Annotated in this window: 53 protein-coding genes (1 of these 53 cut by a window edge); 18 read left to right on the plus strand and 35 right to left on the minus strand. The window is 72.5% G+C overall.

The annotated features are described in order from the left end of the window. Positions 1 to 168 precede the first annotated feature (168 nt). Positions 169 to 1137, minus strand: coding sequence for a LysR family transcriptional regulator (locus GIS00_RS08900; RefSeq protein WP_322097742.1), 969 nt, complete (start codon positions 1135 to 1137; stop codon positions 169 to 171). Between the two features lie 72 nt (positions 1138 to 1209). Between GIS00_RS08900 and GIS00_RS08905 the strand changes: the two genes are divergently transcribed. Continuing rightward, on the plus strand, positions 1210 to 2394 hold the full coding sequence (locus GIS00_RS08905) for a DMT family transporter (protein WP_154768106.1): 1185 nt from the start codon (positions 1210 to 1212) through the stop codon (positions 2392 to 2394). On the opposite strand, the gene GIS00_RS08910 is transcribed toward GIS00_RS08905, so the two are convergent. Beyond that, on the minus strand, positions 2304 to 2777 hold the full coding sequence (locus GIS00_RS08910; RefSeq protein ID WP_230313375.1) for an SRPBCC family protein: 474 nt from the start codon (positions 2775 to 2777) through the stop codon (positions 2304 to 2306). The genes GIS00_RS08905 and GIS00_RS08910 overlap by 91 nt on opposite strands. A 5-nt stretch (positions 2778 to 2782) precedes the next feature. Continuing rightward, the gene (locus GIS00_RS26855; protein ID WP_196073195.1) at positions 2783 to 3202 is read right to left on the minus strand and encodes a nuclear transport factor 2 family protein; all 420 of its coding nucleotides are present in this window, start codon (positions 3200 to 3202) and stop codon (positions 2783 to 2785) included. 58 nt (positions 3203 to 3260) lie between these two features. Between GIS00_RS26855 and GIS00_RS08920 the strand changes: the two genes are divergently transcribed. Next, on the plus strand, positions 3261 to 3845 hold the full coding sequence (locus GIS00_RS08920; protein ID WP_322097743.1) for a MarR family winged helix-turn-helix transcriptional regulator: 585 nt from the start codon (positions 3261 to 3263) through the stop codon (positions 3843 to 3845). A 112-nt stretch (positions 3846 to 3957) separates the two neighbouring features. On the opposite strand, the gene GIS00_RS08925 is transcribed toward GIS00_RS08920, so the two are convergent. Next, on the minus strand, positions 3958 to 4731 hold the full coding sequence (locus GIS00_RS08925; RefSeq protein WP_154768109.1) for a hypothetical protein: 774 nt from the start codon (positions 4729 to 4731) through the stop codon (positions 3958 to 3960). Positions 4732 to 4889: 158 nt separating this feature from the next. On the opposite strand from GIS00_RS08925, the gene GIS00_RS08930 reads away from it, so the two are divergent. Beyond that, entirely contained in the window at positions 4890 to 6968 is a 2079-nt protein-coding gene (locus tag GIS00_RS08930) for a DUF262 domain-containing protein (RefSeq protein WP_154768110.1), read from the plus strand. 455 nt (positions 6969 to 7423) lie between these two features. On the opposite strand, the gene GIS00_RS08935 is transcribed toward GIS00_RS08930, so the two are convergent. The 4 genes from GIS00_RS08935 to infC all read right to left on the minus strand — a co-directional run bounded on the left by GIS00_RS08935 (position 7424) and on the right by infC (position 9787). Beyond that, positions 7424 to 8308, minus strand: a complete 885-nt coding sequence (locus GIS00_RS08935) for a TrmH family RNA methyltransferase (RefSeq protein ID WP_322097744.1) — start codon at positions 8306 to 8308, stop codon at positions 7424 to 7426. A 131-nt stretch (positions 8309 to 8439) separates the two neighbouring features. After that, on the minus strand, positions 8440 to 8814 hold the full coding sequence (rplT, locus tag GIS00_RS08940) for a 50S ribosomal protein L20 (protein WP_154768111.1): 375 nt from the start codon (positions 8812 to 8814) through the stop codon (positions 8440 to 8442). A gap of 79 nt (positions 8815 to 8893) precedes the next feature. Then, positions 8894 to 9088 carry a 50S ribosomal protein L35 gene (gene rpmI, locus GIS00_RS08945; RefSeq protein ID WP_154768112.1) on the minus strand — a complete coding sequence of 65 codons (195 nt, stop codon included), beginning with the start codon at positions 9086 to 9088 and terminating at the stop codon, positions 8894 to 8896. 150 nt (positions 9089 to 9238) lie between these two features. Then, positions 9239 to 9787 carry a translation initiation factor IF-3 gene (gene infC / locus GIS00_RS08950; RefSeq protein WP_407666825.1) on the minus strand — a complete coding sequence of 183 codons (549 nt, stop codon included), beginning with the start codon at positions 9785 to 9787 and terminating at the stop codon, positions 9239 to 9241. 595 nt (positions 9788 to 10382) lie between these two features. Here infC and GIS00_RS08955 point away from each other — a divergent pair. Continuing rightward, a complete protein-coding gene (locus GIS00_RS08955) occupies positions 10383 to 11255 on the plus strand; it encodes a hypothetical protein (protein WP_154768113.1) in 873 nt (290 codons plus the stop codon). A 13-nt stretch (positions 11256 to 11268) separates the two neighbouring features. Continuing rightward, on the plus strand, positions 11269 to 11628 hold the full coding sequence (locus GIS00_RS08960) for a DUF1844 domain-containing protein (protein ID WP_322097745.1): 360 nt from the start codon (positions 11269 to 11271) through the stop codon (positions 11626 to 11628). 42 nt (positions 11629 to 11670) lie between these two features. Here GIS00_RS08960 and GIS00_RS08965 read toward each other — a convergent pair whose 3' ends face one another. The 10 genes from GIS00_RS08965 to fmt all read right to left on the minus strand — a co-directional run bounded on the left by GIS00_RS08965 (position 11671) and on the right by fmt (position 22332). Beyond that, entirely contained in the window at positions 11671 to 14871 is a 3201-nt protein-coding gene (locus GIS00_RS08965) for a DEAD/DEAH box helicase (protein WP_154768115.1), read from the minus strand. Then, on the minus strand, positions 14868 to 15596 hold the full coding sequence (locus GIS00_RS08970) for an LrgB family protein (RefSeq protein ID WP_322097746.1): 729 nt from the start codon (positions 15594 to 15596) through the stop codon (positions 14868 to 14870). Before GIS00_RS08970 ends, GIS00_RS08965 begins: the two co-directional genes overlap by 4 nt. After that, positions 15593 to 15973, minus strand: a complete 381-nt coding sequence (locus tag GIS00_RS08975) for a CidA/LrgA family protein (protein ID WP_322097747.1) — start codon at positions 15971 to 15973, stop codon at positions 15593 to 15595. The genes GIS00_RS08970 and GIS00_RS08975 overlap by 4 nt, the downstream gene beginning before the upstream one ends. After that, the gene (locus tag GIS00_RS08980) at positions 15970 to 16551 is read right to left on the minus strand and encodes a PH domain-containing protein (RefSeq protein ID WP_154768116.1); all 582 of its coding nucleotides are present in this window, start codon (positions 16549 to 16551) and stop codon (positions 15970 to 15972) included. The genes GIS00_RS08975 and GIS00_RS08980 overlap by 4 nt, the downstream gene beginning before the upstream one ends. Continuing rightward, positions 16548 to 17048, minus strand: a complete 501-nt coding sequence (gene ribH, locus GIS00_RS08985; protein ID WP_154768117.1) for a 6,7-dimethyl-8-ribityllumazine synthase — start codon at positions 17046 to 17048, stop codon at positions 16548 to 16550. The genes GIS00_RS08980 and ribH overlap by 4 nt, the downstream gene beginning before the upstream one ends. A 33-nt stretch (positions 17049 to 17081) precedes the next feature. Beyond that, entirely contained in the window at positions 17082 to 18371 is a 1290-nt protein-coding gene (locus tag GIS00_RS08990; RefSeq protein WP_154768118.1) for a bifunctional 3,4-dihydroxy-2-butanone-4-phosphate synthase/GTP cyclohydrolase II, read from the minus strand. Then, on the minus strand, positions 18371 to 18991 hold the full coding sequence (locus tag GIS00_RS08995; RefSeq protein ID WP_154768119.1) for a riboflavin synthase: 621 nt from the start codon (positions 18989 to 18991) through the stop codon (positions 18371 to 18373). The genes GIS00_RS08990 and GIS00_RS08995 overlap by 1 nt, the downstream gene beginning before the upstream one ends. 198 nt (positions 18992 to 19189) lie before the next feature. Beyond that, positions 19190 to 19864 carry a ribulose-phosphate 3-epimerase gene (gene rpe / locus GIS00_RS09000; protein ID WP_322097748.1) on the minus strand — a complete coding sequence of 225 codons (675 nt, stop codon included), beginning with the start codon at positions 19862 to 19864 and terminating at the stop codon, positions 19190 to 19192. 78 nt (positions 19865 to 19942) lie between these two features. Beyond that, positions 19943 to 21370, minus strand: coding sequence for an RsmB/NOP family class I SAM-dependent RNA methyltransferase (locus GIS00_RS09005; RefSeq protein WP_154768120.1), 1428 nt, complete (start codon positions 21368 to 21370; stop codon positions 19943 to 19945). Next, positions 21367 to 22332, minus strand: a complete 966-nt coding sequence (fmt, locus tag GIS00_RS09010; protein ID WP_154768121.1) for a methionyl-tRNA formyltransferase — start codon at positions 22330 to 22332, stop codon at positions 21367 to 21369. The genes GIS00_RS09005 and fmt overlap by 4 nt, the downstream gene beginning before the upstream one ends. Before the next feature lie 151 nt (positions 22333 to 22483). Here fmt and GIS00_RS09015 point away from each other — a divergent pair, with 151 nt between their 5' ends. Further along, positions 22484 to 23098 carry a GNAT family N-acetyltransferase gene (locus tag GIS00_RS09015; protein ID WP_154768122.1) on the plus strand — a complete coding sequence of 205 codons (615 nt, stop codon included), beginning with the start codon at positions 22484 to 22486 and terminating at the stop codon, positions 23096 to 23098. 646 nt (positions 23099 to 23744) lie between these two features. Here the strand turns inward: GIS00_RS09015 and GIS00_RS09020 are convergent. The 13 genes from GIS00_RS09020 to GIS00_RS28890 all read right to left on the minus strand — a co-directional run bounded on the left by GIS00_RS09020 (position 23745) and on the right by GIS00_RS28890 (position 39220). Beyond that, a complete protein-coding gene (locus tag GIS00_RS09020) occupies positions 23745 to 26225 on the minus strand; it encodes a primosomal protein N' (RefSeq protein ID WP_196073196.1) in 2481 nt (826 codons plus the stop codon). A 274-nt stretch (positions 26226 to 26499) separates the two neighbouring features. Continuing rightward, positions 26500 to 27708: a methionine adenosyltransferase gene (metK, locus tag GIS00_RS09025; RefSeq protein ID WP_322097749.1), complete on the minus strand. Its 1209-nt coding sequence runs from the start codon at positions 27706 to 27708 to the stop codon at positions 26500 to 26502. Between the two features lie 205 nt (positions 27709 to 27913). Beyond that, positions 27914 to 29170 carry a bifunctional phosphopantothenoylcysteine decarboxylase/phosphopantothenate--cysteine ligase CoaBC gene (gene coaBC / locus GIS00_RS09030; RefSeq protein ID WP_322097750.1) on the minus strand — a complete coding sequence of 419 codons (1257 nt, stop codon included), beginning with the start codon at positions 29168 to 29170 and terminating at the stop codon, positions 27914 to 27916. 15 nt (positions 29171 to 29185) lie between these two features. Beyond that, positions 29186 to 29431 carry a DNA-directed RNA polymerase subunit omega gene (rpoZ, locus tag GIS00_RS09035; RefSeq protein ID WP_154768327.1) on the minus strand — a complete coding sequence of 82 codons (246 nt, stop codon included), beginning with the start codon at positions 29429 to 29431 and terminating at the stop codon, positions 29186 to 29188. 153 nt (positions 29432 to 29584) lie between these two features. Continuing rightward, positions 29585 to 30217 carry a guanylate kinase gene (gene gmk / locus GIS00_RS09040; protein WP_154768123.1) on the minus strand — a complete coding sequence of 211 codons (633 nt, stop codon included), beginning with the start codon at positions 30215 to 30217 and terminating at the stop codon, positions 29585 to 29587. Between the two features lie 39 nt (positions 30218 to 30256). Continuing rightward, positions 30257 to 30571 carry an integration host factor, actinobacterial type gene (gene mihF, locus GIS00_RS09045; protein ID WP_322097751.1) on the minus strand — a complete coding sequence of 105 codons (315 nt, stop codon included), beginning with the start codon at positions 30569 to 30571 and terminating at the stop codon, positions 30257 to 30259. Between the two features lie 331 nt (positions 30572 to 30902). Continuing rightward, the gene (locus GIS00_RS09050; protein WP_322097752.1) at positions 30903 to 32255 is read right to left on the minus strand and encodes an acetyl-CoA carboxylase biotin carboxylase subunit; all 1353 of its coding nucleotides are present in this window, start codon (positions 32253 to 32255) and stop codon (positions 30903 to 30905) included. A 72-nt stretch (positions 32256 to 32327) separates the two neighbouring features. Continuing rightward, positions 32328 to 33902, minus strand: coding sequence for an amino acid permease (locus tag GIS00_RS09055; RefSeq protein ID WP_322097753.1), 1575 nt, complete (start codon positions 33900 to 33902; stop codon positions 32328 to 32330). Between the two features lie 241 nt (positions 33903 to 34143). Then, on the minus strand, positions 34144 to 35331 hold the full coding sequence (manA, locus tag GIS00_RS09060; RefSeq protein ID WP_456094172.1) for a mannose-6-phosphate isomerase, class I: 1188 nt from the start codon (positions 35329 to 35331) through the stop codon (positions 34144 to 34146). Beyond that, entirely contained in the window at positions 35322 to 36554 is a 1233-nt protein-coding gene (locus GIS00_RS09065; protein ID WP_154768125.1) for a hypothetical protein, read from the minus strand. The genes manA and GIS00_RS09065 overlap by 10 nt, the downstream gene beginning before the upstream one ends. Further along, entirely contained in the window at positions 36551 to 36754 is a 204-nt protein-coding gene (locus GIS00_RS09070) for a Trm112 family protein (RefSeq protein ID WP_154768126.1), read from the minus strand. Before GIS00_RS09070 ends, GIS00_RS09065 begins: the two co-directional genes overlap by 4 nt. A gap of 200 nt (positions 36755 to 36954) precedes the next feature. Beyond that, the gene (locus GIS00_RS09075; RefSeq protein WP_322097754.1) at positions 36955 to 38337 is read right to left on the minus strand and encodes a phosphomannomutase/phosphoglucomutase; all 1383 of its coding nucleotides are present in this window, start codon (positions 38335 to 38337) and stop codon (positions 36955 to 36957) included. A gap of 544 nt (positions 38338 to 38881) precedes the next feature. Continuing rightward, positions 38882 to 39220 carry a DUF3499 domain-containing protein gene (locus GIS00_RS28890; RefSeq protein ID WP_407666811.1) on the minus strand — a complete coding sequence of 113 codons (339 nt, stop codon included), beginning with the start codon at positions 39218 to 39220 and terminating at the stop codon, positions 38882 to 38884. Positions 39221 to 39661: 441 nt separating this feature from the next. Here GIS00_RS28890 and GIS00_RS28895 point away from each other — a divergent pair, with 441 nt between their 5' ends. Beyond that, on the plus strand, positions 39662 to 40036 hold the full coding sequence (locus tag GIS00_RS28895) for a metallopeptidase family protein (protein WP_154768331.1): 375 nt from the start codon (positions 39662 to 39664) through the stop codon (positions 40034 to 40036). Between the two features lie 479 nt (positions 40037 to 40515). Here the strand turns inward: GIS00_RS28895 and GIS00_RS09090 are convergent, their stop codons facing one another. Further along, positions 40516 to 40758 (minus strand): WhiB family transcriptional regulator, encoded by a 243-nt coding sequence (locus GIS00_RS09090; RefSeq protein ID WP_196073221.1) that lies wholly within the window; start codon positions 40756 to 40758, stop codon positions 40516 to 40518. Positions 40759 to 41417: 659 nt separating this feature from the next. On the opposite strand from GIS00_RS09090, the gene GIS00_RS09095 reads away from it, so the two are divergent. From GIS00_RS09095 to GIS00_RS09110, 4 genes are all read left to right on the plus strand, one after another. Continuing rightward, positions 41418 to 42185: a site-2 protease family protein gene (locus GIS00_RS09095; RefSeq protein WP_154768128.1), complete on the plus strand. Its 768-nt coding sequence runs from the start codon at positions 41418 to 41420 to the stop codon at positions 42183 to 42185. Positions 42186 to 42270: 85 nt separating this feature from the next. Further along, positions 42271 to 43269, plus strand: coding sequence for a 2-phospho-L-lactate transferase (cofD, locus tag GIS00_RS09100; RefSeq protein ID WP_322097757.1), 999 nt, complete (start codon positions 42271 to 42273; stop codon positions 43267 to 43269). After that, on the plus strand, positions 43266 to 44609 hold the full coding sequence (locus GIS00_RS09105) for a coenzyme F420-0:L-glutamate ligase (RefSeq protein WP_154768129.1): 1344 nt from the start codon (positions 43266 to 43268) through the stop codon (positions 44607 to 44609). Before cofD ends, GIS00_RS09105 begins: the two co-directional genes overlap by 4 nt. Then, positions 44606 to 45154, plus strand: coding sequence for an NUDIX hydrolase (locus GIS00_RS09110; protein ID WP_154768130.1), 549 nt, complete (start codon positions 44606 to 44608; stop codon positions 45152 to 45154). The genes GIS00_RS09105 and GIS00_RS09110 overlap by 4 nt, the downstream gene beginning before the upstream one ends. 118 nt (positions 45155 to 45272) lie before the next feature. Here GIS00_RS09110 and GIS00_RS09115 read toward each other — a convergent pair whose 3' ends face one another. Both GIS00_RS09115 and GIS00_RS09120 read right to left on the minus strand, forming a co-directional pair. After that, a complete protein-coding gene (locus GIS00_RS09115; protein ID WP_154768131.1) occupies positions 45273 to 46658 on the minus strand; it encodes a 4-hydroxyphenylacetate 3-hydroxylase N-terminal domain-containing protein in 1386 nt (461 codons plus the stop codon). A gap of 495 nt (positions 46659 to 47153) precedes the next feature. After that, the gene (locus GIS00_RS09120) at positions 47154 to 47771 is read right to left on the minus strand and encodes a class I SAM-dependent methyltransferase (protein ID WP_154768132.1); all 618 of its coding nucleotides are present in this window, start codon (positions 47769 to 47771) and stop codon (positions 47154 to 47156) included. Positions 47772 to 47852: 81 nt separating this feature from the next. On the opposite strand from GIS00_RS09120, the gene GIS00_RS09125 reads away from it, so the two are divergent. From GIS00_RS09125 to GIS00_RS09155, 7 genes are all read left to right on the plus strand, one after another. After that, positions 47853 to 48941, plus strand: coding sequence for a glycosyltransferase (locus GIS00_RS09125; RefSeq protein ID WP_154768133.1), 1089 nt, complete (start codon positions 47853 to 47855; stop codon positions 48939 to 48941). Then, positions 48938 to 49915 (plus strand): NAD-dependent epimerase/dehydratase family protein, encoded by a 978-nt coding sequence (locus GIS00_RS09130; RefSeq protein WP_322097758.1) that lies wholly within the window; start codon positions 48938 to 48940, stop codon positions 49913 to 49915. Before GIS00_RS09125 ends, GIS00_RS09130 begins: the two co-directional genes overlap by 4 nt. Continuing rightward, positions 49909 to 51846: a hypothetical protein gene (locus GIS00_RS09135; RefSeq protein WP_154768134.1), complete on the plus strand. Its 1938-nt coding sequence runs from the start codon at positions 49909 to 49911 to the stop codon at positions 51844 to 51846. Before GIS00_RS09130 ends, GIS00_RS09135 begins: the two co-directional genes overlap by 7 nt. Beyond that, a complete protein-coding gene (locus GIS00_RS09140) occupies positions 51843 to 53801 on the plus strand; it encodes a hypothetical protein (RefSeq protein ID WP_154768135.1) in 1959 nt (652 codons plus the stop codon). Before GIS00_RS09135 ends, GIS00_RS09140 begins: the two co-directional genes overlap by 4 nt. 67 nt (positions 53802 to 53868) lie before the next feature. Next, a complete protein-coding gene (locus tag GIS00_RS09145) occupies positions 53869 to 54447 on the plus strand; it encodes a GtrA family protein (RefSeq protein ID WP_154768136.1) in 579 nt (192 codons plus the stop codon). Further along, positions 54444 to 55445 carry a glycosyltransferase family 2 protein gene (locus tag GIS00_RS09150; protein ID WP_154768137.1) on the plus strand — a complete coding sequence of 334 codons (1002 nt, stop codon included), beginning with the start codon at positions 54444 to 54446 and terminating at the stop codon, positions 55443 to 55445. Before GIS00_RS09145 ends, GIS00_RS09150 begins: the two co-directional genes overlap by 4 nt. 170 nt (positions 55446 to 55615) lie before the next feature. Next, positions 55616 to 55822, plus strand: coding sequence for a hypothetical protein (locus GIS00_RS09155; RefSeq protein ID WP_154768138.1), 207 nt, complete (start codon positions 55616 to 55618; stop codon positions 55820 to 55822). A 37-nt stretch (positions 55823 to 55859) separates the two neighbouring features. Here GIS00_RS09155 and GIS00_RS09160 read toward each other — a convergent pair whose 3' ends face one another. Then, positions 55860 to 56382, minus strand: the 3' end of a protein-coding gene (locus GIS00_RS09160) for an ABC transporter permease (RefSeq protein ID WP_154768139.1). Its footprint extends 551 nt past the window's final position; 523 of the gene's 1074 nt are visible here — the last part of the coding sequence; its start codon lies beyond the right edge, outside the window — the gene reads right to left on this strand; it ends in the stop codon at positions 55860 to 55862.

Below are 56382 nucleotides of genomic sequence, written 5' to 3' on the forward strand. Positions count from 1 at the left end.
GGTCGACACTCTCGCGCAACCGGACACCACGGACGTTACTCCGCAGCCGCTGTCGTGTCGTGCCATTTATCCGGCCGCCGGTGGATCTCCGGGCCGCTGCGATCCGACGATCCTCTGTTCGCGGGGGTCAGAGCCGTGGGGTCAGCGCCGAAGGTTCATGGCCGTGCGTCAGGGCCGCGCGTCGTCCATCGTCGGTCCGGCTGCTGCTCCGCCGCGCTCCGGCGGCAGCAGCCCGCCGAGTGCCTGCCGCATCCGCTGCACCACCAGCTCGACGACCACGGCGGTGGGCCTGGACAACGGGACGTCCTTGCGGTGGACGATCGCGAACTCGTCGAAGAGCCTGGGGCGCAGGGAGTTCCAGTGGAGTCCGGGGATCCTGTCGCCGAGCCGGCGCAGCACACCTCTCGCCGCGATGGTGTCCACCACCCCGGTGGCGGCGATCTCCAGCGAGGTCTCGACGTCCTCCACCAGCACCTGCACGTCCAGGTTCTCCCCGATCGCCTGCACCCGACTGGCCAGCCCGAGCCAGGCCGGGTCCTGATCGCGCCAGCTCGACTCCGACAGTGCCAACCGGGCCCTGGCCAGCGCGTCCGCGGTCACCGGCCGGCGCACCCGGTCCGGATCGGTGCTGACGTAGACCTCCTCGTCCCGGCCGACCGGCCGCACCGCCAGCGAGGCGTCGGGGACCGGCAGCGCGATGAGCGCCGCCTCCAGCCGGCCGCGGCGCATCTCCGCCAGCACGTGCTGGCTGTGCTGGCCGATCAGTTCCACCCGCAGATCCGGGTACCGCTGCAGCAGGTCCGCGGCGAGCTCGGCCCCGACGTAGAGCCGGGCGGTGCCGAACAGCCCGAACCGCACGGTCCCGCTGAGCATCTCCCTGGTCGCCGCCACGGCGTCCGCCGCCTCCTGTGCCGCGGCCAAGGTGCGCCGGGCGTGCGGCAGCAGCAGGTCGGCCGCCTCGGTCGGCACCACCCCGCGCCCGACCCGGCGGAAGAGCGACACCCCGAGACTGCGCTCGAGGGTGCGGATCTGCTCCGCGACCGAGGGCTGGGCCAGTCCGAGGTCGCTCGCCGCAGCGGTCAGTGAGCCGCCCTGGACGGTGGCCTCGAAACAGCGCAGCTGGTGCAAGGTGAGCACAAGGATTTCCCTTCGGCAGCCCCAGGACAGCGAGGCTACCCCGTCGGCCCGCTGTCTTCTAGCGTCGTCGACGTGACACCCGCACCGACCAGCGCTCCCGGTTCGCCTCTCCCGACCGGCCCCGCCCTGCCCATGACCCTGCCCACCGCCCCGTCGACCTCCCCCGCCGCCGTTGGCACCCAGAAGGGCATCCCCGCCGCGGGCGTCCTGCTGTGCCTGCTCTCCGCGGTCTGCTTCGGCCTGTCGGCGGTGATCGCGAAGGCCGGCTACGCCGCGGGGTGGGACGTCCCGTCCCTGCTCACCGTTCGGTTCGCGATCGCCTCGCTGCTGCTCTGGGCGATCGTCGCGATCCGCCGCCCGGCCCGGCCGGAGCGGCGCACCATCTGGATCTGTATCGCGCTGGGTGCCGTCGGCTACGCCTTGCAGGCCGCCCTGTACTTCCAGGCGATCACCCTGCTGGACGCCGGCCTGGTGGCACAGCTCGTCTACGTGTACCCCGCGCTGGTCTTCCTGATGGCGATCGCGTTGCGCCGCGAGCGGGTCCGTGCCCGCAGCGTGCTGGCGCTCGCCTGCACGACGATCGGGCTCGTCCTGCTGCTGGGGGGCGGTGGCGGGACCGGCTTCTCGATGACCGGCGTGGTGCTCGCCCTCGCCTGTGCCGTGGTTTACGCCCTGTACATCATCGTGTCCGACGTCGTCCCGGCGGCGACCGATCCGTACCTGGTCACCGCGATCGTCAGCTCCTCCGCCACGGTGACCCTGGGCGGGTGGATGCTGGCCAGCGGCCGCACCGCAATGGCCACCGAGCCGTCGGGCTGGCTGTGGCCGATGCTGTTCGCGATCGTGTCGACCCTGCTCGCCATCAGCCTGTTCCTCCGCGGGCTGCGGATCGTCGGGCCGTCGGTGGCCGCGGTGCTGTCCTGCATCGAACCGGTGGTGACGGCCGCCTCGGCCGCCCTGTTGTTCGGCGAGATCCCGGCGCCGGTGCAGTACCTCGGTGCGGCGACCGTGCTCGGTGCGATGGTGCTGCTGTTGACCGGGAAGCGCCGGGAGCCCGCTCCGCCGGTCGCTGCCGCCCCCATTGCCTCCCAAGGCGTTGCTCCCCAGCCCATTCCCTCCCAGCCCGATGCCGCCCAGGCCGTTGGGTCGCAGGCTCCCGACCTGGGTCAGGCCCGACCCCAGGAGCCGGTCGGAGTGGCGGCGCGCTCGAGCAGCATTGCTGCCCGGCGGAGATCGGCGTCGCTGCGTCGTCGGTAGGACGGCGCCAGCATCCTGGTGAACTGCCGGAGCAGCCCGCGAAGCGCGAGCTCCAGCCGGGTGTCGATCCGACATCGACCGCCGCCCAGGTCGTGCACCGCGCGGCTGCCGGACACCGTGACCGAGGAACTGCCACCCGCATAGGTGATGCGAACGGCTCCTGACAGCCGGGCGACATCCTTGATCACCGTGGGGGTCTCGAACACCAGGCCGGCGAACCGCAGCCGTTCTACGATCTGCTGCCCAAGGACCGCAGGACCGGGCGGGGTGGTCCGGACGTCCAGGACGGTGCGCCATTCCGCATCCCGGCCCCAGTCCAGCACCAGCGCCGCCACCGTCCGGAAGTCCGCGGCGACCTCGACCGACGAGGTGATGACGACCATCCCGCTCACCGGGCCCAGAAGGCGTCGACGGCGTACTGGTCCCTGGCCTGCAGCCAGCCCTCGGCGATCAGCCCGCCGCGCAGCCGCATGACGTGCGCCAGATGGTTCTCCAGCACCACCTCCCGGCCCGGCCGGGTGGCGGTGTAGGTCGCGAGGCCGACCGCCCATTCGTCGTCGGCGAACGCGCGGTGCAGGGTGAGGCGGAGCGTACCGGCGGTGGTCTCCGCCGCCTTCTGCACGAAGTCGAGCACCCCGGCGCGGCCGGTCCAGGTGCCAACATTGATCCCGGTCCCGGGCACGTGCAGCACCGTGTCGTCAGTGAGAGTCGCTGCTGCTGCATCGATGTCGCCGACCGCCAGCGCCCGGTAGAGCCGGTGCACCACGCCGGCGGGATCGGTGCCCGATGTCGTCCGAAGTTGTTCCATGTCGAAAGAGTGTGCCACAGTTCTTTCGACGTGGAAGGAAATTTGCAAGAATGGTCGGGTGGTGGACGACCGACGGGCGCGCAGCGCCGTGACCGAGACCCCGGCGAGTGCCCCGACCGATGCCGACGCCCCGGTCCGCACGATGCTCGACCAGTGGCGGGCGGAGCGGCCGGAGATCGATCCGACCCCGATGGCACTGTTCGGTCGGCTCACCCGCGCCGACACCCTGGCCCGGGCGGCCATCGAGGAGAACCTGGCGCGCTTCGGGCTGCAGCGCGGCGAGTACGACGTGCTGGCCACGTTGCGGCGCTCCGGCGCGCCGCACCTGCTGTCCGCCGGCCGGCTGGCCGCCGCGATGCTGCTCTCCCCCGCCGCGACCACGCACCGGCTGGACAAGCTGGAACGGGCCGGCCTGGTCGAGCGGCGGCCGGATCCCGACGACGGGCGCGGCACGCTGGCCGGGCTCACCCCGGCCGGGCTCGCCCTGGTCGACCGGGCCACCGACGGCCACCTCGCCGGGTTGGTGGACCTCCAGGGTGGTCTGACCCCGGCCCAGCGCCGGGAGCTCGACCGACTGCTCGCCCTGTTCCTGCGCACCGCCCCGGGCACGGGCGACGGAAGGACCGCCACCCGGATCGGGTGACGGTCCTTCCGTGCTGTGCTCCGCGGTCCTACCGTCAGGTGCTCCGCGGTCCTCCTGTCAGATGCTCCGCGGTCCTCCGTCAGGTGCTTCGCTCGCGGCGGAGCGGGGCCGATCAGGCCTCGCTCATCGCGGTGACCTCTTCACGGCCGCGGGCCGCCAGGGCGGCGGCGCGGGCGGCGATCCGGCGGGACTGCTCGGCCTGGCCGGCATCCAGCAGCTCCTGCGGCACGGCGACGTTGTCGGCGTGCGCCCGGCCGTTGTACTTCGCGATGTACTCGTCGAGCTGCGGGCCGGACTCCCACGAGGTGATCAGGCAGTAGCGCGGATCGGTGCCGACGTGGGTGGCCGCGTGCCACAGCCGCTGGGTGTCGATGATCAGCTGGGCGCCGGCCGGCAGCGCGATCCGGGTCTCCTCCGACGGGTCGGTGCGGTTCTCCCGGAGGACGAAGTAGCTGTCCTTGTCGTCGGTGAGGTTGAAGAAGCCGCGCACCACCCAGCCGGTGCCGTCCGGGTTGAGCCGGTTGTTGTCATCCTGGTGCAGGTTGTAGAGGCAGTCCGCATAGGTGTTGGGCTGCAGCTCGATGATCCGGCAGCGGCCGACGTTCGCGCCGGGCTCCTGCGCCCGGCGGGTCAGGTTCGGCGCCTTCTCGGTCTGCGCCGGGATCCACACGCCGTCCTTGTCGGTGCGCGGCGGGGTGTGGTTCCAGAAGCCGTTGCACTCGATCTCGCCGAAGGCGCTGGCCAGCGGCGCGAACCGGGTGTCGCCCGAGGACTTCCAGTCGACGAACTCGATGTCCAGCCACTCCTTGGGGTCGAGTTCCTGCTGGTAGCTGTCGAGGACGACGTAGCCGGTTTCTTCCAGAGCGGCCGACTTGATGTAACCCATGGTGTGACTCTCAATCCCTTCGTGTGGGTCACGGATGACCCGTTCGTCCGGGCCCGGTGTTCGGGCCGCATGAGGCGCCTGACCGTGCCGAGTTAGGTAAGCCTACGCCCGGGTGTCATGGCCCGGGCACCACCGACATCCGCCTAGGGTAGTTGCCGATGAGCGCCCAGATCAGCACCGGAACCGATGCCGCCGCCAACGTGGACGCACGAGCGGTCAACACCGTTGCGTGGCTCTCCGCGGCGGACACGTCGATCGTGGTCCCGGTCTACCAGCGCCAGTACCGGTGGGACATCGGCCGCTGCGAGCAATTGCTCACCGACGTCCGGGCCGTCGCGGACTTCGAGGACCGGCACACCCACTTCATCGGTTCGATCCTGTCGGCGGGGGCGGGTGCAGGTGAGGAGACGGGTGCGGGCGGGGAAACGGGGGCCGACCCGGCGGAACTGGTGCTGATCGACGGTCAGCAGCGGATCACCACGTTGATGCTGCTGGCCGCCGCCGTGCAGCACACCCTGCGGGCCGCCCACCCGGAGGTCGCCGCGGAGATCGACGGCCTCCTGGTCCGGCCCGGCACGGGTCGCACCAAGTTGCGGCCGCACCATGCCTGGGCCGAGGTGTTCGAGGACGTCGTGCTGGACAGGCGTGCGGCCGGTGACGGGACGGCGGACTCCCGGTTCGCGGACAACTACGCCTTCTTCCGGAGCCAGGTGTCCGCGGACGAGGCGCCGCGGATCTGGCGCGGGCTGTGCAAGCTCGAGCACGTCGCGATCAGTCTCGGCGCTGACGCCAATGCCCAGCAGATCTTCGAGAGCCTGAACTCGACCGGTGAGCCGCTGCGCGACGACGAGCTGATCCACAACTACGTGCTGATGGGGCTGTCGCACGCCGAGCAGAACCGGATCGAGGACACCTTCTGGGCGCCGATCGAGCGGGCGACCGGAGAGGCGATCGGCCGCTTCTGGCGGCACTACCTGGTGATGACCACCGGGCGAGAGGTGGTGGCGGCCGGCGAGCGCGGGGTCTACGACGCCTTCCACCAGCGCTTCCCGCGGCTGGACCGCGGCACCCTGCCGGACCTCGCCGCCGAGTGGGTCGGCTACGCCGAGGTCTACCAGGTGCTGCTCGGTCCGGAACTCGAACCGGACCCGCGGATCGCCCGACACCTGGCCCACCTCAACGTGTTCGGCCACGGCACGTACCCGCTGGTGATGCGCGCCTATCACGGCTACCGGACCGGGCTGGTGGACGCCGACACCCTGGTGACCGTGCTCACCGACATCCAGTCGCTGCTGCTGCGGCGGACGATCGTCGAGATCGGCACGGACCGACTGGTGGCCCGGCTGTGCCGCGCGGCCCTGGACGGCCCGGCGGCCCTGGTGGTGGCGATGGCCCGGATCACGCCATCCGACGAGCGGGTGCGGATCGCGCTGAAGTACCGGCCGCTGCCGCACCCGCGGTACGTGCTGAGCCGACTGGCCGGCGGCGAGGTGATCGGTGCGGCCGGCCCGCTCGACCTCGAGCACGTGTTCCCGCTCGCCCCGGCGGACACCTGGACCGGCGACGGGCGGCGGATCTGGGCCGACTACTCCGAGGACGAGCAGAACAGCCACCGGGCGCTCGCCGACACCCTCGGCAACCTCACCCTGCTGGAGCGCCCGCTCGCCGACCGGGCGCTGGAGCTGTCCTTCCCGGACAAGCGCGACTCCGTCTACCCGGGCAGCACCGTCCCGCTGACCTCCGCACTGGCCGGCGTGCCCGCCTGGGGCACCGCGGCGATCGCGGCCCGGACGGCGTCGTTGACCACGGAGCTGCTACGGATCTGGGCGCGGCCGGGCTCCGGCCCCATCGACGACGACGGGCTCACCCCGATCCTCGACGCGAAGCGTCGGCGGGGTTGGCCCCGGGGGTGGGAGCGTGAGTTCGACTACGTCGAGTACCGCGGGGAGCACTGGGAGGTGCACGACATCCGGTACCTGTTCAACCGGATCTTCAAGCGCCTGTGGGCCGACTCCCGCGGTGCCGTCGAGGATTTCGTCGCGCTGCGCGGCGGCCCGATCTTCGCCGAGCCGGCCTGGAACGGGCACTGGGACGAGATCGCCGACGGCCGCCACCTGTACATGGGGTGGGACTCCAAGTACATGCTCACCGCCGTGCAGGGTGTCCTCGAGCAGGCCGGTCACGCGCCCGACGTCTACGTGAAGTACTCCTACATCGGCGACGCGATGCAGCAGTGAGGACCCTGCGGCGTCCACGTGACTTTCGTGGCCCGGCTGCCGGGCAGGTCGACGTCCGTGACGCGGCCGGGGCTACGATCGGGGACCGAATCCCTTGCACAGCAGGGGAAGTGGTCCCGGATTCAGAGCGATCCGGCGACCCGCACCGTTCGGCCGCGACTGACACGCAGGAGTGGGTCCTCGATGCCGACAGGCGTTCCCGCTGGATCGTTCGACCGGACCACCCGCTCGGCCCGACCACGAATCGGGGACCGAAACCCTTGCACAGCAACGGAAAAGGTCCCGGATCCGGGGAGACGAGTGCCCGGGGACCGGCAGGCTGATCGGCGAACCTGGCACCCGCCCCGGCGAGAACCCTTGCGCGCGTAGGAAGTTGCCACCGTCGGGACGGGTGGGACAGGAGTCGCCGACTTCCTACGCGTTGACGATGATGATCCTCGCGCCGGGTGGGGGCGTCAGGGGGTGGGGCGGCGGCGGGCGGCGCGGGCGGCGGCGTAGAGGCAGACGGCGGCGGCGGTGGCGAGGTTGAGGGACTCGGCGCGGCCGTAGATCGGCACCGACACCACGGCATCGGCGGCGGTCATCACGGCCTCCGGCAGCCCGTGCGCCTCGGACCCGAACAGCCAGGCGGTCGGCAGTTCCAGCAGGCCCTGCTCCTCCACCTGGTCCAGGTCGAGATCGCCGGCACCGGAGGTCGCCATCACGGCCAGACCGGCGGACGACAGCTCGGCCATCAGCTGCGCGGTGTCCGGCACCCGGACGACGGGCAGGTGGAACAGGCTCCCGGTGGTGGCGCGGACGGCCTTAGGGTTGAACGGGTCCACCGCGTCCCCGGCGAAGACCACCGCGTCGCAGCCGGTGGCGTCGGCCAGCCGGACGATGGTGCCGGCGTTACCCGGATCTCCGGTCTCGACCAGCACCGCCAGCATCCGCGGCCCGGCGGCGAGGACGTCGGCCAGCGGGGTCTCGTGGATCCGGCACCGGGCGACCAGGCCCTGCGGGTGCACGGCGTCGGACAGCGCGGCCGCCGCCCGGTCGGTCACCTGGGTGACGGTCAGGCCGGCAGCGAACGCGGCACGCAGCAGGTCGCGGTTGCGGTTGCCGGCGGTCTCGGTGACGTAGACCTCGAGCACGGTCCCCGGCCGGTCGGCCTCGGCGGCGATCGCCTCACGGACGGCCTGCGCCCCGTCGGCGAGGAACTCACCGGTCTCGGTGCGCCGGCTGCGGCGGAGCAGCTTGTGCGCAGCGACGATCCGGCCGGCCTTCTCGGTGAGCACGGCGGCGGAGTCGGCGGAGCGGTCGCCGTCGCCCTCGACGGACGGGCTGGCGGGACGGTTCACGGGTACCTCCGGGCGTGCGCGGAACAGGAGGCGGCGGCGGTCGCCGGCTCCGGGAGACACCGACGCCCGGACCTGCCGAGGCGGGTCCGGGCGTCGGGTGGTGCTGGTCTCTGCGGGGCAGAGCCGATGGATCAGGCGGCGTCGGCCTCGGCGGGCAGCGCGGCCTTGGCGATCTCGACGAGCGCGGTGAACGCGGCGGCGTCACGCACGGCCAGGTCGGCGAGCACCTTGCGGTCCACCTCGACGCCGGCGACCTTGAGGCCCTGGACGAAGCGGTTGTAGGTCATGCCGTTCTGGCGGGCGGCGGCGTTGATACGCGCGATCCACAGCTTGCGGAAGTCGTTCTTGCGCTTGCGGCGGTCGTTGTAGGCGTAGTTGAGCGAGTGCAGCACCTGCTCCTTGGCCTTGCGGTACAGCCGGGAGCGCTGGCCGCGGTAGCCGGAGGCGTGCTCGAGGATCGTGCGGCGCTTCTTCTGGGCGTTCACTGCGCGCTTCACGCGGGCCATGACGACACCTGTCTTTCTGGTCTGGCACCGGTCCGGGCGTTCGTGCCCGGTCCGGCAGGGGGTGGAATGGGGGGTGTCGTCAGATGCCGAGCATGCGGCGGACGCGCGGGACGTCGACGGCGGCGATCTCCTTGGCGCCGTCCATCCGGCGGGTCTGCCGGCTGGACTTCTTCTCCAGGTTGTGCCGCTTGCCGGAGCCGGCGTGGGTGATCTTGCCGGAGCCGGTGACCTTGACCCGCTTGGAGATCCCGGAGTGGGTCTTGTTCTTGGGCATGTCGATGTCCTGTCGTGTTCGTCTGGAACTGGGTTCTTCGTGCCGGGTCGGCCACCGGCCGTTCACCTCGCGGGCCGGGTGGCCCACCGGTGACGGCACGGCGTTGCCGCCGCCCGTTCCCGGGCGGCGGCGGGAGCCGTACCCGGGTGCCTAGCTCGCGGCTGCTGCCGGAACCGGGCGGGTCTTGTTCGACTTGTGCGGGGCCAGGACCATGATCATGTTGCGGCCGTCCTGCTTGGGCGCGCTCTCGATGACGCCGAGCTCGGCGACATCCTGGGCGAGCCGCTGCAGCAGCCGGAACCCCAGCTCGGGGCGGGACTGCTCGCGTCCGCGGAACATGATGGTGACCTTGACCTTGTCCCCGGCCTGAAGGAAACGCACGACGTGACCCTTCTTGGTCTCGTAGTCGTGGTTGTCGATCTTCGGCCGGAGCTTCATCTCCTTGATGACCGTCAGGACCTGGTTGCGGCGTGCCTCACGGGCCTTCTGCGCGCTCTCGTACTTGAACTTGCCGTAGTCCATGAGCTTGCAGACCGGCGGCCGGGCGTCGGGCGCGACCTCGACGAGGTCGAGGTCGGCGTCCTGCGCCATGCGCAGCGCCTCGGTGACGGAGACGATGCCGATCTGCTCGCCCTCCGCTCCGACCAGGCGCACCTCGGGAACGCGGATCCTGTCGTTGATGCGTGGTTCGACGCTGATTGAGTCCTCCTGGGAACGATGACGTGGGATGCTGCCGACGATCGGTACCTCTCCGCGCCAACCGGACCCCGACGGTCCCCCGGAATGCGAAAGGTCCCGGATGCCTTTCAGGCACCACGGGACCCGACACGACCGGTCGCCACCACCCGGTGAAGGGCGGCGACGCACGCCGGGGATCTAGGAAGATCCCCGGACCGGAGACCCGTCCGCCGGTGGCGGTACGGGTGGGAGTCGGGCTCCACTTGGACGCCCCGGGGCCCGATCGTCTCGGTCCCGGAGCGAGGCCCGTGGCGAGTCCTGTCCGGGATTCGGTGGTCCGATCCGTCCGGGACGCAGCACACAGGCCGGTCGCAGGGAACAGTCTACACGGACATCGCCGCAGTTCCGACCGCTCCGGATCGGGCCGGGACCGGTGGGGCGCGCCGGCCGGCACCGGGCGAGCACCCGGTCGGCGGCCGGTCGGCGGCCGGTCGGCGGTCCGGCCCAGGGTCGCATCCGGGCGTCGACACCGACGCGGCGGAGATCACCGTGCTCCGCGTGCACCCGTCGGCGATCCGGGCTCCGCTCGCGGCGGGCTCGCGTAGAGAATGTACGCATGGTGACCGGTCTGCTGCTGGTGGTGCTGGCCTCGGTGCTCAGCGGCAGCGCATCGGTGATGGAGGCGCGGGGTGCGCACCGGGCCACCGCCGCCGGCCGACCGGGGGTGGCCGGCATGGCCCGGCAGCCGTTCTACGTGATCGGCCTGCTGATCGACCTGCTCGGGTTCCTGGCCGCGGCCGCGGCGATGCAGTACCTCCCGCTGTTCCTGGTGCAGGCCGGGGTGGCGACCAGTGTCGGCGTCAGCGCGGTGCTGGCCCGGATCCTCGGCACCCCCCTCGGCCGCCGGTCGGCCTGTGCGCTGGTGGCGATGCTGGTCGGGCTGGTGCTGATCTCGCTCGCCGCGCGGCCCGGCCAGGTGCCTCCGCTCTCGGTGTGGTGGAGCTGGGCGCCGCTGTTCTGGGCCGCGCCGACCGCCCTGCTGCTGGTGCTCGGGCTGCGGACGAAGGGCGCGCGGTCGGCCGTGCTGCTGGCCCTCGCCGCCGGTTCCGGATTCACCGCGGTGGCGGTCGCCGCCCGCACCCTGGCGATCCCGGCAGGCGGCTGGGCGGCACTGATCGACCCGGGTGTGCTGGCGGTCGCGATCAACGGGGTGCTGGCCACCGTCTCGTTCGCCGCCGCCCTGGAACGCGGGACGGTCACCATGGTGGCCTCCATCACCTACGCCACCGAAACGGTCCTGCCGTCCGCTGTCGGTCTGCTCTTCCTCGGCGACGCGGTCCGGTCCGGGCTGGCCGGCGTGGCCGCCGCCGGATTCGTGCTGGCCGTCGGCGGCGCGATGACGTTGGCCGGGTTCCGGCCCTCGGTGAAGCCGATCGTGCCTCCGGCCACTGCCGGGGCGCAGGCGGCGGGTTCGGCCGCTCCGGCATGACAAGCTGACCGGCGTGAGCCTTCCCCCGATCGATCCCGCCCGCGACACCCCGGCCCCGCGGAACGCGGCACCCGACCGGGATCTCGTGGACATCCCCGCGGTCGAGGTGATCAGCCGGGCCGCGGTGATGCTGATGTCGGCGGCCGCCGAGCAACTGGGGCTGGCCTCCGACGACCCGACCGACCCCGAGCATCGCGACCTGGACCAGGCCCGCCAACTGATCACCGCGCTGGCCGGGCTGCTCCGCGCGTCGCTGCCGGACCTCGGCCCGCACGCGGCGGCGTTCCGGGACGGGCTCGGCGCGCTGCAGAAGGCCTTCCGCGAGTACTCCCTGGTGCCCGACGAGCCGGGCCAGGGTCCGGGCGAGAGCTGAGGCCCGGCAGGTGCCGGGTCCGGGCGAGAACCCCGGCGCTGCTCAGTCCAGGAGGGCGCGGAGGTCCTCGGCGGTGAGGGCGGCGGACGCGGTGCCCTCACCGGACATCACGCTCTCCACCAGCGAGGCCTTGGCGGCCTTGAGCTGCATGACCTTCTCCTCGATGGTGTCCTTCGAGACGAGCCGGTAGACCATCACCGGCCGGGTCTGGCCGATCCGGTGCGCCCGGTCCACCGCCTGCGCCTCGGTCGCCGGGTTCCACCACGGGTCGGTGAGGATGCAGTAGTCGGCCTCGGCCAGGTTGAGCCCGACGCCGCCGGCCTTGAGGCTGATCAGGAAGACCGGCTGCTCCCCCGTCTTGAACCCCTGCACCACGCCGACCCGGTCGCGGGTGGCGCCGTCCAGGTAGGAGTACTCGATGCCGGCCGCCTCCAGCCGCTCCCGGATCCGGCCGAGGAAGCGGGTGAACTGACTGAACACCAGCACCCGGTGGCCCTCCTGGGCGATCTCGCCGAGCAGGTCCATCAGCTCGTTCAGCTTCGTCGACGGGACGTCGGCCTCCGGGTCGACCAGGAAGGGATCGATCGCCAGCTGCCGCAGCACCGTCAGCGAGCGCAGGATCTCGAACCGGTTCGTGTCCACGTCCTCGATCAGCCGCAGCACCTTCTGCCGCTCCCGGTTGAGGTGCTTCTGGTAGAGCCGGCGGTGCGCCGGTTCGAGTTCCAGCTCCAGCACCTGCTCCTGCTTGGGCGGGAGGTCCTTGGCGACGAGATCCTTGGTGCGGCGCAGCATCAGCGGTTCGATGCGGCGGCGGAGCCGGGCCAGCGCATCGTTGTCGCCGCCGCGTTCGATGGGCGTGCGGTAGCCCTCGGTGAACCGGGTCGGGTTGCCCAGCAGCCCGGGGGCGACGACGGAGAACAGCGACCAGAGTTCCATCAGGTTGTTCTCCACCGGGGTGCCGGTGATGGCCAGCTTGATGGGGGCGGGCAGCCGCTTGCAGCAGCCGAACGCCTTCGACTGGTGGTTCTTGATCGCCTGCGCCTCGTCCAGCACCAGCCCGGCGACGCCGATCTCCGCGTACTGCTCGTACTCGAGCCGGAACAGCGTGTACGAGGTGATCACGATGTCCGCGCCGGCGGCGGCGCCGGCCAGGTCGTACCCGCGGCGGGCCGAGGTCTCGGTCACCACCAGGGTTCTCAGCTCCGGCGCGAACTTCTTCGCCTCCGACTGCCAGTTGCCGACCACGCTGGTCGGCGCCACCACCAGCCACGGGCCGTCGGCCGTCGTGGCATCCCGGTCCGGATCGGTGCGGGCCGCCAGGATCATCGCCAGCGTCTGCACCGTCTTGCCCAGACCCATGTCGTCGGCGAGGATCCCGCCCAGCCGGTGCCGGCGCAGCAGGTCCAGCCAGCGGAACCCGTCGAGCTGGTAGGGCCGCAGGGTGGCCGCCAGACCGGTGGGCACCTCGGCGGGATCCAGGTCGGCGTCGGTGATCTCGCGCATCCGGGCGGACCACTCCCGCGACTGCGCGTCCACCACGCCGAGCTCCTCGAGCTCGGCGAACCAGGACACCTGGAACCGGCTGACCCGCACCCCGGTGGTGCCGCGCTCCTGCAGCCCGCGGGCCTCCTCGATCAGCGACCGCAGCCGCTGCAACTCCGGCCGGTCCAGCGTGGTCCAGCTGCCGTCCGGCAGGATCAGCACCTCCTCGCCGGCGGCCAGCGCCCGGAAGAGCTGGTCGAACGGCACGGCGGTGCCGTCCAGGGTGACGGTCACGGCCAGGTCGAACCAGTCGGTGGCATCTCCGGCCGGCGCCAGCCCGATCTCGATGTCCGGGCCGTCCACCACCTCGCGGTAGTCGGCCAGGTCACCGGTGACCTCGACCCGGACGTGCTCGATCGCGGCCAGCGCCGGCAGCACCTCGCTGACCAGTCGCACGGTGGCGAGACCGTTGCCCTCGGCGTCGTTCTCGGACCATCCCGCGGCCGCCAGCACCGGCCGGACCGCGGCCAGCACCTCGGCCTCGGTGACCGGATCGCGCAGCACGGCGCGGTTCTGCTCGTGCAGCGGCACCCGCTGCACCCCGGATCCCTTGCGGTAGGCCCAGTGCCACTCGGTGTGCACCCGGTGCGGACCGGAGGTGCGGACCACCAGCACCAGGTCCGGCGGGGTCACGGTGGCCAGTTCGCGGGCCCTGCCGGTGGTCCGGACGCCCGCCCCGGCGAGGCCGGGAAGGTAGCGCTCGACGAACATCTCGTGGTCGCCGGCGGGAATGCGCAGCAGCCCGTCCTCCACCAGCCGGGTCCAGGTGCGGTCGGCCCGCTCGGCCAGCCGGACCAGTACCAGACCGCCGTCCGGCCCGTGGGTGACCGCGCCCTGCGCCGGCGCGCCGATCGGCACCAGGTCGTTCTCCAGCACCCCGTCGGCGGTCGGCAGCACCGCGACCAGCTCGACATCCTTGCCGGCGCCGCGGAGTTCGACCTGGGCGACCGGGCGGTCGGGGGCGACCGTGACCGGGAGGTTCGGCTTGCGCGCACCGATCAGCGCGACGCCCACCTGCTGCGCCCGCTCGAGCACGTCCCAGAGTGCCGGCGAGTCGACGTGGCGCAGGTCGACCGTGTCGGTGCTGCCGTACGACTGCGCGCCCAGGCCGCAGACCAGGGCCAGATCACCGACCACGTCGAGATGATCGGGCAGGTAGTCGGCGGCGGCCGAGGAGGTGCGCAGGCTGCCCCAGCGTGATCCGAGCTGGACCCAGCCGCGTTTGCCGGGCCGGAGCGGTCGCACCTCCACGTGCGGCGGCACCCGGTAGCCGGAGAACCGGCCCTGCTGCGCGCCGACCAGCTCGAACCCGATCGCCAACGGCTTGTGCTCCACGCTGATCAACGCCGGCACCAGGCCCTGCATCCGGCGTTCCCACTCGGGGGTCCGGCGCACCTCGGGCAGGCCGAACGCCCCGGTGGGCACCGGGTTGGCCGCGGTGAGCAGCAGGGCGACGGCGTGCTTGCAGTCCAGGCCCATCGGGCAGGAGCACCGGCCGTAGAAGTCGTTGTAGGAACCGTTGCCGGTCACCGAGTACTCGACGCTGGTCCGGTAGATGCGGCCGCCGCTGCCCCGGACCTGGCCGGCGACGGTGCCCTCGCTCTCCTCCAGCACCCGGGCCATACCGGACCGCGTGTACTCGACACCGCGCCGGTAGGTGGCCATCTCGACCAGGGCGGCGAGTTCGGGATGTGTGTTCACCGGCCGAGCAACCCCGCGGAGTCGGCCAGTGGCACCACCACCGGCAGCAGTGCCGTCGTGAGCAGTGCGGACAGCACCATGCCGGCCCCGGACCAGCCGCCGGCCTTCTCGCTCTCGGCCAGGATCGCGGCGGTGCCGATGCCGTGCGCCGCCACCCCGACGGCGAGCCCGCGGGCCCGCTCGTCCCGGATCCGGGCGAGCCGCAGCAGGGACGGCCCGGCCACGGCACCGATGATGCCGGTGACGATGGAGAACACGGCGGCCAGCGGGGCGGTGCCGCCGATCTCGGCCGAGACACCCAGCGCCACCGGTGTCGTCACCGACTTGGTGAGCATCGAGAGCAGCAGGTCCTTGTCCACCCCGAACAACCGGAGCACGCCCCAGGTGGTCAGCAGCGCGGTCAGGCAGCCGGCGACGACGGCAACCAGCACCGGGACCGCGGCGTCCCGGAGGCCGCGGGCGGCGACCACCAGCGGCACCGCCAGCGCGACGGTCGCGGGGCCGAGCAGCAGCGAGATCGGTTGCACCGAGGTCAGGTAGTCGGCGTAGTCGATGCCCAGCAGCTCCAGCACCCCGGCGACGATCACGATGGTCACGAACACCGGTGTCAGCAAAGGGTTCCGACCGAGCCGGCGGTGCAGTCCGACGGCACCCCAGTAGGTGCCGGCGGTCAGGCCGACACCGAAGACCGGGTTCTGCACGATGGCCGTGCCGAGCACGCTCACGCGCGGGCCCGCCGACGCAGCAGGGAGTTGAGCAGCAGCGCGGTGACCAGCAGGGTGGCCGCGGCGGAGATCAGCAGCGCGGCGGCCAGCGCGCCGATGTGCGCCCACAACACCGGCAGGTAGGCGATCACACCGACACCGGCCGGGACGAACAGCAGCGGCAGCAGCACCAGCAGGCCGTCGGCGCTGGGCTGCAGCCGTTCCCGCCGCCACTGCCGCCCCTTCGGCCCGATCACCAGTGCGAGCGCGAGCAGCACCAGACCCACCACCGGGCCCGGCAGCGGGAGGTGCGTCACGGCCACCAGCACCCCGCCGGCGATCTGGAAGACCACCAGCACCACCAGGGATCCGATCACCGCGATCGGGCCGCGGTTCACCTGCCGGGGCGGGAGTCGCGCTGCTGCGCGCCCTGGGCAGCCTTGATCCGGTCGATCTTCTCGAGCCGGCCGAGCGGGCGGGAGGACTCCGCGGCGAACAGTGCCTCGTCCCGGGCCGGCGGGGCCGGCGGCGGACCCGCGAACCGCTCGCGCAGCTCCCGGGCGGCCTGCAGGGCCGTGACGGCCCGCTGCCGGTCCATCGCCTGGATCGCCATCACGGCGTGCACCTCGTCGTCGGGCAGCTGCAGCTGTGCCCAGTTCGCACCCTCGGGGAACGCGATGCGGTGGGCCAGCTCCCACTCGAAGAACCGCTCCCCCAGCACGTTCCGCACCCACAGGCCCTGTTCGGTGACCTGCAGCCGGGGCCGGGCCATCAGCAGGATGCCGGCACCGATCAGCACACCGAGCCCGACCAGCGCGATCTGGTCGGCGACCCGGAAACTGATCCCGGCCTCGGAGTTCCGCAGCGCGATACCGACGATCACCATCGCGATCACCACCACCGCGGCGGAGATGCTCGCGTAGATCGTCATGCGGCGCGGCCGCACCGTCAGCAGGACCCCCTGGTGCCGGCTCATCGGGCGAATCCCATGGCCGTCGCCGGGGCGCGCAGCTGCCGGAGCACCAGCGCCGTCCGCAGCGCGGCGGCCGCGGTCTCGCCGCCCTTGTCCTCGAGGGATCCGGGGACGCCGCTGCGCTCGACCGCCTGCTCGTGGGTGTTGCAGGTGAGCACGCCGTTGCCGACCGGGGTCCCGGCGTCCAGCGACACCCGGGTCAGGCCCTGGGTCACCGAGTCGCAGACGTAGTCGAAGTGCGGGGTGGCGCCACGGATCACCGCGCCGAGGGCGATGACCGCCTCGTTGTCGGCGGCGAGTTGCTGTGCCACTACGGGGATCTCGACGCAGCCCGGGACCCGGACGACGGTCGGGGTGGCGGTGCCCGCCTGCCGGCAGACGTCCAGCGCCCGCTCCAGCATCAGGTCGGTGAGGTCGGCGTTCCAACTGGCCGCGACGACGCCCACCCGCATCCCGGCGGCGGCCGGGATCTCCAGCGGCGGTCGCCCGTCGCCGCTCATCGGTCGGTCCCCGGTGTTTCCGGTGCGGGTCGGTCAGGCATGGCCGGCTCCGTTCAGCTGGTTCAGGTCGAGGTCGGTGAACTCGTGGCCCATCCGGTCCCGCTTGGTGGTCAGGTACTTCAGGTTCTCCGGATTCACCGATGCCGGCAACGGCACCCGGCCGACGATGTGCAGCCCGTAGCCCTCCAGCCCGGCCCGCTTCTGCGGGTTGTTGGTGAGCAGCCGCATCGAGGTGATGCCGAGGTCGGCGAGCACCTGGGCCCCGGTGCCGTACTCCCGGGCATCGGCGGGCAGGCCGAGCATCAGGTTGGCGTCGACCGTGTCGGCGCCGGAGTCCTGCAGTTCGTAGGCGCGGAGCTTCTCCAGCAGGCCGATCCCCCTACCCTCGTGCCCCCGGATGTAGAGCACGACGCCGCGGCCCTCGGCGACCACCGCGTCCAGCGCGGCGTGCAGCTGCGGGCCGCAGTCGCAGCGCAGCGAGCCGAGCACGTCGCCGGTCAGGCACTCGGAGTGCACCCGCACCAGCACGTCCGACCCGTCACCCAGGTCGCCGTGCACCAGGGCGATCAGCTCCCGGCCGGTCACCGTGGAGAGGTAGCCGACGGCGCGGAACTCGCCCTGCGGCAGCGGCAGCCGGGCATCGGCGACCTTGCGGATCTGCACCTCCTTGGCCCTGCGGTAGGCCACCAGGTCGGCGATGGAGATCAGTGCCAGGTCGTGGTCGTCGGCGAAGACCCGGAGCTCGTCGGTGCGGGCCATGCCCAGCGGGTCCTTCTCGCTGACGATCTCGCAGAGCACGGCGGCCGGGGACAGCCCGGCCAGCTCGGTGAGGTCGACGGCGGCCTCGGTGTGGCCGGGACGGACCAGCACCCCGCCGGCCCGGGCCCGCAGCGGCACGACGTGACCCGGTCGGGAGAAGTCGGCGGCGGTGGAGGTCGGGTCGGCGAGCAACCGGATGGTGTGCGCGCGGTCGGCGGCCGAGATGCCGGTCTGGATGCCCGACCGGGCGTCGACGGTGACCGTGTAGGCAGTGCCGCGCGGGTCCTGGTTGACCCGGGACATCGGCGGCAGGTCGAGCCGGTCGGCCTCGTCCTCGGTGATCGGCACGCAGACGTAGCCGGAGGTGTAGCGGACCATGAACGCGATGAGCTCCGGCGTGGCCAGCTCCGCGGCGAAGATCAGGTCGCCCTCGTTCTCCCGGTCCTCGTCGTCGACGACCACGATCGGCCGGCCGGCCGCGATCTCCGCGACGGCGAACTCGATGGTGTCGAAGCCGTTGTCCTGCCGGACCCTGGTGCGCTGCTGCTGCTTGCTCTCGGTCATCACGCCTCCCGCGACCTGAACGTCAGCAGCCGCTCGACATATTTCGCCATGACGTCCGCCTCGATGTTCACCGTGGTCCCGACCTGCGCGACGCCGAGGGTGGTGGCGGACCGGGTCTCCGGGATGATGCCCAGGGTGAACTCGGCGCCCGACGGGGTGTCCTGCACGTCGATCACGGTCAGCGAGATGCCGTCGACGGCGACGGCACCCTTGCCGGCGATGTACGGGGCGAGTTCGTTGCCGACCGCGATCCGGAACTCGTCGTAACCGGGGTGCGGAGTGCGGGCGACGACGGTGCCGACCCCGTCCACGTGGCCCTGGACGACATGGCCGCCCATCCGGCCCTCCGGGGTCATCGACCGCTCCAGGTTGACCTCGCGGCCCGGCGCCCAGTCGCGGGCGGTGGTCCGGACCAGCGTCTCGGACATGACATCCGCGGTGAAGGTGTCGGCGGTGGACGCGACGACGGTGAGACAGACCCCGGAGACCGCGATGGAGTCGCCGTGGTGCACGTCGCCGGTGACCTTCGGCCCGCGCACGGTCACCCGCGCGTCCGCGCCGTCGGCGGCCAGATCCAGCGCGACGACCTCGCCGCGCTCCTCCACGATCCCGGTGAACATGGTCCCGCCTTCTGCATCTCGGCCGGCCACCGGAGCGAACGCCGGCCGCTCGGCGCCGGTCTACGACCGGTCACCGGCCGCGTGCCCACGTCGGCCGGTCGGTCCATTGTCCTCTGTGCCGGATGGCGGCGCGTCACCGGTGGCGTCGGGTCCGCCCGCTCATGCCGATCCCGACCCTGTGACCTGCGGTGACCCCGATCAGTCGGATTCCGGTGTGACCGCCGTCTCGGCCAGTCGGCGGAGTTCGGCGACGGCGTGCGCCCGATCGGCACTCCCGTAGACGGCGGATCCGGCCACGAAGCAGTCCGCGCCGGCCTCGGCGGCCTCGGCGATGGTGTCCGGTGCGATGCCGCCGTCGACCTGCACCACCAGCCGCAGGTGGCCGGTCTGCACCATGCGGCGGGCCCGGCGCACCTTGTCCATCATCTCCGGCATGAACGACTGCCCGCCGAACCCGGGCTCCACCGTCATCACCAGCAAGGTGTCGTAGTGCGGGAGCACGTCGATCCAGTCGTCGAGATCGGTGCCCGGCTTGAGCGACAGCCCGGCCTTCGCCCCGGCGGCCCGCAGGTCGACGGCGGTGGTGATCGGGTCGCGCACGGCCTCGGCGTGCACGGTGACGTTGTACGCGCCGGCCTCGGCGTAGCCGATCGCCCAGCGGTCCGGGTCCTCGATCATCAGGTGGCAGTCCAGCGGGATGTCGGTGGCGGCGCGCAGCGACTGCACCACCGGCAGGCCCAGGGTCAGGTTCGGCACGAAGTGGTTGTCCATCACGTCCACGTGCAGCCAGTCGGCGCCACGCACCGACGCCGCCTCGTCGGCGAGCCGGGCGAAGTCGGCGGACAGGATGCTGGGGGCGATGAGGAACGACACGCGGCCAGACTAGTGGTGCGGCGGCCGGTGCTCGGTGACGGCGGAGCAGGGGTGCTCGCGCGCGACGGAGCAGCGCGCTCAGGCGCGGCGCAGCAGTGCCAGGAACATCGCGTCGGTGCCGTGCCGGTGCGGCCAGAGCTGCACCGTCGGCCCGTCGCCGAGCTGCGGTACCCCTGGCAGCAATGGGCGGGCGTCGATCAGCTCGAGATCCCTTGGCCGGCGCCCGATCACGCCCTCGGTCTCGGACAGGTGCGGCGAGCAGGTCACATACGCCACGATCCCGCCGGGCCGCACCATCCGGGCCGCGGAGTCGAGCAGTTCGCGCTGCAGCCGGACCAGGCCGGCCACGTCGCCGCGGTCGCGGCGCCAGCGGGCCTCCGGCCGACGGCGGAGCGCCCCCAGCCCGGTGCACGGGGCGTCCAGCAGCACCCGGTCGTACTCCCCCTCGGGCAGTCCCGGGTCGCGGCCGTCGGCGGTGTGCACCCGCACCGGCAGGCCACGCACGGTGCGCCGGACGAGATCCGCACGGTGGGGCGTGATCTCGACCGCATCCAGCTCGCCACCACGCTCGGCCAGCAGGGCGCCGAGAAGGGCGGCCTTGCCACCGGGACCGGCCGCCAGGTCCATCCAGCGCTCGTCCCGGCCGTCCAGCGGGGCGGTCGCCGCGGCCACCGCCATCAGCTGGGACCCCTCGTCCTGCACCGCCGCCCGGCCGTCCCGGACCGCCTCGATGCGCCCGGGATCGCCCTGCGGGAGGTAAACCCCGTACGGCGACCAGCGCGCCGGGGTGCCGTCCACCTCCGCGGCCAGCTCGTCGCGGTCGATGCCGCCCGGCCGGGCCACCAGGTGCACGCCGGCGGGCCTGTCATCGGCGGCCAGCGCGGGTTCGAGATCATTTGCGTCGCCGAGGGAGTCGGCCAGTGCGGTGGTGATCCAGCGCGGGTGCGCGGTGGCCAGGGACAGGTATCCGATGAGGTCCTCGTCCCGGGCCGGAGCCAGCCGCTCGACCCAGCCCGCAAGGTCGGCGGCACCCACCTTGCGCAGTACGGCGTTGGTGAAACCCGCTGCCCCGGGCCGGCTCCCGGCCCGCACCAGGTCGACGGTGACCGAGACTGCCGCGTGCGACGGGATCCTGGTGTGCAGCAGCTGGTAAGCACCGAGGCGCAGGGCGTCCAGCACCGGACCGTCCAGGTCGGCGAGCTCCCGGTCGGAGCAGGCCTGCAGCACCGCGTCCAGCTGGCCGAGCATCCGGCAGCTGCCGTAGGCGAGCTCGGTGGCCAGCGCCGCGTCCCGGCCGCTGAGCCGGGCCTCGGCCAGCAGTCCGGGCAGCGTCAGGTTGGCATAGGCGGACCGTTCGCGGACGGCGGCGAGCAGGTCGAGTGCCACCTGCCGGGACGGGTCCACCTCCGGCGGGCGGGTCGTCGACGGACGGCGCGGCGGCCCGGTCGGGCCCTTGCGTCCGGTGTGCTTCGGTCCGCGGTCGGGGCGGTGGCGGGGGCCGGTCATCCGGTGGCCTCCTCGACGGTTGCGGTGGTGGCGCCGAGCAGGGTGCCGCTTTCCGGGCGGCGCCCGCGGGCCCAGTCCGCCGCCGGCATCGGGCGGCTGCCCGGCGCCTTCAGCTCGCCGAGCCGGACCGGACCGGAGGCGGTGCCGACCAGCAGCCGGTTGCGCTGCACCAGCAGTTCTCCGGCCGCCAGCCGCGGCAGCCCGTCCTCCTGGACGGCTGTCACCGGCCCGAGTTGGAGCGGGCCCCACGGCGAGTCGGTCCAGGCGCCGGGCTCCGGGGTGACCGAGCGGATCAGCCGATCGACAGCGAGAGCCGGTGCGGCCCAGTCGATCCTGGCCTGGTCGCGGTCGATCTTGCCGGCCGTCGACACACCGTCGGCCGGTTGCGGGACCGGGTGCAGGCTGCCGTCGGCGATGCCGTCGATAGTCGCCACCAGCAGGGCGGCACCGGAGACGGAGAGTCGCTGCAGCAGGGCACCGGAGGTGTCGTCGGGCCGGACCTGCTCGGTGATCGTGCCGAAGACGGGTCCGGTGTCCATGCCCTCCTCCAGCAGGAAGGTGCTGGCGCCGGTGATCTCGTCGCCGGCGCGCACCGCCGCCTGGACCGGGGCGGCACCGCGCCAGGCCGGCAGCAGCGAGAAGTGCAGGTTGACCCAGCCGTGAGTCGGGACGTCGAGCACCGGCCGGGGCAGGATCTTCCCGTAGGCGACCACGGCGGCGACGTCCGGTCGCAGCGCCTGCAGCTCTGCCAGGAACTCCGGGGTGCGCACCGAGACCGGTTGGAGCAGCGGGACTCCGGCCTCCGCGGCGAGAGCGGCGACCGGGGAGGGCAGCAACTTGCGGCCCCGTCCGGTCGGCGCGTCGGGTCGGCTGATCACCGCTGCGACCTCGTGCGGAGAGGACAGCAGCGCCTGCAGGGACGGAACGGCGGCAGCGGGCGTGCCGGCGAAGACGATGCGCAGTGTGATGCCTCCTGACGGTGTGCCGGAGCAGTCTATGTCCCGGGCGGGGGCGGGCCGGCCCGTCGGCGTACGCCATCATGGTCCGGCAGCACCCTGCCCGACACCACTGCCCGACCCTGCACTGCTCGCCCACCGAACCCGGAGGTACTCCATGACCGCACTGGCACCCGACGGACGACCGCTCGTGGGACGGTTCGTGCGCCTGGACCGCGCGGTGCTCTCCGACGCCGGGCCGCTCTTCCGGGCCCTGGACGACGAGCGGGTCTACGCCGGCAACTACGCGGGCGGACCCGCCGGCCGGCCGCGCTCGGTCGACGCGATGGCCGCGAGCCTGGGCGCCGCGCTCTCCACGCCCGGCCGCACGCCGTACACGGTGCGCCTGGTGCAGGACTCGGCCGCCGGCTCGGCCGGCGACGTCGTCGGCACCAGCAGCCTGTTCGACCTGTTCCTGGTGGACGAGCGACTGCACCTCGGCTGGACCGCGTACGCGCCGGCCGCCTGGGGTTCGCAGGTCAACCCGGAGTGCAAGCTGCTGCTGCTGGGCCACGCCTTCGACGACTGCGGGTTCGGCCGGGTCAAGATCCAGACCGACGCCGTGAACACCCGCTCGCAGGAGGCGATCGAGCGCCTGGGCGCCGTCCGCGAGGGCGTCCTGCGCCGCCACAAGAAGCGCGCCGACGGCACTTTCCGCGACACGGTCGTCTACTCGATCCTCAAGGACGAATGGCCGGCCGTGCAGGCGGGCCTGCAGGAGCGCCTGGGCTGAACATTGCGAGCTGGCGCTCGCGGGTCGCTGCGAGCTGGCGCTCGCGGGTCGCCCGTCTTGTAGGGGATCGGCGACCATCTTTCGTGTTGGCCTGGCGACCCACCGTGTCTCGCTGGCTGGCCGTGAATAGGGGACCGTTTACCTCGGTGGCCGATGGTTTCGGTCCCAGATGTGGCTTTGTCGACCGGCTGCCATGTCCGGTCGCTCGTCGGGATCGTGCGGTCGAGCATCGCAGCCGGAGAGAGGCACGAACGAAGGGCGAGAAGCGCAGAACGCGCGATCCCATCACAGACGAGCGACCCGCGAGCGCCAGCTCGCCATGTCCGGAGGCGAGAAGCGCAGAACGCGGGATCCCTTCCAGGACCGAAGACCCGCGGCCGCCAGGCCGCCATGTCCGGTCTGAGGTCCGGGATCGTGCGGTCGAGCATCGCAGCCGTCGCGAGGCACGAGCAAAGGCGAGAAGCGCAGAACGCGGGATCCCTCTGAGGACCGAAGACCCGCGGCCGCCAGGCCGCCATGTCCGGTCTGAGGTCCGGGATCGTGCGGTTGAGCATCGCAGCCGTCGCGAGGCACGAGCAGAGGCGAGAAGCGCAGAACGCGGGATCCCTCTAAGGGCCGAAGACCCGCGAGCCCCGGCTCGCCGTGTTCAGAAGAGGGCGTCGGGGTCGATCTGGACGCGGACGGTGGCGGTGCCCTTGCGGGCGGAGCGCAGGGCGGTCAGTCGGGTGAGGTCGGCGGCGACGGCTTTGCGGTCGCGCTGGGGTGAGCGGATCAGCGCGCGGACACGACCGGCCGATTCCGGGCCGGGCATCCCGCCGCCGACGGCGGAGGGCAGGTCCTCGACGGGCACCGGACCGAGCACCTCGGCGGTGTCCGGCAGCCGCAGCTCGGTGAGCGCCTCGGCCACGGCGGCGTCCTCACCCTCCAGCGCGGCCATCGCCGCCGCGGGCGGGAACCCGAGTTCGCGACGGGCGGCGAGCTCGGCCGCGGCATGACCGGCCGGGTCCCAGCGGATCAGCGCCTGCACGGTCGGCAACGAACTGTCGGCGCCGACGACCACCCGGCCACCGTCCCGCGCGGGGCGGACCAGTGCGGCGGCGATCATCCACCGGCGCAGCGCCTCCTCGGCGGCGCGCAGGTCGGGACGGATCAGCAACGTCGAGCCGTCCAGCAGCAGCGCGGCCCCGTACCCGCCGTCAGCGACAGGTTCCGCGCCTGGTGTGGCAACCACCAACTGCGGCGAGGCCGGGACGTCGCTGCGGATGGTGTCGCCGGCCGAGGTCAGCGCGGGCACGTTCGGGAAGGCCCGGCCCAGTTCCTCCGCGGTCCGTCGGGTGCCGACCACCGTCGAGCGCAGCGCGGTGGAACCACAGGCGCCGCAGACGAAGTGGGCCTCGGCGATGCCGCACCAGCGGCAGGCGGGCGGTTGGTCCGGGCCCCGCAGGGCGAGCGGACCGTGGCAGTGCCGGCAACGCGCCGGGCGACGGCACCGGGCGCAGCCGAGCGACGGCAGGTAGCCGCGGCGGGGTACCTGGACCAGGACCGGCGCACCGGACTCCAGCGCGGTGCGGGCCGCCTGGAACGCAGCGGGCGAGATGCGGGCGCGGGCAGCGGCCGAGTCGGCGCCGCGGGCGAACTCGTCGCCGGCCGCCTCGATCCGCGGCGCCCGGGTCCGGACAGTGGCCCGGTCGGCGACGATCTCCCGCGCCCAGCCACTCTCCACCAGCAGGGCTGCTTCAGCGGTGCGGGCGAAACCGCCGACCAGCAAAGCACTCCCGGTCTGCGCGGAGCGCAGCATCAGCACCTCGCGCGCGTGCGGGTACGGCGCCCGCGGCTCGGCGTGGTGGTCGTCGCCGTCGTCGATGATCACCGCCAACCCGAGGTCGGCCACCGGCGCGAAGGCCGCGGCCCGGGTGCCCGCCACGACCTTCACCTCGCCGCGGCGGATCTGCACGAAGCGCCGGTAGCGGGTCTCCGGGCCCAGGTCGGCAGTGAGGGTGACATGGGAACGCGCGGGCAGCACCGCGGTCAGCGCCGCATCCACCCGGGCCAGCTCGCCGACATCGGGCAGCACCAGCACCGTGCCACGACCGGCTGCGAGCGCCGCGGCGGCGGCTTCGGCGAGCCGGGTCGGCCAGTCCTCCCCCGGCAGCATCTGCCACACGGCCCGCGCCGTCCGGCCGGTGCGCAGCGCCGTCAGGAATGCCGGTCCTGCCGGGTATCGGTCCCAGCCCGGCGTCTGCTCCCGCTGAATCGGTCCGTCGGGAACCCTGTCCGGTTCGGCAGTGGCGACCGGATCGTCAGCAACTTCGTCCTGGGCGGGGGCGCTGTGCGTGGTGGACCCTCCGCCGGTGGCAGCGCCCTCGTCGTCCGTGACCGCGGCCTCATCGGCGGCCGCTCCTCCGTCAGGAGTGCTGCCGGTGTCGGAGGTGCCGCCCTCGTCGCCACCTTCACGCTTGTCCGGTCCGGCGTTCCCGTCGGCACCGGTGCTGTCGTCGGCACCAGTACGGCGGTCCGGACCGGTGCTGTCGTCGGAACCGATGCTGTCGTCGGGACCAGGGCTCCCGTCGGCACCGGTGCTGCGGTCCGCACCGGTGCTGTCGGCCGCTGCCCGCTCCGAGGCGCCCAGCGCGCTCTTCTCGCCCCTGGCATGCCGCGGCGGGACAGCGAGCCGGATCACGTCCGCCAGGGTGCCGGCGTAGCGGTCGGCGACGGTGCGGGCCAGCACGGCGATCTCGGGCGCCAGCGCAGGTTCGGCGGAGACCACCTTCTGCAGCAGGCCGAGCTTGCCGGTGTGCTCGGTGGACTCCTTGCGCGCCAACACGAATCCGTCGATCAGCCGACCGGCGAAACGGACGCGCACCCGGACCCCGGGCTGCGCCTCGGCCGACAGGTTCTCCGGGACCAGGTAGTCGAACAGCCGGTCCAGGTGCGGCAGTGAGACGTCGACCGCGACCACGGCGACGGGCAACTCCGTGCTCACCGGGGAGGCGCCGGCGGTGGACGTCGACCTGCGGGGTGATGTGCGGGCGGCCCGCCGGTCCTGCTCCCGCGCGGGCGGGGCCACAGGTTCGGGAGTCTCGAGTCCCGGCAGCGCGGCTGCGTGCGCCGACACGGAAGGACCCATGACGTCGTGGATACCAGACAGCGCCGTCAGCCCCGGAATCCTCCTGGTCCGGCTGTGCACAACTCCCCCACCGACCCGCGAGGACCCAGGTCCTCGACGCGTGCGAAGTTGTCGTGTTTGGGACTGATGTGATGGGAGTCAACACTTTTCCACGCGTCGTCGATCTTGATCCTCGCGCGGGCGGGGGCTGGGGGCGGGTGGAGACGCAGCAGCGCCCGGTCCCGCGGGTGCGGGGCCGGGCGCTGTGCCTGGAGCCGGTGTGCAGCAGGGCGGGTCAGAGACCGAGGACGGCCTTCAGTCCGTCGACGCGGTCCAGCTTCTCCCACGGGAGCTCGATGTCGGTGCGGCCGAAGTGGCCGTACGCGGCGGTCGGGGCGTAGATCGGGCGCTTGAGGTCCAGGTCGCGGATGATCGCGCCCGGCCGCAGGTCGAAGACCTGCTTGATGGCGTCGGAGATCTTGTCCGGGTCGATCTGCTCGGTGCCGAAGGTCTCGACGAACAGGCCGACCGGGGCGACGTGGCCGATCGCGTAGGCGACCTGCACCTCGATGCGCTCGGCCAGGCCGGCGGCCACCGCGTTCTTGGCGACCCACCGCATCGCGTAGGCGGCGGAGCGATCGACCTTGGACGGGTCCTTGCCGGAGAAGGCGCCGCCGCCGTGGCGGGCCATGCCGCCGTAGGTGTCGACGATGATCTTGCGGCCGGTCAGGCCGGCGTCGCCCATCGGACCACCGATGACGAAGCGCCCGGTCGGGTTGACCAGCAGCTTGTAGCCGTCGGTGATGATGTCCAGGCCGGCGATCTCCGGCTCCACGACCTGCTCGCGGATGTCCACGGTCAGCAGGTTGACCAGGTCGACGTCCTCGGCGTGCTGGCTGGACAGCACCACGGTGTCCAGCCGGACGGCCTTGTCGCCGACGTACTCGATGGTGACCTGGGTCTTGCCGTCGGGGCGCAGGTAGGGCACCGCGCCGCTCTTGCGGACCTCGGTCAGCTTGCGGGAGAGCCGGTGCGCCAGCGCGATCGGCAGCGGCATCAGCTCCGGGGTGTCCGAGCAGGCGTAGCCGAACATCAGGCCCTGGTCGCCGGCGCCCTGGGAGGCCACGGCGTCCTCGGCGGCATCCGCGGCCGACTCGCCGGTCCGGGTCTCGTAGCCGACGTCGACGCCCTGGGCGATGTCCGGCGACTGCGCACCGATCGCGACGTTGACACCGCAGGAGGCACCGTCGAAGCCCTTGGCCGAGGAGTCGTAGCCGATCTCCAGGACCTTCTCGCGGACGATCTTCGGGATGTCGGCGTAGGCGGAGGTGGTGACCTCGCCCGCGACGTGCACCTGACCGGTGGTGACCAGGGTCTCGACCGCGACCCGGCTGGACGGGTCCTGGCGCAGCAGCTCGTCGAGGATCGAGTCGCTGATCGCGTCACAGATCTTGTCGGGGTGCCCCTCGGTCACGGACTCGGAGGTGAAGAGGCGAGACGTCACGTCGGCGTGCTCCTGTAGGCGTTCGGCCGGGTGCAGGCCCGGCGCGGCTCTGGGTGTGTTGCGGGTGGTGCCCGGGTGGATCAGCTGGTGATCACCCGCAGGTCCGGCCGCTGATCGGAGCCGGTCCCGACGCACGACTTTATCGGTCCGTGACCTCGCACCCAAACCGGGCGCGCGGGTGGGAGCGGGCCCGGAACAGGACCGATCAAGGCAAGAGCGGGGTGACGGCGTCCCAGATCCGGGCGGCGAGGGCGTGCTTGCCGGTCAGTGCCACCTCGACGGCCGAGCCGTCGGCACCCAGCAGCACGGCCTCGTTGTCCTCGGTGCCGAAGGCGCGGCCGGCGTCGACCGGGTTGACGACCAGCAGGTCGCAGCCCTTGCGGGCGAGCTTGGCCCGGCCGTGCTCGAGCACGGTGCCGTCGGCGTCCCCGGTCTCCGCGGCGAACCCGACGATCACCGGGTTCCGCGCGCCGGCCCGGTCCCGGACGAGGCCGGCCAGGATGTCCGGGTTGGTGGTGAGCGCGATCGGGTCCGGGGTGGTGCCCGGGGTCTTCTTGATCTTGTCGCCGCGCACGTCGACCGGCCGGAAGTCGGCGACCGCGGCGGCCATCACGACCACGTCCGACCCCGGCAGGTGGAACTGCACGGCCGCCTGCAGTTCGCGGGCGTCGCCGACCGGCACGACGTCCACGGCCGGCGGTGTCGGCAGCGAGGTGTTCGCGGCGACCAGGGTGACGGCCGCGCCACGGGCCGCGGCCACCAGGGCCAGTGCGAAACCCTGCTTCCCGGACGACCGATTACCCAGGTAGCGGACCGGGTCCAACGGCTCGCGGGTGCCCCCGGCAGTGATCAGCACCCGGCGGCCGGCCAGGTCCTGCGGCAGGGCGTCCGGCCGTTGCAGCAGCAGCTCCGCCAGCGCGGCGATGTGCTCGGGATCGGGCAGCCGGCCGGGGCCGGAGTCGGCGCCGGTAAGCCGGCCGACCGCCGGGTCCAGCACCACGGTGCCGCGCCGGCGCAAGGTCGCCACGTTGTCGACGGTGGCCGGGTGGGTCCACATCTCGGTGTGCATGGCCGGGGCCATCAGCACCGGAGCCCGGGTGACCAGCAAGGTCGCGGTGAGCAGGTCGTCGGCCCGGCCGGTGGCGGCCCGGGCCATCAGGTCGGCGGTCGCCGGGGCGATGACCACCAGGTCGGTGTGCTGCCCGGTGTGCACGTGCTGCACCGCCGGGATCTCGGTCCACACGTCGGTGGCCACCGGTCGCCCGGACAGTGCCTCGAAGGTCGCGGCGCCGACGAACTCCAGCGCGGCCGGGGTCGGCACGACGGTCACCTCGGCGCCACCGGAGCGCAGCCGCCGGATCAGCTCGGCGGCCTTGTAGGCAGCGATGCCGCCCCCCACCCCGACGACGACGCGCGGAGCGCCGACATCCCGGGTCACGGGAGCGGCCGCGGGTTCAGCCACAGCAGGACCCTCGGGTCACTCGCCTTCGGTGTGCTCGAGCATGCCGGCGTTGATCTCGCGCAGCGCGATCGACAGCGGCTTCTCCTTGGGCAGCGGCTCGACGAGCGGGCCCACGTACTCCAGCAGGCCCTCGCCGAGCTGTGCGTAGTAGTCGTTGATCTGCCGGGCGCGCTTCGCCGCGTAGATCGACAGGCCGTACTTCGAGCTGGTGCGGGAGAGCAGCTCGTCGATCGGCGGGTAGGTGATGCCCAGGGTCGCCATCTGCGACGGGCTCGGGGTGGCACCGGAGGTCGGGACTGCCTGGGACACTGGACTCCTCGGATCGCTGCCCCGCCCGCGAGGGTGGAGCGCTGGTGGTTTCTCGCCGGATCGCGTTCGTCGTCCCACCGATGTCCGGAGGAACGGTCGAGCGGTTCAGGCCGTGCTGGTGATGCTGCCCGGACGCGGGCCGACCATCAATCCTACCAAGCCATCGGTGGCGGCCCCGATGTCCGTGTTGACGACGGTGTGGTCGAACTCGGTCTCGGCGGCCAGTTCGTCACGGGCGGCGGCCAGCCGGGCGGCGATCACCGGCTCCGGCTCGGTGCCGCGGCCGATCAGCCGGCGGGCCAGTTCGTCGAACGACGGCGGGGCCAGGAAGACCAGCACCGCCTCGCCGCCGAGCGCCGAGGACCGCACCTGCCGGGCGCCCTGGACGTCGATCTCCAGCAGCACGTCCTGGCCGGCGGCCAGCCGCTGCTCGACCGCGTCCCGCGGGGTGCCGTACCGGTTCCCGGCGAACTCGGCCCACTCGAGCATCCGGCCGTCCTCGACCAGCCCGGTGAACTCCTCGCCGTCGACGAAGAAGTACTGGACGCCGTGCTCCTCGCCCGGCCGTGGTCCGCGGGTGGTCGCCGAGACCGAGTACCAGAGCTCCGGTAGCGCGGCCCGCAGATGGCCGAGCACGGTGCTCTTGCCGACCCCGGACGGGCCGGAGAGCACGAAGAGCCGGCCACGCCGGACGGACTCCTGGGCGGTGCCGTCGGCACCGGGTGGGACGTCCGTCATCCGACGTGACCGGCTCGGGGTTCGTGCACCAGCTGAGTGTCAGTCGCCGAACTCGGTCAGCAGGGCCTGGCGCTGACGCTCGCCGAGACCACGCACGCGGCGGCTCGGGGCGATCTCGAACTGCTCCATCAGGGCGGCCGCACGGACCTTGCCGACACCCGGCAGGGACTCGAGCAGGGCGGACACCTTCAGCTTGGCCAGGGCCTCGTCGCTCTCGGCGTCGGTGAGCACCTGCGCGAGGGTGGTGCCGCCGCGCTTGAGGCGCTCCTTCAGCTCGGCGCGGACCCGGCGGGCCGCGGCGGCCTTCTCCAGGGCTGCGGCGCGCTGCTCGTCGGTCAACTGGGGCAGAGCCACGTGATCCTCACTTCTGTTGTTCGGTACTTCGGTCGAATCTCCTCCGGCGCCGGCGGGGTGCCGGAGCGGAGCGGGAGCCGGCCCGCGGGGGTCGGTGCGGGACGCAGGACGGGCTGCGACCGTACTCCCGGGGGAGCTCGGTCCGGTACCTCGCTGCGGGCCGCACCGAACCTACCCACACCGTCTGCCATGCACAAACAGGTCCGGCGAGCGTGTTCCACCGGTCCCCCGGCACGGCGGCGACGGTGACGGTGTCACGGCCTCGTCACGGCCGGGCGGTCCGGTCACCGCCGTATCCGGCGGCGACCGGAACCCGGACCCGGGGGACCGGTCAGCCACGCATCCGGCCGACGATCCCGGTGTCGTACTCCCCCGAGACGAACTCCGGGTGATCGAGCAGCTCGGCGTGGAACGGCAGGTTGGACTTCGGGCCGACGACGGTGAACCCGGCCACGGCGGCGCGCGCCCGCTCCAGTGCCTGCGCCCGATCGGCGCCGTGCACCACGAGTTTGGCCATCAGCGAGTCGTACGCGGGGGTGACCGTGGTGCCGGCGGCGTAGCCGGCGTCCACCCGGACGCCGGGGCCGGACGGTTCCACCCACTCCCGGATCGCGCCCGGGCCGGGCAGGAACCGCTTCGGGTCCTCGGCGTTGATCCGCAGTTCGATCGCGTGCCCGGTCACCTGCAGCGCCGCCGGATCGAAGCCAGGGTCCTCACCGGCGGCGACCCGCAGCTGGGCCTCGACCAGGTCGATGCCGAGCACCTCCTCGGTGATCGGGTGCTCGACCTGCAGCCGGGTGTTCATCTCGAGAAAGAAGAACTCCGCGGGCCGGTCGCCGTCGGCAGGGCTGAACAGGAACTCGACGGTTCCGGCTCCCTGGTAGGAGACCGCCTCGCCGGCCAGCCGCGCGGCGGCCAGCATCCGCTCGCGCATCGGGGCGTCCAGGGCCGGCGACGGGGTCTCCTCGGCGACCTTCTGGTTGCGCCGCTGCACCGAGCAGTCCCGCTCCCCCAGCGCCAGCACGGTGCCGTCCGCCAGCCCCAGGATCTGCACCTCGACGTGCCGGACCCGCGGGTAGTAGCGCTCGACGAACACCGACGGGTCACCGAACAGCCGACCGGCGAACCCGGTGACCTTCTCGTACTCGACGGCCATCTGCCCCGGGTCGGTGACCACCGCCATGCCCATCCCGCCGCCGCCGGCGGAGGCCTTGATGATCACCGGGTAGCCGAACTCCGCCGCAGCCGCGGACGCCGCCTCCGCGCTGGTCACCGGGTCCTCGGTACCCGGCGCGACGGGGACCCCGGCCGCGGACATCAGGTTGCGGGCGGCGATCTTGTCGCCCATCGCGGTGATCGCCTCCGGCGACGGGCCCACCCAGACCAGCCCGGCCTCCACCACCCGGCGGGCGAAGTCGGTGTTCTCGGAGAGAAAGCCGTACCCGGGATGCACTGCGGCGGCACCGGTCTCGCGGGCGGCGGCCAGCACGGCGTCGACGTTGCGGTAGCTCTCGGCCGGGTTCGCCGGGCCGATCAGCACGGCCTCGTCCGCCTCGGTGACGAACGGCAGGTCGGCATCGACGTCGGAGTGCACGGCGATCGTGCGCAGTCCCATCGCCTTCGCCGTGCGGATCACCCGCCGGGCGATCTCCCCGCGGTTGGCCACCAACAGTGAATCGAACACGCCCGTCCTCTCGTTCGGCCCGGGACGCCCCGGTGCGTCCCGGGTTCGCCCGGGCCCAGCCACGATAGGCGGTCAGTCCCGTTCGCGCCGGTCGCCGAATCCCGGATCGAGGTCGCGCTGCGCAGCCAGGTTCGCGTCGAGCTCCTGGCCGGCGAGGACGGAGCCACCCTGCTTGCCGAGCCTGGAGTGCCGTCGGCCGTACAGGAAGTAGACGATGACGCCGATGGCCATCCAGATCAGGAACCGGATCCAGGTGATGGCGGTCAGGTTGATCATCAGCCAGAGGCAGGCGATCACCGCCAGGATCGGGATGACCGGCATCAGCGGCACCTTGAAGCTGCGCGGCAGGTCGGGCCGGGTACGGCGGAGCACGATCACGCCGATGGACACGAGCACGAAGGCGAAGAGGGTGCCCACGTTGACCATCTCCTCCAGCACCCCGATGTCCGAGACCCCGGCGATGATCGCGACGACCACCCCGACACCGACCGTGATCCGCACCGGCACACCACTTCTCGGACTGACCGACCCGATCCCCCTGGGCAGCAACCCGTCCCGGCTCATCGCGAAGATGATGCGGCTCTGGCCGAGCATCAGCACCAGCACCACGGTGGTCAGGCCGGCCAGCGCCCCGATCGCGATCACCTTTGCCGCCCAACCGTTCCCGACCAGGGAGAAGGCACTGGACAGGGTGGCGTCGTCGCCGGGCAGCTCGGTGTAGCTGACCATCCCGGTCAGCACCACGGTGACCAGCACGTACAGCACGGTGACGATCACCAGCGAGCCGAGGATGCCGCGCGGGACGTCCTTGCCGGGGTTGCGGGTCTCCTCCGCGGCGGTGGCGACGACGTCGAACCCGATGAAGGCGAAGAACACCAGGGATGCCGCCGACAGCACACCGAACACGCCGAAGCTGGACGGCGCGCCACCGGTGATCAGCTGCAGCAACGGCTGTTCCAGGGTGCCGGCGGCGGTCCCGCCGTCGGCACCGCCGTCCGCGGGGACGGCCGGCGGGATGAACGGCGACAGGTTGTCGGCCTTGAAGTAGAAGAAGCCGACCACGATCACCAGCAGCACCACGGCGACCTTGATCGCGGTGATGATCGCGTTCGCCCGGGCCGAGACCTTCGCGCCGGTGGTCAGCAGGCCGGTGATCACCAGGACGATGAGCATCGCGCCCCAGTCGAGGTCGAACCCGATGTCGACGGTGGTGGTCAACGACCCGCCGAACTCGGCGAACAGGTCCGACAGGTAGAGCGACCAGCCCTTGGCCACCACCGACGCGCCCAGGGCGAGCTCCAGCACCAGGTCCCAGCCGATGATCCAGGCGATCAGCTCGCCGAGGGTGGCGTAGGAGAAGGTGTAGGCGGACCCGGCCACCGGGACGGTGGAGGCGAACTCGGCGTAGCAGACGGCCGCCAGGCCGCAGGCGATCGCGGCGATGACGAAACCGAGGGACACCGACGGCCCGGCGGTGGTGGCAGCGACCCGGGCGGTCAGCGTGAAGATGCCCGCGCCGATGACGACGGCGACGCCGAAGACGGTGAGATCCCAGGCACCCAGCGACCGCTTGAGCTTGTGCCCCGGTTCGTCGGTGTCCTGGATGGACTGCTCGACGGTCTTGGTGCGCCAGACACCCCTGCCCACGACGGTCTCCCTCCGGCCGGAACTGTGCAGCACGGCACCGGTCGGCGCCGTCGCGGTGGTCGGAGTTCCCGGCCGGGGCAGGGTTCAAGCGGACCCGGGCAGGGTCCGGGCCGACCGGACGATCGCCGGCGCCCGCCGGTCCGGGAGCCGCCGCCGGGCAACGGCACTCGAGGTCGGCACTCGGAGCCGGCACCACCGGTGCGGGAACCCGGTGCGGGAACCCGGTGCGGGAACCCGCCGGTCAGAGCCCGTCGGTGGCCCGGTACACGGTGCCGTGGCCGCCGAGCACCACGTCGTGGTCACGCGCCGGCACCCACACCGACTGCCCCTTGGGGACGTCGAGGGTGCTGCCCCCGGAGGCCAGGGTGACGGCGCCGTCGACCACCAGCACCATCTGCGGGCCGTCGTGCCGTACCGGGACGGGGGCTCCGTCGACGGTGATCCGGGACAGCCGGAACTCGGGGACCGGCGTCGGGTACACGACCTCGGCGCCGGCCGACTCGCCACCCAGGATCTCCACCGGGCCGGCCGAGAAGTCCAGCACCTTCATTAGTTCCGGCACGTCGACGTGCTTGGGGGTGAGGCCGCCGCGCAGCACGTTGTCGGAGTTGGCCATCAGCTCGACACCGACACCGGACAGGTAGGCGTGCAGGTTCCCGGCGGACAGGAACAGTGCCTGCCCCGGGGCCAGCACCACCCGGTTGAGCAGCAGCGAGGCCAGCACCCCCGGGTCGCCGGGGTAGCGCTCGCCCAGCTCCAGCGCGGTGCGGTACTCGTCGGCGAACGTGCTGCCCTGCTGCACCCGCGCGACGCAGGCCGAGAGCACCGCGCCCAGCATCGGTTCCATCAGCGAGGACGGGATGGTCAGGATCGAGGAGAACAGCGCCCGCACCCCGTCGCTGTCCGGCTGGCCGGACAACAGGGACAGGTAATGGTCGAGCTGCGGCACACCGAGCTCGGCGAGCAACTCGACGGTGACCGCGGGGTCACGGAACCCGCAGAGCGCGTGGAACTCGGTGAGCGCGCAGATCAGCTCGGGCTTGTGGTTGCGGTCGCGGTAGTTGCGGTGCGAGGAGGACAGCGGCACCTGCGCCTTCTCCTCGGCGTCGTAGCCGAGCCGGGCCTGCGCGATCGAGGGGTGCGCCTGCAACGAGAGCGGTTCCGCCGCCGCCAGCACCTTGAGCAGGAAAGGCAGCTGCCCGAACCGCTCGGCGACCCGGGACCCCAACTCCCCCACCGGGTCCGCCTCGATCGCGGCCAGCAGGGTGATCTGCTCGGAGCGCAGCAACGCGGACGGATCGCCGGGGTGGGCGCCCATCCAGAGCTCCGCCTGCGGATGCGGCGCCGGGCTCGGTGCCCCGAGCAGCTCGGCGATCGCCGTCCGGGATCCCCACGCGTACGGGCGGATCCGGTTGGACATCACATCCACGTCTGGTCGCTCTCTCTCGTGCTCCCGTCCGGGTCGGCGGGCGCGGGTACCGGGCGCAGGTCCCAGCGGGTGCCGGCGGACCGGCCGAGGCCCGCCGGGTGGTCGTCGGGCCAGGGCGCTCCCGTGGCGACGGCCAGGTAGGCCGCGGTCGCGTCCAGCACGCGTCCGGCGGTGAACACCCGGGCCCACGGATCCTCCGGTCCGGCGGTGCGGGGCGGGGCTGCTTCCGCGAATCCCTGACCGGCCGGTGGGAGCACCGTACCGTCCGGCACCGCCTGGGCCGTCGCCCAGCCGTCGAGGTGGTAGGCCGACGGGACGGCCCGGCGCAGTCCGGAGACGAGCGCCGCCGCGGCCCGGTCCGGACCGGTCGGATCGGCGGTGGACACCAGCACCGGCTGCACCCGCTGCGCCGCGTCGTCGTCGAACGGGTCGGCGAAGATGTCGCGCTCCGACCCGATCCGGGCGAGTACCGGGGGCCGGCCGACCGCGCGCGCGGAGGGCAGCACCCCGCCGACGATCCCGGCCAGGCCGGTCAGCACCGCCGCGCCGTGCGCCAGCAGGGCATCGGCCGCGGCGTCGGCGCCGACCAGCAACGGCGTCCCGCCACCGAGGTGCTCGGCGAGATTGGCGGCCGGGTTGAGGAAGGACTCGGCGGAGGGATGCAGGGCCGGGGCCCCGGCGTCCAGCAGGTCGGCCAGGGCGTCCAGGTCGGGCTGCGCGCCGAGACCGGCCGCGGCGGCGACCGCGGCGAGCAGCGCCCACCGGGACGGCGCGGCGAGGAGTTCGGGCAGGGCGAGCTCGGACGGCAGCAGGGCGGGCCGGGTGGCGTCCGCGACCGGGCCCTCGGCGGCGGCGCGGACCACCGTCGTCGCGCCACGACGCAGCGCGACGGCGCCGGCCGCCGCACTGCGGGCGTCGTCCACCGACCCGGCGAGCACCACCACGACGTCCAGGGCGCCCACCCAGGCCGGCAGGTCGGCGGCCGCGACGACCGGCGCGGGCGCCGGGCCGAGCACCGCGGACAGCAGCGCCACGTCGATCGGGGCGGACGGGCCGATCACCACCAGGGAACGCGGCCGGTCGACGGTGGGCAGCCGGTCCCGCTGGCCCGAGACGACCCGGACCTGCGCACCGGCGTAGCCCAGGGCGGCGAGCAGCCGGCCGTGGTCGGCCTGCTGCAGGGCCTCCGGGTCGCGCAGGGCGGAGAGCCCGGGACCGCTCACGACGCGCCCCGGTCGGGTGTGATCGCGTCCTCGAGCAGCAGCACCGGGATGCCGTCCCGGACCGGGAAGATCCGGCCGCACTCGGTGCAGGTCAGCGCCTGCGCGTCCGGGTCGTCCGGGGAGCCCTCGACCAGCGGGGCATGATGCTCCGCCGGGCAGGCGAGCACCGACAGCAGCACCGGATCCAGCTGCAGGGCCATAAGACAACCACCTCTTCCGTGTACGGAACCGGGTGGAGCTGCCCGATCGGGCACGTGTCCGACCGGCGCGGCGACACGACCGGGCACCTGCCCGACGGTCGGCCGCTCGATCGTGCACCACCGGTTCCGCGTCCAGTCTGGCATTCCCCGGGCGTCGTGCGCGTCGGGGATGCCACCGGGAAACAGCGTTCCGGGCCGGGTCAGGACCGGATGAGGGCCAGGATCTCGTCGCGCAGCTGCGCCATCTGCGCGGCGTCCGCGGCCTCGACGTTGAGCCGGAGCAGCGGCTCGGTGTTGCTGGCGCGGACGTTGAACCAGTTGCCGTCCGGCAGGCTCACCGTGACGCCGTCCATGTCGTCGACATCTGCGTCGTGCGCGGCAGCCCACTCCCGTACCGCGGCCACCCGGCCCGGCACGTCGGCCACCTCCGAGTTGATCTCGCCGGAGGCCGCGTACCGGGCGTACTCGGCCACCAGCCCGGACAGCGGACCCTGCTGGCCACCCAGCGCCGCCAGCACGTGCAGCGCGGCGAGCATGCCGGTGTCGGCGCGGAAGAAGTCCTCGAAGTAGTAGTGCGCGGAGTGCTCACCACCGAAAACCGCTCCGGTGCGGGCCATCTCGGCCTTGATGAAGGAGTGGCCGACACGGGTCCGGACCGGGTTGCCGCCGAGCGCGGTGACCAGCTCGGGGACCGCCCGGGACGTGATCAGGTTGTACAGGATGGTGGCGCCGGGGGCCTTCGCCAGCTCCCGGCTCGCCACCAGCGCGGTGATCGCACTCGGCGAGACCGCCTCACCGCGCTCGTCGATCACGAAGCAGCGGTCGGCGTCGCCGTCGAAGGCCAGGCCGATGTCGGCGCCGGTGCGGCGCACCTCGGCCTGCAGGTCGACCAGGTTGGCCGGCTCCAGCGGGTTCGCCTCGTGGTTGGGGAAGCTGCCGTCGAGCTCGAAGTACAGCTCGTCGACCTGCAGCGGCAGACCGTCGAAGACGGCCGGCACGGTGTACCCGGCCATCCCGTTGCCGGCATCGACGACCACGCGGAGCGGCCGGATCCCGGACAGATCGACGAGGGAGCGGAGATAGGCGGCGTAGTCGCCGAGCAGGTTGCGCTCGGACACGGTGCCGGGCACGTCCGCCTCGGGGGCCGGGGCCCCGTCGAGCACCGCCTGGGCGCCGTCGCGGATCTGCGCGAGCCCCGAGTCCAGGCTCAGCGGCACGGCTCCGGCCAGGCACATCTTGATCCCGTTGTAGCGGGCCGGGTTGTGCGAGGCGGTGAACATCGCACCGGGCAGCTCGAGCACGCCGGACGCGAAGTACAGCAGGTCGGTGGAACCGAGCCCGGCCATCACCACGTCGAGTCCGGCAGCGGTGGCACCGTCGGCGAACGCAGCCGAGAGCTCGGGCGAGGAGTCGCGCATGTCGTGCGCCACCACGACGACCTTCGCCTCGCCGGCGACCAACGTCGCGAATGCGCCGCCGAGGGCACGGGCGGCGTCGACGGTCAGCTGGCTGCCGACCAGACCGCGCACGTCGTAGGCCTTGACGATCTGCGACAGGTCGACCCTGCCCGGTGCGTCCAGCACGCCTCTGCTCCTTCTGTCCGGATCCCTTGTCGGGACGGCCTTCTCGCGGATCTTCCCGCCGTTGACTGTCGGTACTGCTTCTCGGTACTGCCGGCGATCGATGCCCCCGGTGATCCGGCACCGCGTCGGTGTCCCGTGGTGCTTCGGAACGTCAACGTCTTCGGATGCCGGAACGTCGCTGTGATGTTCGCGGTGGTGCGATGCCGTTGCGATCGACACCACTGCCGGGCCGCACCGCGGTTGACAGGTGCGGCTTCGCAATCGCACTGAGCCTATCGGGCGAACGCCGTCCGCAGCACAGTTCTCGCTCACACCCGGTCGGGTGAACCCTTTCGGGAACGGGCTCGCTCCGCGTCACCGGGACGCCCCGGAGCAGTCCGGGTGCGTCGCGCCCCGGGTGTGCCGCGAACGGGTCGGCCCGGCGCCGGACGTCCGACTGGAGTTCAGTCGGAATTCGGCGGTAGGAAGAGCAGCGGCAAGAACAGAAGCAGCAAGAAGTGCGGAAGCAAGGAAGCCGGCAGCGAGGAGTGCAGCGGCGAGGTGCTCAGTCGCGGACGACGCGCAGGTGTCCGCGACGGCCGGTGACCTGGTGCTCGTTCTCCGCCGGGCGCTCGATGCGGCCGGCCTCGCGGACGGCGTTGGCCAGCGCCTCGAGATCGTCCGGGCCGGGGCCGACCGGGCCGAGCTCGGCGTCCGGACGCACGACCTCCCAGCCCTTGGGCGCGGTGAGCCGGAGCGCATGCCGCGAGCAGAGGTCGTAGGAGTGCGGTTCGGCCGCTGTCGCCAGCGGACCCACCACGGCGGTCGAGTCGGCGTAGGCGTAGGTCAGGGTCGCGACAGCGGGCTCCATGCACCCGGTCCTGGAACAACGTCGCGATCTCACCCGCCGCACGTTAGTGCACCTGTGTGCCGCGCCCGTTCGCGGCACGCCGGACTCGTACACTTCGCTCCCATGCCCCCGCCTGCCGCACCCGGACCCGACGCCACCGGGCCTGACGGGACCGGGCGCCCGAACGGTGGGGCCGACGGTCCCGAGGCCACAGCGGCCGGCGGTTCCGAATTGTCGGGTGCCCCCGCGGGACGTTCCGTCGGGCGGGCTGCCGGTGCCGATCGTTCCGTCGGGTCGGCAACCGGTGCCCTCGGACCCGGCGCGTCCGAGACCGGTGGTGCCGCACGTGATCGGGTGGTCGCGGCCCCGGCCGGTACCTCGGGAACCGAGGCGGCCGCAGCGGAGCGGGATCCCGAGCGGGCCCGCGAGCACGCCGCCGGCCGGCGGGCCCGGGTGCGACGGGACCGGCACGGCCGCGGGCTGCGCACTCCTTTGATGCGGGCGGACCTGCCCGGCGCCCGCACCCGGGCCGAGCAGTTCGACCAGGCCGTGCTCGATGCCGCCGCGGAGATGGAACTGCGCTGGCCCAAGGACATCGCATCGATCGACTTCGCCGTCGACGACGTGCCGCCGGTCCCGGCCGGGCCGATCGTGCCGCACCAGGACATCGTGCTCGACGGCGGCGTGCCGCTCACCCGGTTCACCCCGCCGGGCGTCGACTCCCGGGGACGTGCCACCCGGGCCCGGATCGTCGTCTACCGACGTCCGCTGGAACTGCGGGCCGGGGATTCCGGTGACCTGGCCGACCTGGTGGCCGAGGTGCTGGCCGAGCAGATCTCGGCAGTGCTCGGCGGCGGCGACGCGGGTTAGGGCTGCGGGAGTCCTGCAGATCCGTTGCCGTCAACCTCACGGGACGTGGCGCAGCGCACCGGATCAGGCAAGCCCCTCGGACCGATGGTGGGCCCCACCGGGGATGTCGGCAGATCTGTTGCTGTCAGCCACGCCGAACGTGGCGCAACGCAACGGATCAGGCAAGGCCCCCGGCAGACGTGGGCGCAGCCGCGGGCTTCCGGCAGACCTGTTGCTGTGGGCCCCGTGGGACGTGGCGCAATGCACCGGATCAGGCAAGCCCCTCGGACTGATGGTGGGCCCACCCGGTGATGTCGGCAGATCCGTTGCTGTCAGCCACGCGACACGTGGCGCAACGCACCGGATCGCTCGTGGTCGACAGGCCCGTCAGCACATCCCGGTCACTGGTGATCCGTCCGCCGGTCGCAACGCGGCGGTCTGAACCCGGCTCGGAAGGCTCGGTCCGGCCCCACCCGCCGCGCGGATCAGACGGCGCCGGATCAGACGGCGCGGCGCTTCAGCTTCCGACGCTCGCGCTCGGACATCCCGCCCCAGATGCCGAACCGCTCGTCGTTGGCCAGCGCATAGGACAGGCACTCGGCCCGGACCTCGCAGCCGGTGCAGATCTTCTTCGCCTCGCGGGTCGATCCGCCCTTCTCCGGGAAGAAGGCCTCGGGATCGGTCTGCGAGCACAGTGCCCGTTCGTGCCATTCGTTCTCGTCCGGTTCCTGGGCGTCGGGCAGGCCGAGGAAGTGGACCGTGGCATCCCCCAGGTTCGACACGCGTCGAGTCCTTTCGCCATGGTGGGCCGGTGGTCGTCCAGGAGCGTTCCCCACGCCGGTCCCTCGGGATCGGGCTCGGGACGCTCCTGTCGTGAAAGCCGCGGCCAGCTCGCGCCGGACACCCGTGAATCACATCGATGTGATTACACAGGTGTGTCCCGCAGCGAGTCAAGCCGGTCTCGTGCTATTTCCGGCTTTCCCCTGATCGTGCGGACAAGATGACCGCGAGCAATCGGGTGAACACGCTACGTGGATCGATGGCACGAAACCGGCGGCCGAACGCCGTACAGCGCAACCGGCGGCAGCCGAATCATCGGAACGCGATCCACCCGGCACACGACCGGCCCACCGCCGACCCACCGACGCCGCGCTGCGGATGCCTCGATCGGCGGTCGCGGTTCGTTCCGGGTCCTTCTGGCCACACGGGCCGTCGCTTTTTCGGCCCGGGAGCGGGCCAGCGGGCCGACGTGAACCCTTCGCAGGTCCGGATACGTTCGGGCAGGACTCTGCCGGCCGGCTCACTGCGCGGGCCGTCCTTCTCCGGGCGCATTGTGTCGACCGCTGCCCGGGCCGCGGCCCCGCCTGACGGCAGGGAGCCCACCGCACGGGACACTGGCCGGATGACCGGAGCTCTCCGCCGCCCCGCCGTGGGCGCCCTGATCTTCCCCGGCGTCCTGCTCGTGGGCATCGTCGCCGGCCTGTTGGCCGACGGCGGGAACACGCCGCTGGGGGTGTGGGTCTTCCTCACCGTCATCGCCGGCTGGGTGGTCAGCCTGTGCCTGCACGAGTTCGCACACTCGGTGGTCGCACTGGCCGGCGGGGACACCAGCGTCCGGGCCCGCGGCTACCTCACCCTCAACCCGCTGCGTTACACCGACCCGGTCTTCAGCCTGATCATCCCGCTGGTGCTGCTGGCCGTCGGCGGCATCCCGCTGCCCGGCGGCGCCGTGCTGATCGAGAGCCACCGGCTGCGGTCGCGGGCCTGGTCGTCGCTGGTGTCCGCGGCCGGACCGCTGACCAACTTCGTCCTCGGGGTGATCTGCACGCTGGCCGCCGGTTCCATGGTGGGCAGCAACTCCTTCACCGGGCTGGCCGCCGCGCTGTCCTTCCTCGCGGTGCTGCAGTTCGTCACGGCGATCCTGAACGTGCTGCCGATCCCCGGCTTCGACGGGTTCGGCATCCTCTCCCCCTACCTCTCGCCGCAGTTCAACCGGCGGATCGCACCGATCCGCCCGTGGGCACCGCTGATCCTCTTCGCGCTGATCTGGACGGTCCCGCAGATCAGTGCCGCACTGTTCAGCCCGGCCTTCGGGCTGTTCGAGCTCTTCGGCGGCGACGAGTACGCAGCGGCGGTCGGGCAGAGCCTGTTCCAGTTCTGGCGGTTCTGACACCGGAGGTTCTGAGCCCGCGGACGGGGCCGCCCGGTCGCCGCCGGGACCGGGCCGCATCCCGGGTCTGGCAGGATCGGACGCCGTGAACATCACCGTGCTGACCGGAGGGGTCGGCGGCGCCCGTTTCCTGCTGGGGGTCAAGGAGTTCGTCGGACTGCCCGCGTTCGGCGGCCCCGACTCGCCACCCGCGCCGGAGGGTTCCGGCACCGTCACCGCGGTGGTCAACACCGCCGACGACATCCGGCTGCACGGCCTGCAGGTCTGCACCGACCTCGACTCCTGCCTCTACACGCTGGCCGGCATCTCCGACCTGGAGCGCGGCTGGGGCCGCAAGGGCGAGACCTGGTCGGTGTCGGAGGAACTCGCCGGGTACGGCGCGGAAGCGCCCTGGTTCTCGCTGGGTGACCGGGACATCGCCACTCACCTGATCCGCACCCGGATGCTGGACGCCGGCTACCCGCTCGGCCAGGTCACGGCGGCCCTGGCCGCCCGCTGGCGACCGGGCGCGACCCTGCTGCCGATGACCGAGGACCGGGTCGAGACCCACGTGGTGGTCGACGATCCCGAGGCGCAGGACGGTTCGCTGGTGGCCCTGCACTTCCAGGAGTGGTGGATCCGGTACGGCGCCGCCCTGCCCGCGCACTCCATCACCCCGATCGGCGCGGAGGAGTCGCGCCCGGCACCCGGGGTGCTGGACGCCATCGCCGGGGCCGACCTGGTGCTCTTCGCCCCGTCCAACCCGGTGGTGTCGATCGGCACCGTGCTCGCCGTGCCCGGGATCGCCGACGCCGTGCGGGCGACATCCGCTCCGGTGGTGGGGGTCTCACCGTTGATCGGCGGGGCGCCGGTGCGTGGTCACGCAGATTCCTGCCTGGCCGCGATCAAGGTGGACAGCACCGCGGAGGCCGTCGGGCGGCACTACGGCGGGCGATCCGAGGGCGGCCTGCTCGACGGCTGGCTGATCGCCGAATCGGACTCCGCGACCATCCCCGGGGTGAAGGTCGGCCGCGCACCGCTGCTGATGACCGACCCGTCCGCGACCGCCGCCATGGTCGCCGCCTGCCTGGAGCTGACCCGATGACCGGACCCGGTCCCGCCCCCGCCGCCGACGGCCTGCAGGTGCTGCCCGTCCGCGGGCTGCCCGACTTCCGGCCGGGCGACGACCTCGCCGGAGCCCTGGCGGAGGCCGCACCGTGGCTTCAGGACGGCGACGTGCTGGTCGTCACCTCGAAGGTGCTGTCCAAGGTGGAGGGCCGGCTGGTCCCGGCCCCGTCCGACCCGGAGGCGCGGGATGCGTTCCGCCGGGAGCTGATCGACGAGCACACCGTGCGCCTGGTGGCGCAGATGGGCCGCACCAAGATCGTCGAGAACAGCCTCGGCATCGTCGCCGCCGCGGCCGGCATCGACGCGAGCAACGTCCGGACGGACGAGATCGCCCTGCTGCCGGTGGATCCCGACGCCTCGGCCGCCGCGCTGGTCGCCGCGTTCGCCGACCGCGGCCTGCGGGTGGGCGTGGTCGTCACCGACACCCAGGGTCGGGCGTGGCGCAACGGCGTGACCGATGTCGCCATCGGCGCCGCCGGACTGCCGATCCTGGACGACCACCGGGGTGGGGTGGACGAGTTCGGCAACGAGCTGGTGGTGACCCAGGTCGCGATCGGCGACGAGCTCGCCGCCGCCGGAGACCTGGTCAAGGGCAAGCTGTCCGGGGTGCCGGTGGCCGTGCTGCGGGGGCTGGACGCGCCGGGCGGCGTGTTCGACGGTGCCCGCAGCCTGATCCGCGGGCCGGAGGAGGACCTGTTCCGGCTGGGCACGGACCTGGCGATCGAGCGCGGCCGCCGGGAGGCGGTGCTGCTGCGCCGGACCGTCCGGTTCTTCACCGGGGAGCCGGTCGACGACGAGGTGCTGGCCCGGTGTGTCGGGATCGCGCTGACGGCGCCGGCGCCGCACCACACCCGGCCCGTCCGGTTCGTGCACGTGCGGGAGAAGCGGCAGGAGCTGCTCGACGCGATGGCGCAGCAGTGGCGCACCGATCTGGCGGCGGACGGCTGGGATCACGAGCGCATCGAGCGGCGGACCGCGCGCGGCCGGGTGCTGGCCGATGCGACCGAGATCGTGGTCCCGTTCGTCACCGGCGACGGCCGGCACGACTACCCGGACGACCGCCGCCGGTCCGCGGAACGCACCATGTTCACCGTCGCCGGCGGTGCCGCGGTGCAGGCGTTGCTGATCGCGCTGGCCGCGGAAGGCCTTGGCTCTGCCTGGATCTCGTCGACCATCTTCGTCCCGGACGTGGTCCGGCGGGTACTCGACCTGCCGGACGACTGGGAACCGTTGGGCGGCATCGGGATCGGGCAACCGGAGGACGGCTTCGCACCGCGTCCGCCGGTGGTGCCGGGCGATGCCTGGGTGCAGCGATGACCCACGCCGAGCTGCACGCCGACGCCTTCGCGACGCTGTCCGCCTGGACACCGCCGTCGCACGGCCAGTTCTCGCTGCGGGAGGCCTATCTCGGGTTCCTCGCCGCCCGGCCGGACGCCACCGCGCGATCCTGCGCGCCGGGGCACCTGACCGCCAGCGCGGTGGTGATGTCGGCCGACCGCCGCTCGGTGCTGCTGACCCTGCACCCGCGGGTCGGCCGCTGGCTGCAGCTGGGCGGGCACTGCGAGGACGGCGACTCCTCGCTGGCCGCCGCAGCCTTCCGGGAGGCCACCGAGGAATCCGGGATCGACGGCCTGGTCATGGATCCCGCGCCGCTCGACCTGGACGTGCACCCGATCACCTGCTCGCTGGGCATCCCCACCCGGCACTTCGACGTCCGGTTCCTGGTCACCGCACCGCCCGGCGCGGTCGCGGTGATCAGCGACGAGTCCGACGACCTCCGCTTCTGGCCGGTCGACGCCCTCCCGCCGGGAACCGACGCCTCCGTCACCACCCTGGTCGCCGCCGCCGTCGCCCGCGGCTGAGGCACCTTCGGGCACCGGATCCGGGACCTTTCCCGTCGCCCACCGATGCCTTCGGTCCCGGATCCGCACCGGGATCCGGGCACCGTACCGGGTCACCGGTCCGGTGCCCGGTCGTGGATCAGTGATCGCCCTCCAGCAGGCCGGCGGCCTTGAGGCCGCGGTGACGGGCCGCCTCGAAGTCGTACTTCCCCCGGGCCACGATCCGCTGCGCGAACAGCCCGCCGCCGCTCTGCAGCATCGCCACCAGGCGCCAGCCGCCGAAGTCGTCGGAGGTCAGGTTGCGGATGGTGGCGAACAACCGCGCACGGTAGAGGCCGTCCGGCGATGCGTTGCCGGTGGCCATGTACTTGCGGAGGTTGTCGCCGACGTCCGGGTTGTCGAAGTCGGCCATGGCCGGGACGGTGAACACGCTGCCACCGGCGATGTCGAGCAGGTGGCGGATCATGGTGCCGTACATCGTCGCGCCCTGGTACTTCGCGGCGTTGGTGTACAGCTCGTCCGGATAGAAGTAGCCCTCCGGCGTGGAGTGCGCATTGGTCACCGCCGCTTCCAGCCCGGCCCGCAGCATCGTCGCGTGGATCGCCAGCTCGTCGATCTTCTCCCGCACGTGCGAGATCTTCGCCAGACCGTTCGCCTCGGCGATCAGCAGTGCCAGACCGACGACCTCGTCGGCCTGGTCGGCCATGTAGGTGACGCCACCGAGTCGCTCCCAGAGCCCCAGCGAGTGGGCGAAGATCGCCGCCAGTTCGGGTTTTCCGTCCAGCAGGATCCGCTCGTTGGGCACGAAGACGTCGTCGAAGATCACGAACCCGTCGAACATGTTGTGCGCCCAGGTCGCCGGCTGGTCGCGCGGGTCGTCGGTCTTCGGCGGGAAGCCGACATTGACGATCTTCACCCCGGGCGAGTTCACCGGCACCATGCAGGCGATCGAGTACTCGTCCTCACCGGGACGCATGCGCTTTGTGGGAATCGCCATCAGGTCGTGCCCGAACGAGGCCCCGGTGATGTGCAGCTTGGCCCCGCGGACCACCACCCCGTCGGCCTGCCGGTCGACCACGTGCAGGTACTGGTCGGGATCCACCTGCGCCGAGGGCTTCAGACTGCGATCACCCTTGGAATCGGTGATGCACTCGGTGATGCGGATGTCCTTCGCCTGCGCCGAGTCGACGTAGGCCAGGATCCGGTCGGCGATGTCCGGGTTGTCCGCCCGCAGCCGCCCGGCGGCCGTGACCAGCGTGGAGAAGCTCTGGTAGCTGGCGTCCGTCATGACGTCCAGGGTCTCGAAGACGGGGATGCGCTCGCGCATCTCCTCGACCGAGCGCGGCGGGCTCATCAGCGGGTGCCGGGCAGCATCCGGGTCGTACCAGCGGTCGTAGCCGGCCGCGACGAGGTCCACCACCGAGCTCATCTCGGGCTCGAGGGTGATGTCGTCGATCCGCTTGCCCTTGTAGTAGGTCGCACGGCCGTCGCGGATCGACTGCCGGTACTCCTCGCCGGTCATCATGATGGGTTGCCTCGCTTCGGGAGTGGATCGTCGCTGATCGGTGTCCGGGCGGCGGTGCAGGGCGGCCGACTCCCAGGGCACATCGCAGTGCCGATCCGACTACAGCAGAACGATCGCGAACGCAGGAGGCCCGGTTCCGGGGCGTTTGTGGGAATGCCACATCGCCGCATGCCTGGTGTTCCACCGCGACTGGCGGAATCCGCAGGAGACGGCTCCCGCACCGCGGTCGCACTTCACCTCCGCGCCTGCTCGGCGACGTGATTCAACTCCGTGAGAGTCGCAGGCCGGCAGTCCCGACCGCTGAGTCCGATCGGACTCGACTTCCCGGTCCTTTCAACCACATTCGCTGTCGCTGAAGGGACCGCGAAGGCAGTGAGGTGCGGGTGGCAACGGGCGGCCACCGGTTCTCGCTACCGCTCAGCCTCTCGGCTGCTCGGCGACGTGGTTGAACTCGGATCCACGTCGACGGGCAGCCACCGGGTTGTCGCCTGCCGCTCAGACCCGCGGCTGCTCGGCGACGTGGTTGAACTCGTTGTAGATGAAGGCCTTGCCCAGGCGGCGGGGGAAGGGGAAGGAGTACTGCTTGACGGTGCGCAGGCCCAGGTCGTCGGAGATCGCGGCGAGGGCGGTGAAGTCGGTGAAGACCAGGTGCGTCGGGTCGGAGGCGTAGCCACGCTCCTGCGGGGTGACGAACAGGATGCGCCCGCCCGGCCGGACCAGCGGGAGGTAGGAGCCGAGGACCTCGCGAGCCTGCTCGACCTCGAGATGCTCGATCAGGTGCGCGGCCAGCAGCGAGTCGTAGTTGCGGGGCGCCGACAGCACCGGATCGGCGAAGAACTCCTCGGTGGTGTACGCCCGCAGCCCCAGTGCCCGGCAGTCCTGCACCAGGTGCGGGTTGTGGTCCACCCCGACCGACCCGGGCCCGAGGGCGGCCAGGTTCCGGCCGTTCCCGCAGCCGACGTCGAGGGTGCGGCCGCCGAGCCGGCGGCGCATGTTCCAGTGGTACGGCGCCTGGACCGGCAGCAGCTTCTTCCACCACTTGCCCTGCAGCTTGTTGAGCCGCTCGGCGTAGTCCTCGCCGGCGGTGCCCGGTCCCCGTTCGCTGGCGTCCATGCCCGGCATCCTCCCAGAACCACGGAACCTCCCCGACCGGAAGCGCGGGAGCAGGCCCGACCTGCCGGTTACACTTCGCCCATGCCGGAGGAGAACGCGGCACCGGCGCAAGGGGTGCACACGCTCTCCGTGGTCGTCCCGGTGTACCAGGGTGAGAAGACCCTCGCCGCGCTGGTCGACGAGCTGCTGCCGTGGACCACCGAGTTCACCACCCCCGACGGGCACCGCGCCGTGGTCGAGGAGATCCTGCTGGTCGACGACAACGGGCCGGACCGGTCCGGGTCGGTCATCCGCACCCTGTCCGACCGGCACGAGGTGGTCCGCCCGGTCTGGCTGAGCCGGAACTACGGCCAGCACCCAGCCACCCTGGCCGGCATGGCCTCCTCCGGCGGCGACTGGATCATCACCATGGACGAGGACGGTCAGCACGATCCGTCCGCCGTCCCCGGGATGCTCGACGTCGCGATGCGGGAGCGGGCCGACGTGGTCTACGGCCGCCCGGTGAACGCTCCCCCGCACGGCCTGGTCCGGAACGTGCAGAGCCGGGCCGCCAAGCGGCTGGTCCACCTGAGTTCCGGCAGCACCCACGCCGGGGACTACCAGTCGTTCCGGTTGGTGCTCGGCGGGATCGGCCGCAGTGTGGCCGCCTACGCCGGCGCCGGCGTCTACCTGGACGTGGCGCTGGGCTGGGTGGCGCGCCGGGTGGTCACCGCTCCGGTGACGTTGCGCGCCGAGGGCGACCGGCCGTCCGGCTACCGCTTCCGCACCCTGATGTCGCACTTCTGGCGCATGGTGATCACCAGCGGCACCGGCGCCCTCCGGCTGGTCAGCATCCTGGGCGGCGTGTTCGCCGTCGGCGGCGGCCTGCTGGCGATCTACCTGCTGGCCGCGCGGCTGTTCTGGGACAGCACCACCCCGGCCGGCTGGCCGTCGCTGATGGTGGTGCTGCTGGTCTGCAGCGGCGCGATCCTGTTCTCCCTCGGGGTGATCGCCGAGTACATCGGCACCTCGGTCAACATGGCGATGGGCAAACCGCTGTACCTGATCGTCACCGACCCGGACGACGGACCGCTCGGCCGGACCCTGCCGCCCGTCCCGCCGGCGGCCCCGGCGCCGCCCACCGCGGACCGCACCGGGGCCCGGACGACGAGCGGCTCGGGACGCCCGTGACCACCCGGCCGACCTGGATCCTCGGTGCCGGCGGACTTCTCGGCGGCGCGGTGCGCCGTGCCGCGCTCGCGCGCCGGCTGCCGGTGCTCACCTCCGAGGTGCCGTGGACCGAGGCCGACCCGACCCGCCGGGTGCTGACCGGCGACATCGACCGGATGCTGGACGCCGGTGACGGCGGTTGGCGGATCGCCTGGTGCGCCGGCGGCGGGGTCACCGGTAGCACCGCGGAAGCGCTGCGACAGGAGGTGCGGGTCTTCCGGACCTTCCTGGACGACCTGGCCGCCCGCTCCGTCGGCACCCGGGGCAGCGTCTTCGTGGCCTCCTCCGCCGGAGCGCTCTACGCCGGCGCCGCCGGCGCGCCGTTCACCGAGCGGTCCGCGGTCGCCCCGCTGGCCCCCTACGGCCGGGCGAAGGTGGAGATGGAGCAGGCGGCCGACGACTTCGCCCGGCGCACCGGTCACCGGGTGGTGCTGGGCCGGATCGCGAACCTCTACGGGCCGGGCCAGGACATGAACAAGGGCCAGGGCCTGGTGTCCCACCTGTGCCGGGCGCACCTGGAGCGCCGCCCGCTGTCGGTGTTCGTCCCGCTGGACACCGTGCGCGACTACCTCTTCGTCGACGACTGCGCCCGGATGGTGCTCGACCTGCTCGACCGGTGCGACACCGTCGCCGACAGCACCGTCACGAGCACAGTCGGCACCGACACCGGGAACCCTGGCGCCGTGGTGAAGATCCTCGCGTCCGGCCAGGGCACGACCATCGGCGCGCTGCTCGGGGAGTGCCGGCGGCTGTTCAAGCGCACCCCCAAGGTCGTTCTCGGGTCCTCGGACACCGCGCGGTTCCAGGCCCGCGACCTGCGTCTGCGGTCGGTGGTGTGGCCGGAGATCGACCGGCGGCCGCTCACCACGCTGCCCGCCGGGATCGACGCGACCATCCGTGGCCTGCACCTGGCGACCTTCGCCGGCAGATGCTGACCCCCGACACCGAGCTCCGGCAGCCCACCGCCGGAGCCGATCCCTGGCGCGCGCGGTGGGCACGCTCCGACCTCCGCCACTACCTCGCCGCCGGCGCGATCGCCACCGCGGTGGCGATCGTCTACCTGCGCCTGTGGGAGGCGCGCTGGTCGGTGCCGTTCTACTACTCCGGCGACGCGGTGGCCTCGCTCGCCCACGTGAAGACCACCCTGCAGACCGGGTGGTACGAGTACCAGCCGGATCTCGGCGCCCCCTACGGCCAGCACTACTCCGACTACCCGCTCTCCGACGACCTGCACCCGGCGCTGTTCAAGGTGTTCGGGCTGTTCACCGGCAACGCCCCGGTGGTCTTCAACCTGTACTACGTCATCGGTTTCCCGCTGGCGGCGCTGACCGCCCTGTGGTTCCTGCGCCGGTGCGGGCTGCGCGGGTTCACCGCCGTCGCGCTGGCCACCCTGTTCGCGGTGGCGCCGTACCACTTCGTCCGCAACGAGAACCACCTGTACCTGGCGTCATACTGGGCGGTCCCGCTCGGCCTCGGCGTGGTGCTGGACGCGCTGCGCGGGCGGCCGCTGTGGGGCCGGCGGGCCGGGGCACCCCGGGTGCTCGACGTGCTGACCGGCCGCGGTGCCGGCACGGTCCTGATGCTCGTCCTGGTCACCCTGTCGTCGGCCTACTACGGGCTGTTCACCGTGGTGCTGCTGATCCCCGCGGTGATCGCCGGTGCCATCCGCACCCGGGACCTGCGGCGCACCCTCGGCGGGGTGGCGGCCGTGGTGCTGATCGGCGTGGTCGAGTTCCTGGCGATGCTGCCGGACCGGATCTACGCCGCGGCCAACGGTGCCGACACCGGGGCCCTCACCCGGCAGCCGTCCGAGGCGATGACGCTGGCGTTCAAGATCATCGCGCTGGTGCTGCCCGCGCCCGGCCACCCGGTCGACTCGCTCGCGGCACTGCGCGAGAAGTACATCACCAACTTCCCGTACAGCTCCGAGCTGCCGGCGCTGGGCACCATCGCCTCCGTCGGGTTCGTCGCACTGCTGCTGCTGCCGCTGGTCCGGGCCGCCGGGCCGCGGCCGGCGGGCGAACGCCGGACGTCCCCGCGCCGCCGCACCCTCACCGACCTGGCGCTGCTCACCTGGGTCGGGGTGCTGGCCGGCACCTTCGGCGGGCTGGGCACGCTGATCGCCGTCTTCGTCACCGACAACATCCGCGGCTGGAACCGGCTGTCCATCTTCCTGATGCTGCTCGGGCTGGCCGCGGCCGGCCTGGCGTCGGACGCGGTGGCCGACCGGTGGGCACGCCGCGTCCGGGCCGACGATCCCGGTCCCGGCCGTCAGGCCACCCGGCGGATCACCGCCGCCGGCCTGGCCGCTGCCCTGCTCATCGTTGGCGTCGGCGACCAGGACCTCACGATCACCGTGCCGCCGTACGCGCAGGCACAGACCGCCTGGGACAACGATGCGCAGTTCGTCGCCGCCCTGGAACAGCGGCTGCCCGAGGGGGCGATGATCTTCCAGCTGCCGTACCGGGCCTTCCCGGAATCGGAGCCGCTGAACGGGATCCCGGAGGCCGACCAGCTCCGGCTGTGGCTGCACTCGGACACGCTGCGCTGGTCGGCGGGCGGCATCAAGGGCCGGCCGCAGACCGACTGGCCGTCGATGGTCGTGTCCGAGGGCACCTCGACGATGACGACGGACCTGGTGTCCCTCGGCTTCGCCGGGATCGTGGTGGACCGCTTCTCCTACCAGGACGGCGCCGCCGCGCTGGAACGCGGGCTGCAGCAGGTGCTCGGCGATCCGGTCCTGAACAGCCCGGACAACCGGTACGCCTTCTACGATCTCGCTCCCGTCGCGGGACCGGGCGGACCGGCCGGCGATGCCGCGCAGCGGGCCGCCCGCGCCGCCGAGATCCTGGGCAGCGGCCGATGAGCGCGACCGCGATCCCGGAGCGGGTGGACCTGCCGGCGGAGAACCGCTGGGTGCGGCTGCTCCGCCGGGCGATGCCCTACCTGACCTCGGCGGTGCTGAGCACGGCCGCCTTCGCGATCATCACCCGCTGGTGGCGGGGCGACTGGTCGATCCCCTACTACTACGGGCTCGACTCGGTCAGCAGCGCCGGCCACTTCCGCACGGTGCTGGAGACCGGCTGGTACGAGTTCCAGCCCCGGCTGGGCTGGCCGTACGGCCAGCGGTACCACGACTACCCGTTCTCCGACGACCTGCAGCCGTTCATCATCAAGATGTTCGGCTGGATCGGGTTCTCCGCCGACTCCTGGCCGCTGGTCTTCAACATCTACTACGTGCTCGGCTACCCGCTGGCCGGCATGGCCGCGGTGTTCTTCTTCCGCCGCTGCGGGATGGCCGTGCCGCTCGCCGTGGCGCTGTCGGTGCTGTTCTCCGTCTCGCCGTACCACTTCTACCGCAACGAGACCCACTTCTTCCTCGGCGAGTACTGGCTGCTGCCACCGGCGATGTGGATCGTGCTGAGAGTGCTGCAGGGCCGGCCGATCTGGGGCCTGCGCCGCTTCCGCACCCCGCCCCGCTGGGACGGCCGGGCACCCTGGCTGACCCCGGTGGCCGGGGCGGTCACCGGCCGGGGCGCGGTCACCACGGCCATCCTGGTGCTGGTGGTGCTGTCCGGCGCCTACTACGCGGTGTTCACCGGTTTCCTGCTCGGCGCGGCCACCGTGTTCGCCCTGCTGCGGCGACGGGACATGCGCCGGTTCGGCGGCGCGGTGGTGGCCGGGGTGCTGGTGGTCATCACCACCGCGGCGCCGATGGTGCCGGACTTCCTGCACCTGGCCGCCTTCGGCAACAACCCGGGCGCGCTGGGCCGCGACCCCTACGGCGCCGAGCTGTACGCGCTGACGCTGTCCGAGCTGCTGCTGCCGGCGACCGGCCACCCGATCAGCTCCTGGGCCGAGCTGCGGGACAACTTCAACACCGACTTCCCGTACGGCGACGAGGCCCCCGCCCTCGGCACGGTGGCCGCGATCGGTTTCCTGCTGCTGCTCGGAGTGCTGGCGCTGATCCTGATCGGCCGCTGGAACCGGGCGCCGAAGGACTCCGCCCAGCGCCGCCGTGGGGTGGTGCTCGGCCAGCTCGCCGTGCTCGCCTGGTCCGGCTTCCTGATGGCCACCACCGGCGGCCTCGGGTCCTTCATCGAGCTGGCCGGCACCGACAGCATCCGCGGCTGGAACCGGATGTCGATCTTCATCATGCTGTTCTCGCTGGCCGCGGTCGGGCTGCTGCTGCAGGGTCTGGCCACCCGGGTCCGCCGGCGCACCGGTCGGGCGCTGGTGCCGCTGCTGGCCACCGTGGTGCTGGTGGCCGGCACCGCCGACCAGTCGCTGGACTCGGCGATCCCGCAGTACGAGGCGGCGCAGAGCAACTGGCTTGCCGAGCAGTCCTTCGTCGACGCGATCGAGGCGCTGCAGCCCGGCGGCGCGATCTTCCAGGTGCCGTACATGGCCTGGCCGGAGTCCAACGCCCTGCACTGGGCGACCACCAACGACGTGCTGCGGCTGTACCTGCACAGCTCGACGCTGCGCTGGTCCGAGGGCGGCATCAAGGGCCGGCCGGAGACGGAGTGGTCCTGGTTCGTCAGCCAGGAGCAGCCCGAGGACATGGTCCGGGACATCGCGATCGTCGGGTTCACCGGCATCGTCGTCGACCGGTACGCCACCCCGGACAACGGGGCGGAGATCGAGAACGGGCTCGAGCCGCTGCTCGGCGCGCCGACCCTGGTCTCGTCCAACGGCCGGTACTCGTTCATCCCGCTGGGCACCGCCGGGCAGCAGGTGCTGCTGTCGATGACCGAGCAGGAGCGGGCGGCCGAGGCCGACCGCATCACCCGCGGCGCGAGCACCGCTCCCCCGGGCTGAGTGCGGCCGGGCTGAGCGCGGCCGGGCTGAGCGGGACGAGAACTGCTGGACGAGGAACGGAGTGTGCATGGCGGAGCCGGAGCGCGGGCCGCTGCTGCTGCTGCTCGACCAGCGGGTGGCGTTCGTCCTCGTCGGGGCCTTCAACACGGCGTTCAGCTTCGCCGTCTTCACCGCGCTGGATCTCTGGTGGCACACCTGGGTGCAGCTGGAACTGCTGATCGCGCAACAGTCCTCGCTGGTGACGGCGTTCGTGCTGCACCGCCGCTTCGTGTTCCGGGTGCGCGGTCACGTGGCGCGGGACTTCCTGCGGTTCGAACTGGTGCAGATCACCTCGCTGCTGCTGAACCTGGCACTGATCACCGTGCTGGTCGACCTCGCCGGGCTGCCCGCGCTGCCGTCGCAGGCCGGGGTGACCGTGCTGCTGGTGCTGCTCAGCTTCTTCGGCCACCGGGACTTCTCCTTCCGCCGGACCGACCAGGAGAAGGCCGCCCAGCACAACGCGGCTCAGCCGGAGGGCGCGGAGGACACGCACCGGGCGGCGGTGCCCGGTGCGCAGCACCACGAGGACTCCCCCTCGCTCCCGACCACCGCCGAGATGCCCACCACGCTCGGCGATCCGCAGCGCCTGCCGGGTGAGCGGCCATGAGCCCGCCGATCCCGGAGGAGCCCACAGTGCCGGAGGATCCCGCAGTGCCGGAGGAGCCCGCAGTGCCGGAGGTGCACAACGGACCGGACGTGCCGCAGGTGACCGGCACGGGGCAGGGGCCGGACGAGCGTCGGGACGCAGCACCGGACACGGCGGGGTCGGCCGCGGCGCCCGTCACGGTGTCCGTGGTGGTGCCGACGTACAACAACGCCGCGCACGTGCAGGCGGCGATCGACTCGATCCTGGCGCAGACCTTCACCGACTTCGAGCTGATCATCTCCGACCACAGCTCCACCGACGGCACCTGGGACCTGCTGCAGGACTACACCGCCGACGCCCGGGTCCGGCTGCAGCAGGTGCCGCAGGGCGGCGGCGCCCCGGCGAACTGGAAGGCCGTGACGGAGCCGGCCACCGGGGAGTACCTGAAGCTGGTCTGCGGCGACGACCTGATCCATCCGGACGCGCTGCAGGAACAGGTGGCCGCGCTGGCCGCGCACCCGTCCGCGGTGCTGTCCGCGTCGCTGCGCGACATCGTCGACGAGGCCGGCCGCCCGGTGGTCCGCGCCCGCGGCCTCCAGGGGCTGGACGGGCTGGTCGACGGCCGGGAGGCGGTGCGGCGCACGGTACGGGCCGGCACCAACGTGTTCGGCGAGCCCGGCTGCGTGCTGTTCCGCCGGTCGGTGCTGATGGAGTCCGGCGGCTGGGACGACCGCTCCCCCTACCTGATCGACCAGGCCACCTGCGCCCGGGTGGCGCTGCGCGGGTCGATGGTCGCGGTGCGGCGGTCGCTCGCCGGGTTCCGGATCAGCGCCCAGCAGTGGAGTGTCGCGCTGGCCGCCACCCAGGCCGAGCACGCGGCCGCCTTCCACCACCGGATCGCGGCGGAGAACCCGGGCCTGCTGACCCGCGGGGACGTGCTGCTCGGCGATGCCCGGGCCTGGTTGATGGCCGTGAAGCGCCGTGCCGCCTACCTCTGGCTGCGCCGCCGGATGGGCTGACGGCGGCCGCGAACGAGCCGGGAACGGGACATCGGCAGCGAACCGGACTTCCGTCCCACCGGTCCCACGCGACACACCGGTCACGTCCGACCTGCCCTGTCACCACCGGGTTACGGTCGGGCACCGGCGGCGCACCGGACACGTCGCCTTCGCCAGGACGGACTTTCCCGATGGGTCGCATCGACGTCGCCAAGATCCTCGACCGGGCGTTGTCCCGGAACCCCGCCTGCCACGTCCCGGGGGCGGTGCGCTCGCCGATGGACGACCTGGGCACCCAGGTGATCCCCCGCCGGGTCATCGACCAGTGCGAGAAGTCGGCGGCCCGGCTCGTCGGCCACCCGTGCCGGAGCGTCGCCCCGCATCGCACTCCCGCCTGAGAGAGCGCGACGGACCGCCCGATCGGACCGCCCGGACTCAGGTCGCGGCCGGTTCCGGCGCGGCCTCCCGCGGCCGCCGGATCCACCGGCGCGGCCGGTCGATGATCAGCGCCAGCACCAGCAACGCGGCGTGGAACACCTGCGACGCATACGATGTCACGTTCGCCAGCGACATCCCGTTGTCGACGATCGAGATCGTCAGCAGCGCCAGCATGGTGCCGGGCACCGAGGCCCAGCCACCCGACATCCGGGCTCCGCCGAGCAGCACCGCGGTGACCACGGTCAGCTCGATACCCAGGGCCGCGGTCGGCAGACCGGTCCCGAGCTGCGAGGTGCGGATCAACCCGACCAGCGCCGCGGCCAGACCGGACACCACGAACAGCCCGATCACCCAGCGCCGCTCGGGCCAACGGTCCAGCCGCCCGACCGCCGGCATCATCCCGATCCGGCGGCTGCGCCGGCCGACCGCGGACCTGGCCAGCAGCAGCCCGGCCACCAGCACCACCACGAAGATCAGCGTGGGCAGCCCGATGCCGAGGAACGGCCGGGTGTTGCCCAGG

The sequence above is a fragment of the Nakamurella alba genome (assembly GCF_009707545.1).
In the GTDB taxonomy this organism is placed as follows: Bacteria; Actinomycetota; Actinomycetes; order Mycobacteriales; family Nakamurellaceae; genus Nakamurella; species Nakamurella alba.

What these genes read in the sequence shown, in the direction of transcription:
- GIS00_RS08910 (WP_230313375.1), bottom strand. Translation starts at nt 2,777, where the DNA reads ATGGTCGTCATCACCTCGTCGGTCGAGGTCGCCGCGGACTTCCGGACG.
- GIS00_RS26855 (WP_196073195.1), bottom strand. Translation starts at nt 3,202, where the DNA reads ATGGAACAACTTCGGACGACATCGGGCACCGATCCCGCCGGCGTGGTG.
- GIS00_RS08925 (WP_154768109.1), bottom strand. Translation starts at nt 4,731, where the DNA reads ATGGGTTACATCAAGTCGGCCGCTCTGGAAGAAACCGGCTACGTCGTC.
- GIS00_RS08930 (WP_154768110.1), top strand. Translation starts at nt 4,890, where the DNA reads ATGAGCGCCCAGATCAGCACCGGAACCGATGCCGCCGCCAACGTGGAC.
- rplT (WP_154768111.1), bottom strand. Translation starts at nt 8,814, where the DNA reads ATGGCCCGCGTGAAGCGCGCAGTGAACGCCCAGAAGAAGCGCCGCACG.
- rpmI (WP_154768112.1), bottom strand. Translation starts at nt 9,088, where the DNA reads ATGCCCAAGAACAAGACCCACTCCGGGATCTCCAAGCGGGTCAAGGTC.
- GIS00_RS08955 (WP_154768113.1), top strand. Translation starts at nt 10,383, where the DNA reads ATGGTGACCGGTCTGCTGCTGGTGGTGCTGGCCTCGGTGCTCAGCGGC.
- GIS00_RS08980 (WP_154768116.1), bottom strand. Translation starts at nt 16,551, where the DNA reads ATGAGCCGGCACCAGGGGGTCCTGCTGACGGTGCGGCCGCGCCGCATG.
- ribH (WP_154768117.1), bottom strand. Translation starts at nt 17,048, where the DNA reads ATGAGCGGCGACGGGCGACCGCCGCTGGAGATCCCGGCCGCCGCCGGG.
- GIS00_RS08990 (WP_154768118.1), bottom strand. Translation starts at nt 18,371, where the DNA reads ATGACCGAGAGCAAGCAGCAGCAGCGCACCAGGGTCCGGCAGGACAAC.
- GIS00_RS08995 (WP_154768119.1), bottom strand. Translation starts at nt 18,991, where the DNA reads ATGTTCACCGGGATCGTGGAGGAGCGCGGCGAGGTCGTCGCGCTGGAT.
- GIS00_RS09005 (WP_154768120.1), bottom strand. Translation starts at nt 21,370, where the DNA reads ATGACCGGCCCCCGCCACCGCCCCGACCGCGGACCGAAGCACACCGGA.
- GIS00_RS09015 (WP_154768122.1), top strand. Translation starts at nt 22,484, where the DNA reads ATGACCGCACTGGCACCCGACGGACGACCGCTCGTGGGACGGTTCGTG.
- GIS00_RS09020 (WP_196073196.1), bottom strand. Translation starts at nt 26,225, where the DNA reads ATGGGTCCTTCCGTGTCGGCGCACGCAGCCGCGCTGCCGGGACTCGAG.
- rpoZ (WP_154768327.1), bottom strand. Translation starts at nt 29,431, where the DNA reads ATGGCGACCCTGGGCATCACCTACCCGCCGATCGACGAGCTGCTCTCC.
- gmk (WP_154768123.1), bottom strand. Translation starts at nt 30,217, where the DNA reads ATGACGGACGTCCCACCCGGTGCCGACGGCACCGCCCAGGAGTCCGTC.
- GIS00_RS09070 (WP_154768126.1), bottom strand. Translation starts at nt 36,754, where the DNA reads ATGGCCCTGCAGCTGGATCCGGTGCTGCTGTCGGTGCTCGCCTGCCCG.
- GIS00_RS28895 (WP_154768331.1), top strand. Translation starts at nt 39,662, where the DNA reads ATGCGGGCGGACCTGCCCGGCGCCCGCACCCGGGCCGAGCAGTTCGAC.
- GIS00_RS09095 (WP_154768128.1), top strand. Translation starts at nt 41,418, where the DNA reads ATGACCGGAGCTCTCCGCCGCCCCGCCGTGGGCGCCCTGATCTTCCCC.
- GIS00_RS09105 (WP_154768129.1), top strand. Translation starts at nt 43,266, where the DNA reads ATGACCGGACCCGGTCCCGCCCCCGCCGCCGACGGCCTGCAGGTGCTG.
- GIS00_RS09110 (WP_154768130.1), top strand. Translation starts at nt 44,606, where the DNA reads ATGACCCACGCCGAGCTGCACGCCGACGCCTTCGCGACGCTGTCCGCC.
- GIS00_RS09115 (WP_154768131.1), bottom strand. Translation starts at nt 46,658, where the DNA reads ATGATGACCGGCGAGGAGTACCGGCAGTCGATCCGCGACGGCCGTGCG.
- GIS00_RS09120 (WP_154768132.1), bottom strand. Translation starts at nt 47,771, where the DNA reads ATGGACGCCAGCGAACGGGGACCGGGCACCGCCGGCGAGGACTACGCC.
- GIS00_RS09125 (WP_154768133.1), top strand. Translation starts at nt 47,853, where the DNA reads ATGCCGGAGGAGAACGCGGCACCGGCGCAAGGGGTGCACACGCTCTCC.
- GIS00_RS09135 (WP_154768134.1), top strand. Translation starts at nt 49,909, where the DNA reads ATGCTGACCCCCGACACCGAGCTCCGGCAGCCCACCGCCGGAGCCGAT.
- GIS00_RS09140 (WP_154768135.1), top strand. Translation starts at nt 51,843, where the DNA reads ATGAGCGCGACCGCGATCCCGGAGCGGGTGGACCTGCCGGCGGAGAAC.
- GIS00_RS09145 (WP_154768136.1), top strand. Translation starts at nt 53,869, where the DNA reads ATGGCGGAGCCGGAGCGCGGGCCGCTGCTGCTGCTGCTCGACCAGCGG.
- GIS00_RS09150 (WP_154768137.1), top strand. Translation starts at nt 54,444, where the DNA reads ATGAGCCCGCCGATCCCGGAGGAGCCCACAGTGCCGGAGGATCCCGCA.
- GIS00_RS09155 (WP_154768138.1), top strand. Translation starts at nt 55,616, where the DNA reads ATGGGTCGCATCGACGTCGCCAAGATCCTCGACCGGGCGTTGTCCCGG.